Source organism: Solitalea longa, assembly GCF_002920915.1.
GTDB classification, from domain to species: Bacteria; Bacteroidota; Bacteroidia; order Sphingobacteriales; family Sphingobacteriaceae; genus Solitalea; species Solitalea longa.
On sequence record NZ_PQVF01000016.1, the window covers coordinates 1 to 57,671 of the forward strand.

At 37.3% G+C, this 57,671-nt stretch carries 62 protein-coding genes (1 of these 62 running past the window's edge); 24 read left to right on the forward strand and 38 right to left on the reverse strand.

Features of this window, described 5'->3' with window-relative positions:
* The first annotated feature begins 381 nt into the window (after positions 1-381).
* From C3K47_RS17480 to rfbB, 20 genes are all read left to right on the forward strand, one after another.
* Entirely contained in the window at positions 382-1,179 is a 798-nt protein-coding gene (locus tag C3K47_RS17480; protein WP_103790462.1) for a polysaccharide biosynthesis/export family protein, read from the forward strand.
* A 159-nt stretch (positions 1,180-1,338) separates the two neighbouring features.
* A complete protein-coding gene (locus tag C3K47_RS17485) occupies positions 1,339-3,657 on the forward strand; it encodes a GumC family protein (protein ID WP_103790463.1) in 2,319 nt (772 codons plus the stop codon).
* 154 nt (positions 3,658-3,811) lie between these two features.
* The gene (locus C3K47_RS17490; RefSeq protein ID WP_103790464.1) at positions 3,812-5,197 is read left to right on the forward strand and encodes a nucleotide sugar dehydrogenase; all 1,386 of its coding nucleotides are present in this window, start codon (positions 3,812-3,814) and stop codon (positions 5,195-5,197) included.
* A 1-nt stretch (position 5,198) separates the two neighbouring features.
* Entirely contained in the window at positions 5,199-5,870 is a 672-nt protein-coding gene (locus tag C3K47_RS17495) for an acyltransferase (protein WP_103790538.1), read from the forward strand.
* 22 nt (positions 5,871-5,892) lie between these two features.
* A complete protein-coding gene (locus tag C3K47_RS17500) occupies positions 5,893-6,306 on the forward strand; it encodes a sugar 3,4-ketoisomerase (protein ID WP_103790465.1) in 414 nt (137 codons plus the stop codon).
* 35 nt (positions 6,307-6,341) lie between these two features.
* On the forward strand, positions 6,342-6,725 hold the full coding sequence (locus tag C3K47_RS17505; protein WP_243392575.1) for a sugar 3,4-ketoisomerase: 384 nt from the start codon (positions 6,342-6,344) through the stop codon (positions 6,723-6,725).
* Positions 6,722-7,204 (forward strand): acyltransferase, encoded by a 483-nt coding sequence (locus C3K47_RS17510; protein ID WP_103790467.1) that lies wholly within the window; start codon positions 6,722-6,724, stop codon positions 7,202-7,204. The genes C3K47_RS17505 and C3K47_RS17510 overlap by 4 nt, the downstream gene beginning before the upstream one ends.
* The gene (locus C3K47_RS17515) at positions 7,179-8,315 is read left to right on the forward strand and encodes a DegT/DnrJ/EryC1/StrS family aminotransferase (protein ID WP_243392576.1); all 1,137 of its coding nucleotides are present in this window, start codon (positions 7,179-7,181) and stop codon (positions 8,313-8,315) included. Before C3K47_RS17510 ends, C3K47_RS17515 begins: the two co-directional genes overlap by 26 nt.
* Complete coding sequence (locus C3K47_RS17520; RefSeq protein WP_103790468.1) at positions 8,305-8,910, forward strand: DapH/DapD/GlmU-related protein; 606 nt, start codon at positions 8,305-8,307, stop codon at positions 8,908-8,910. Before C3K47_RS17515 ends, C3K47_RS17520 begins: the two co-directional genes overlap by 11 nt.
* Position 8,911: 1 nt before the next feature.
* Positions 8,912-10,198: an O-antigen translocase gene (locus C3K47_RS17525; RefSeq protein WP_165784730.1), complete on the forward strand. Its 1,287-nt coding sequence runs from the start codon at positions 8,912-8,914 to the stop codon at positions 10,196-10,198.
* A gap of 24 nt (positions 10,199-10,222) precedes the next feature.
* Entirely contained in the window at positions 10,223-11,731 is a 1,509-nt protein-coding gene (locus C3K47_RS17530; RefSeq protein WP_103790469.1) for a glycosyltransferase family 4 protein, read from the forward strand.
* The gene (locus C3K47_RS17535; protein ID WP_103790470.1) at positions 11,728-12,351 is read left to right on the forward strand and encodes an acyltransferase; all 624 of its coding nucleotides are present in this window, start codon (positions 11,728-11,730) and stop codon (positions 12,349-12,351) included. The genes C3K47_RS17530 and C3K47_RS17535 overlap by 4 nt, the downstream gene beginning before the upstream one ends.
* 100 nt (positions 12,352-12,451) lie before the next feature.
* Entirely contained in the window at positions 12,452-13,801 is a 1,350-nt protein-coding gene (locus C3K47_RS17545) for an O-antigen ligase family protein (RefSeq protein ID WP_133159412.1), read from the forward strand.
* 82 nt (positions 13,802-13,883) lie between these two features.
* Positions 13,884-14,855 carry a glycosyltransferase family 2 protein gene (locus C3K47_RS17550; protein ID WP_103790473.1) on the forward strand — a complete coding sequence of 324 codons (972 nt, stop codon included), beginning with the start codon at positions 13,884-13,886 and terminating at the stop codon, positions 14,853-14,855.
* A gap of 13 nt (positions 14,856-14,868) precedes the next feature.
* The gene (locus tag C3K47_RS17555; RefSeq protein WP_103790474.1) at positions 14,869-15,930 is read left to right on the forward strand and encodes a glycosyltransferase; all 1,062 of its coding nucleotides are present in this window, start codon (positions 14,869-14,871) and stop codon (positions 15,928-15,930) included.
* Positions 15,931-15,961: 31 nt separating this feature from the next.
* On the forward strand, positions 15,962-16,927 hold the full coding sequence (locus tag C3K47_RS17560; protein WP_103790475.1) for a glycosyltransferase family 2 protein: 966 nt from the start codon (positions 15,962-15,964) through the stop codon (positions 16,925-16,927).
* A gap of 20 nt (positions 16,928-16,947) precedes the next feature.
* On the forward strand, positions 16,948-17,643 hold the full coding sequence (locus C3K47_RS17565; RefSeq protein WP_103790476.1) for a WecB/TagA/CpsF family glycosyltransferase: 696 nt from the start codon (positions 16,948-16,950) through the stop codon (positions 17,641-17,643).
* Between the two features lie 823 nt (positions 17,644-18,466).
* Positions 18,467-19,363, forward strand: coding sequence for a glucose-1-phosphate thymidylyltransferase RfbA (gene rfbA, locus C3K47_RS17570; protein ID WP_103790477.1), 897 nt, complete (start codon positions 18,467-18,469; stop codon positions 19,361-19,363).
* 3 nt (positions 19,364-19,366) lie between these two features.
* The gene (gene rfbD / locus C3K47_RS17575; RefSeq protein ID WP_103790478.1) at positions 19,367-20,212 is read left to right on the forward strand and encodes a dTDP-4-dehydrorhamnose reductase; all 846 of its coding nucleotides are present in this window, start codon (positions 19,367-19,369) and stop codon (positions 20,210-20,212) included.
* Between the two features lie 3 nt (positions 20,213-20,215).
* On the forward strand, positions 20,216-21,271 hold the full coding sequence (rfbB, locus tag C3K47_RS17580) for a dTDP-glucose 4,6-dehydratase (RefSeq protein ID WP_103790479.1): 1,056 nt from the start codon (positions 20,216-20,218) through the stop codon (positions 21,269-21,271).
* Between the two features lie 527 nt (positions 21,272-21,798).
* On the opposite strand, the gene C3K47_RS17585 is transcribed toward rfbB, so the two are convergent.
* Both C3K47_RS17585 and C3K47_RS17590 read right to left on the reverse strand, forming a co-directional pair.
* On the reverse strand, positions 21,799-22,911 hold the full coding sequence (locus tag C3K47_RS17585; protein ID WP_103790480.1) for a Fic family protein: 1,113 nt from the start codon (positions 22,909-22,911) through the stop codon (positions 21,799-21,801).
* Positions 22,912-23,709: 798 nt separating this feature from the next.
* Entirely contained in the window at positions 23,710-24,528 is an 819-nt protein-coding gene (locus C3K47_RS17590; protein WP_103790481.1) for a porin family protein, read from the reverse strand.
* 633 nt (positions 24,529-25,161) lie between these two features.
* Here C3K47_RS17590 and C3K47_RS17595 point away from each other — a divergent pair.
* Complete coding sequence (locus C3K47_RS17595; RefSeq protein WP_243392577.1) at positions 25,162-25,578, forward strand: GIY-YIG nuclease family protein; 417 nt, start codon at positions 25,162-25,164, stop codon at positions 25,576-25,578.
* A gap of 576 nt (positions 25,579-26,154) precedes the next feature.
* Complete coding sequence (locus tag C3K47_RS19620; RefSeq protein WP_165784731.1) at positions 26,155-26,310, forward strand: hypothetical protein; 156 nt, start codon at positions 26,155-26,157, stop codon at positions 26,308-26,310.
* Between the two features lie 298 nt (positions 26,311-26,608).
* Here the strand turns inward: C3K47_RS19620 and C3K47_RS17600 are convergent, their stop codons facing one another.
* A complete protein-coding gene (locus tag C3K47_RS17600; protein WP_103790482.1) occupies positions 26,609-27,301 on the reverse strand; it encodes an outer membrane beta-barrel protein in 693 nt (230 codons plus the stop codon).
* Positions 27,302-27,608: 307 nt separating this feature from the next.
* Between C3K47_RS17600 and C3K47_RS17605 the strand changes: the two genes are divergently transcribed.
* Positions 27,609-29,009, forward strand: a complete 1,401-nt coding sequence (locus tag C3K47_RS17605) for an undecaprenyl-phosphate glucose phosphotransferase (RefSeq protein ID WP_165784732.1) — start codon at positions 27,609-27,611, stop codon at positions 29,007-29,009.
* A gap of 13 nt (positions 29,010-29,022) precedes the next feature.
* Complete coding sequence (locus tag C3K47_RS17610; RefSeq protein ID WP_133159413.1) at positions 29,023-30,639, forward strand: hypothetical protein; 1,617 nt, start codon at positions 29,023-29,025, stop codon at positions 30,637-30,639.
* On the opposite strand, the gene C3K47_RS17615 is transcribed toward C3K47_RS17610, so the two are convergent.
* The 35 genes from C3K47_RS17615 to fusA form a co-directional block, all read right to left on the reverse strand.
* Positions 30,636-31,382, reverse strand: coding sequence for a tyrosine-protein phosphatase (locus C3K47_RS17615; RefSeq protein ID WP_103790484.1), 747 nt, complete (start codon positions 31,380-31,382; stop codon positions 30,636-30,638). The two genes, C3K47_RS17610 and C3K47_RS17615, sit on opposite strands and share 4 nt — an antisense overlap.
* An 89-nt stretch (positions 31,383-31,471) precedes the next feature.
* Positions 31,472-31,969 carry a 50S ribosomal protein L17 gene (rplQ, locus tag C3K47_RS17620; protein WP_103790485.1) on the reverse strand — a complete coding sequence of 166 codons (498 nt, stop codon included), beginning with the start codon at positions 31,967-31,969 and terminating at the stop codon, positions 31,472-31,474.
* Positions 31,970-32,077: 108 nt separating this feature from the next.
* A complete protein-coding gene (locus C3K47_RS17625; RefSeq protein ID WP_103790486.1) occupies positions 32,078-33,073 on the reverse strand; it encodes a DNA-directed RNA polymerase subunit alpha in 996 nt (331 codons plus the stop codon).
* 106 nt (positions 33,074-33,179) lie between these two features.
* The gene (gene rpsD, locus C3K47_RS17630) at positions 33,180-33,788 is read right to left on the reverse strand and encodes a 30S ribosomal protein S4 (protein WP_103790487.1); all 609 of its coding nucleotides are present in this window, start codon (positions 33,786-33,788) and stop codon (positions 33,180-33,182) included.
* Positions 33,789-33,863: 75 nt separating this feature from the next.
* On the reverse strand, positions 33,864-34,256 hold the full coding sequence (rpsK, locus tag C3K47_RS17635) for a 30S ribosomal protein S11 (RefSeq protein ID WP_103790488.1): 393 nt from the start codon (positions 34,254-34,256) through the stop codon (positions 33,864-33,866).
* Positions 34,257-34,360: 104 nt separating this feature from the next.
* Positions 34,361-34,738 carry a 30S ribosomal protein S13 gene (gene rpsM, locus C3K47_RS17640; RefSeq protein WP_103790489.1) on the reverse strand — a complete coding sequence of 126 codons (378 nt, stop codon included), beginning with the start codon at positions 34,736-34,738 and terminating at the stop codon, positions 34,361-34,363.
* A 28-nt stretch (positions 34,739-34,766) separates the two neighbouring features.
* A complete protein-coding gene (gene rpmJ / locus C3K47_RS17645; protein WP_014681250.1) occupies positions 34,767-34,883 on the reverse strand; it encodes a 50S ribosomal protein L36 in 117 nt (38 codons plus the stop codon).
* A gap of 1 nt (position 34,884) precedes the next feature.
* On the reverse strand, positions 34,885-35,103 hold the full coding sequence (gene infA, locus C3K47_RS17650) for a translation initiation factor IF-1 (RefSeq protein ID WP_014681251.1): 219 nt from the start codon (positions 35,101-35,103) through the stop codon (positions 34,885-34,887).
* Positions 35,104-35,111: 8 nt separating this feature from the next.
* Positions 35,112-35,885, reverse strand: a complete 774-nt coding sequence (gene map, locus C3K47_RS17655) for a type I methionyl aminopeptidase (RefSeq protein WP_103790490.1) — start codon at positions 35,883-35,885, stop codon at positions 35,112-35,114.
* Between the two features lie 23 nt (positions 35,886-35,908).
* Positions 35,909-37,222: a preprotein translocase subunit SecY gene (gene secY / locus C3K47_RS17660; protein ID WP_103790491.1), complete on the reverse strand. Its 1,314-nt coding sequence runs from the start codon at positions 37,220-37,222 to the stop codon at positions 35,909-35,911.
* A 10-nt stretch (positions 37,223-37,232) separates the two neighbouring features.
* A complete protein-coding gene (rplO, locus tag C3K47_RS17665; protein WP_103790492.1) occupies positions 37,233-37,679 on the reverse strand; it encodes a 50S ribosomal protein L15 in 447 nt (148 codons plus the stop codon).
* A gap of 4 nt (positions 37,680-37,683) precedes the next feature.
* Complete coding sequence (gene rpmD / locus C3K47_RS17670; protein ID WP_014681255.1) at positions 37,684-37,863, reverse strand: 50S ribosomal protein L30; 180 nt, start codon at positions 37,861-37,863, stop codon at positions 37,684-37,686.
* Positions 37,864-37,867: 4 nt separating this feature from the next.
* Positions 37,868-38,386 (reverse strand): 30S ribosomal protein S5, encoded by a 519-nt coding sequence (gene rpsE, locus C3K47_RS17675; protein ID WP_103790493.1) that lies wholly within the window; start codon positions 38,384-38,386, stop codon positions 37,868-37,870.
* 10 nt (positions 38,387-38,396) lie between these two features.
* Positions 38,397-38,747, reverse strand: coding sequence for a 50S ribosomal protein L18 (rplR, locus tag C3K47_RS17680; RefSeq protein WP_103790494.1), 351 nt, complete (start codon positions 38,745-38,747; stop codon positions 38,397-38,399).
* Positions 38,748-38,754: 7 nt separating this feature from the next.
* Entirely contained in the window at positions 38,755-39,312 is a 558-nt protein-coding gene (gene rplF, locus C3K47_RS17685) for a 50S ribosomal protein L6 (RefSeq protein ID WP_103790495.1), read from the reverse strand.
* A gap of 18 nt (positions 39,313-39,330) precedes the next feature.
* Positions 39,331-39,729 (reverse strand): 30S ribosomal protein S8, encoded by a 399-nt coding sequence (gene rpsH, locus C3K47_RS17690; protein ID WP_103790496.1) that lies wholly within the window; start codon positions 39,727-39,729, stop codon positions 39,331-39,333.
* Positions 39,730-39,817: 88 nt separating this feature from the next.
* Positions 39,818-40,087, reverse strand: a complete 270-nt coding sequence (gene rpsN / locus C3K47_RS17695; RefSeq protein WP_103790497.1) for a 30S ribosomal protein S14 — start codon at positions 40,085-40,087, stop codon at positions 39,818-39,820.
* Positions 40,088-40,092: 5 nt separating this feature from the next.
* On the reverse strand, positions 40,093-40,641 hold the full coding sequence (gene rplE, locus C3K47_RS17700) for a 50S ribosomal protein L5 (RefSeq protein ID WP_103790498.1): 549 nt from the start codon (positions 40,639-40,641) through the stop codon (positions 40,093-40,095).
* Positions 40,641-40,976 (reverse strand): 50S ribosomal protein L24, encoded by a 336-nt coding sequence (gene rplX, locus C3K47_RS17705; RefSeq protein WP_103790499.1) that lies wholly within the window; start codon positions 40,974-40,976, stop codon positions 40,641-40,643. The genes rplE and rplX overlap by 1 nt, the downstream gene beginning before the upstream one ends.
* 1 nt (position 40,977) lies before the next feature.
* Positions 40,978-41,346, reverse strand: coding sequence for a 50S ribosomal protein L14 (gene rplN / locus C3K47_RS17710; protein WP_014681263.1), 369 nt, complete (start codon positions 41,344-41,346; stop codon positions 40,978-40,980).
* Positions 41,346-41,600: a 30S ribosomal protein S17 gene (gene rpsQ, locus C3K47_RS17715; protein WP_103790500.1), complete on the reverse strand. Its 255-nt coding sequence runs from the start codon at positions 41,598-41,600 to the stop codon at positions 41,346-41,348. Before rpsQ ends, rplN begins: the two co-directional genes overlap by 1 nt.
* A gap of 14 nt (positions 41,601-41,614) precedes the next feature.
* Positions 41,615-41,821, reverse strand: coding sequence for a 50S ribosomal protein L29 (gene rpmC / locus C3K47_RS17720; RefSeq protein WP_103790501.1), 207 nt, complete (start codon positions 41,819-41,821; stop codon positions 41,615-41,617).
* Positions 41,822-41,852: 31 nt separating this feature from the next.
* Entirely contained in the window at positions 41,853-42,275 is a 423-nt protein-coding gene (gene rplP, locus C3K47_RS17725) for a 50S ribosomal protein L16 (RefSeq protein WP_103790502.1), read from the reverse strand.
* Between the two features lie 35 nt (positions 42,276-42,310).
* Positions 42,311-43,156 (reverse strand): 30S ribosomal protein S3, encoded by an 846-nt coding sequence (rpsC, locus tag C3K47_RS17730; protein WP_103790503.1) that lies wholly within the window; start codon positions 43,154-43,156, stop codon positions 42,311-42,313.
* A gap of 19 nt (positions 43,157-43,175) precedes the next feature.
* On the reverse strand, positions 43,176-43,529 hold the full coding sequence (gene rplV / locus C3K47_RS17735) for a 50S ribosomal protein L22 (protein ID WP_103790504.1): 354 nt from the start codon (positions 43,527-43,529) through the stop codon (positions 43,176-43,178).
* Positions 43,530-43,532: 3 nt separating this feature from the next.
* Positions 43,533-43,802, reverse strand: a complete 270-nt coding sequence (gene rpsS, locus C3K47_RS17740; protein ID WP_103790505.1) for a 30S ribosomal protein S19 — start codon at positions 43,800-43,802, stop codon at positions 43,533-43,535.
* Positions 43,802-44,626: a 50S ribosomal protein L2 gene (gene rplB, locus C3K47_RS17745; protein ID WP_103790506.1), complete on the reverse strand. Its 825-nt coding sequence runs from the start codon at positions 44,624-44,626 to the stop codon at positions 43,802-43,804. Before rplB ends, rpsS begins: the two co-directional genes overlap by 1 nt.
* 12 nt (positions 44,627-44,638) lie before the next feature.
* Positions 44,639-44,929, reverse strand: coding sequence for a 50S ribosomal protein L23 (rplW, locus tag C3K47_RS17750; protein WP_103790507.1), 291 nt, complete (start codon positions 44,927-44,929; stop codon positions 44,639-44,641).
* Between the two features lie 8 nt (positions 44,930-44,937).
* A complete protein-coding gene (gene rplD / locus C3K47_RS17755; RefSeq protein ID WP_103790508.1) occupies positions 44,938-45,567 on the reverse strand; it encodes a 50S ribosomal protein L4 in 630 nt (209 codons plus the stop codon).
* A 2-nt stretch (positions 45,568-45,569) separates the two neighbouring features.
* Complete coding sequence (rplC, locus tag C3K47_RS17760) at positions 45,570-46,187, reverse strand: 50S ribosomal protein L3 (RefSeq protein ID WP_103790509.1); 618 nt, start codon at positions 46,185-46,187, stop codon at positions 45,570-45,572.
* Positions 46,188-46,500: 313 nt separating this feature from the next.
* A complete protein-coding gene (locus C3K47_RS17765) occupies positions 46,501-47,466 on the reverse strand; it encodes a PorP/SprF family type IX secretion system membrane protein (RefSeq protein ID WP_103790510.1) in 966 nt (321 codons plus the stop codon).
* Between the two features lie 56 nt (positions 47,467-47,522).
* Complete coding sequence (locus tag C3K47_RS17770) at positions 47,523-54,299, reverse strand: T9SS type B sorting domain-containing protein (RefSeq protein ID WP_103790511.1); 6,777 nt, start codon at positions 54,297-54,299, stop codon at positions 47,523-47,525.
* Positions 54,300-54,577: 278 nt separating this feature from the next.
* Positions 54,578-56,242 (reverse strand): hypothetical protein, encoded by a 1,665-nt coding sequence (locus C3K47_RS17775; protein WP_165784733.1) that lies wholly within the window; start codon positions 56,240-56,242, stop codon positions 54,578-54,580.
* Between the two features lie 334 nt (positions 56,243-56,576).
* Positions 56,577-56,882, reverse strand: coding sequence for a 30S ribosomal protein S10 (gene rpsJ / locus C3K47_RS17780; RefSeq protein WP_103790513.1), 306 nt, complete (start codon positions 56,880-56,882; stop codon positions 56,577-56,579).
* A gap of 125 nt (positions 56,883-57,007) precedes the next feature.
* A protein-coding gene (fusA, locus tag C3K47_RS17785; protein ID WP_103790514.1) for an elongation factor G crosses the window boundary here: on the reverse strand, positions 57,008-57,671 show its final stretch. Its footprint extends 1,445 nt past the window's final position; 664 of the gene's 2,109 nt are visible here — the last part of the coding sequence; its start codon lies off the right edge, out of view — the gene reads right to left on this strand; it ends in the stop codon at positions 57,008-57,010.

Genomic DNA, 57,671 nt, shown 5'->3' on the forward strand with positions numbered 1-57,671 from the left:
ATTTTTGCAATCAGCCGCTTGTCGTAACGACTCTTCTTGTGCAATCTAATTAAATACTGGTCTTGTTCTAACTTTTTTTCCATACATCTTTTTTTGATGTATAGTTATAATAGGACGAGACAGTATACTCGACGCATAGTCGACCCTGCTCTCGCGCGAGCAGACAGAGAGGGCCGAAAGCTCAAAGCACCTGTCACCTGTAACAACCAAATAACCCACAATCAACATTGTAAACTTTTAATTACAAACACACTAGATGCAGTTATTTTATCAACAAGAGCCTTAGACAATTAAATAGTTAATCTTTTTTTCATAGTTTCGTCCGCTGAATTATTTCCAGCGTTCTCTAACTATTTTAAAATCTAATTTGATCAATTTTTGATGAAAAGATCTTTACTCCCCGTATTGTTGGGTTGGGCAATTTTAGCGGTATTAACGGGCTGTGTAAACCAAAAGCAGGTTACCTATTTCCAGCCAAGTGACGCAAACTCCGACATTACAAAACTCGCAATTAACAATAAGTACATCACCACTATTCAGGCCGGTGATATTTTAGCGGTAATGGTAAGCAGTTTAAGCCCTGAGGCTAGCGCTATGTTTAACCCCTTCCCGGTACAAACAGTTACAACTTCTCAACAAACCACACAAAGCACTGCTGGTGCTCCAGCCATGGGTTACCTGGTTGACGAAGAAGGCTATATTTCGTTGCCCCTTGCTGGCAAGATCAAGGTTGACGGCTTAAGTACAAAAGCTGCCGGTGATCTGCTCACCCAGAAACTGAACAAGTTCCTTGTTGATCCAACAGTGAACGTTCGTATCCTTAATTATAAGATCTCGGTAATGGGCGAGGTGAACCGTCCATCGGTGTATACCATCCCTAATGAAAAAATTACCTTACCTGAAGCATTAAGCCTTGCCGGCGACCTGACCATCTATGGTAAACGTAACAACGTATTGGTGATCAGGGAAAACAATGGACAGCGTGAATTTGGAAGAGTTGACCTTACGCAACGTGATCTTTTCAACTCTCCTTATTACTACTTACGTTCAAACGATATTGTTTACATAGAACCAACCAGTGGAAGAATAACCTCCTCAGACAGAGCAGTTCAGCTGGCTCCTGTTATTATCAGTAGCTTGTCATTAATTACGGTGATCTTCGCAACTTTTATGAAGTAATTACGTAAAAACTTTTATTACCAACCAAGACCATTTATTTAGGGTAAAGCAGGTAGCTAAAAGTCCGCACCATTAAATCGTGTTATTTAGAAAGAATTTGAAACCTTTGACATTTAGCATTGAATAAATGCTTCATGAGATAGTAAACCAAAATAAGAAATGAATCAACCAAATATGGATCCTTTCTTCTTTCAGCAGGAAGAGCAACAAGACATCAATCTAAAAGCCATCTTATTTAAATACCTGGCTTATTGGAAATGGTTTGCCTTGTCTTTTGTGCTATCAATTATTGTCGCCTTTTTTTACCTGAGTTCTAAAAACCCCGAATATCACATTCAAGCGAGTATCCTTATTAAAGATGATAAAAAAGGACTTGGACAGGATGATATTTTAAAATCTCTGGACATGTTTTCATCGAACAAAGTGGTAGAAAATGAGATCGAAATTCTTAAATCGTATACCATAATTGAGAAGGTAGTCCATGACCTCCATCTTAACATAGAATACCGGGTACGCGAGGGCCTTCGCAAAAAAGACCTATACACAGAAAGTCCGCTAAGACTGGAATTGATCCATCCAAATGAAAACATTTACAAGCAGCCGCTTGAAGTAACGATTAAAGATGCCCGATCGGCCGTATTAAACGGCCAACAAATAACATTAAATAAAATCGTAAACACCACTTTTGGCACCTTAATACTTAAGACAACCGGTAAAAATACCGATATAAAAAGCCTCAGTATTCAGGTGGCGCCAGAAAGTAATGTTGTTGAAGGTATACAATCCAGTCTTTCAGTTGAATCCACCAACAAAATGGCATCGGTCTTAATAATTGGAATAAATACCACCGTCCCTCAAAAAGGCCGTGACCTGTTAAATGGTCTAATTAAGGAATATAATATAGCGGCCATTGAGGATAAGAATAAAGTAGCTTCCATTACCTTACAGTTCATTGAAGAACGATTAAAATTGATAGCGGGTGATCTAAGTGATGTGGAACGTAATGTGGAGAATTTTAAATCAAGGGAGAAGATCACCGATATCAGCGCCGAATCAAAGATCTTTTTAGAAAGTGTACAAGATAATGATGCCCAGTTGAATGAGGTAAAGATCCAGCAAAGTGTATTATCCAATATCGAACAATACGTACGCAGTAAATCGAACAAAGCCGGTACTGTACCGGCAACCCTCGGCATTAGTGACCCTACCCTATTGGGCTTAATTCAGCAGTTAACCGAATTGGAGCTTAGGCGCGAAAGTTCGATCAAAATGGTTCGTACAGACAACCCTATTATCATTGCCCTGGACGACCAGATCAAAGGCTTAAAACTGAATATTGCGGAAAATATCGAAAACCTGAAAGGAAATCTTCGATCGGCCCGCAGGAAACTGGAAAGTGAAAATGCCCGCATGGAAAGTATGATCCGGTCGGTTCCTCGTAAAGAACGTGAACTGGTCGATATCACCCGTCAACAAGCTATTAAGAACAATCTGTACATCTTCTTATTGCAAAAGCGCGAAGAAACAGCGCTTTCTTATGCCTCTGCCGTTCCGGATAGCCGTACCATTGATGCTGCCCGTGGAAGCAGCAAACCTGTTAAACCGGTTAAACGAAACATCCTGTTATTGTTTGGCTTAATGGGTCTTGCCATTCCTTTCGGAATTATCTATATAATTGATCTGCTGAATGACAAGGTTCAAAAACGCAGCGATATCGAAGAACGAACCAAAGCACCCATTCTTGCTGAAATTGCATACGACGAGCAAAACGAAGCTTTAGTAGTAAGTAAAAAAGGGCGTTCCGCCCTAGCAGAGCAAATAAGGGCGCTAAGAACTAACCTGCAGTTCCTGACTCCGGGGCGTAAATTAAAAACGCTGTTATTTACTTCCAGTATTAGCGGGGAGGGTAAATCCTTTATCTCCCTTAACCTGGGTGCCAGTTTAGCCATGACAGGAAAGAAAACCATCATCCTGGAGCTGGACCTTCGCAAACCTAAATTACAGAAATACCTCGAACTAACTAATATGAACGGTTTATCTAACTATTTAGTTGGACAGTTTGAGGTGAATGAGCTTGTCTCTAAAGTACCGGGGCAAGACAACTATTATATTATGACCACCGGCCCATTACCTCCGAACCCGGCTGAGTTAATTATTAGTGATCGTTTTGAGGAATTAATGAATACGCTAAAAGAGCAGTTCGACTACATCATTATCGATGCCCCTCCGGTAGGCCTGGTAACCGATGCACAAATTATGGAGCATTTTGCAGATGCCACATTATATGTAACCCGTCACCAGTACACACCAAAAGAACATTTGAAGATGATTGAAGCCTTGTATAAAGAAAAACGCTTCAAAAACCTTCATTTAATTTTCAATGGTATTAAAGATGGCGGCCAGTATGGTTATGGATACGGTTACGGCTATGGATATGGCTATGGCTATTATGAAGAAAAAAGTAATGTAGCCAACTAATGCTTCGCCCTTCGACAGGGCTCAGGGTGACACGCTCAGCATGACGTCCGAAGGTGACCCTGAGGCTTCGACTTCGCTCAGCCTGACTTTCTTAGGTCACCATGTGGGAAGTCGAAGGGAATAAATGAATTAAAAAAACTCAACCATACCTAAAATGAATCAACCAAAACTTGCTATAATTGGGCTGGGTTATGTCGGCTTACCATTAGCAATTGAATTTGCAAAAAAATATCCTGTTGTAGGTTTTGATATAAACCAGCAACGTATTGAAGAACTCAATAACGGTTACGACCGTACCCAGGAGGTGGAAACAGTCACTTTGCAAGCTGTTCTTAATTCTACTGTAAGTCTAAGCGAAGTCGAAGACCATTGTCACCCTGAGCGTAGTCGAAGGGTAAAGGTAGTCGAGGACTGCGATGACGAAGAGTTACTTCCAAAAGTAACCTTATCGAGCAATGGACTTTCTTTTTCCTCCAAGCTCGACGATATTCGAAACTGTAACATCTTCATCGTTACCGTCCCTACTCCTATTGATCAGTTTAAAAAACCTGATCTAACGCCATTGTTAAAGGCCAGTGAAACTATAGGCAAGGTGTTGAAACAAGGAGATATTGTTATTTACGAAAGCACCGTTTATCCTGGCTGTACAGAAGAAGATTGCGTACCTGTACTGGAAAAAGTTAGCGGTATGAAATTCAACAAGGATTTTTTCTGCGGTTATTCCCCGGAGCGCATTAATCCTGGAGATAAAGTAAATACCCTTACCAAAATAAAGAAAGTAACTTCCGGCTCCACTCCTGAAATTGCTGAAGAGGTTGATCAACTATATGCATCGATCATTACAGCAGGTACACATAAAGCACCTTCCTTAAAAGTAGCGGAAGCATCAAAAGCAATTGAAAATGCTCAACGGGATGTGAATATTTCATTTGTAAATGAACTGGCCTTGATCTTCGATCGAATGGGCATTGACACCAACGATGTAATTGAAGCAGCTGGCACCAAATGGAACTTTTTAAAATACAAACCGGGGCTAGTAGGCGGTCACTGTATCGGCGTTGATCCTTACTATTTGGCCCACAAAGCCGAAAGTTTGGGCTATCACCCTCAAGTGATACTTTCAGGGAGAAGAGTGAACGATATGATGGGCATGTTTGTAGCCAACAAGGTAGTAAAACTAATGATCGATCGCGGACAAGTAATTAAAGGATCTAAAGCATTAATTCTGGGTGTAACCTTTAAAGAAAATTGCCCTGATGTAAGGAATACCCGGGTGGTAGATATTTACCACGAACTAAAGCAATTTGGTTTGGAAGTGGATATTCACGATCCATTGGCCGACAAGCAAGAGGTAAAACATGAATATGGATTAGACATCCAAAACAAGTTGAATGAAACCGAAGTGTACGACACCATTATTATTGCTGTTTCACACAAAGAATTTGAAAATTTCAACTTTAAGAAGTTCAAACGTAATAACACAGTTATTTTCGATACCAAAGCCTTTATTGATAGGGAATTGGTAGATGGGAGATTGTAAAATGGAATTGGTAAAAATCTTAAAGAAACTTAATAAAGTTACGTTAAAATCAATCTATTTCAATTTTAAATATTTGTCTTTAAAGCAAGCGGTAAAGCTTCCTTTCTTAATCTCCAATAAGGTTTATTTATTAAAAGCTAAAGGAAAAGTTTTAATAGAAGGCGAAATAAAACCAGGTATGATCGAAATAGGATATGGAAATGTAGGGATATTTGACAAGAAAAAATCAAGAAGTATTTGGGATGTAGAAGGAATTGTACTTTTTAAAGGCAAAGCAAATATTGGGCATGGATCAAAGATATCAGTTGGTGAAAACGGAACTTTAATCATGGGAGAAAATTTTAAAATAAGCGCTGAAAGTACTATTATTTCATCTAAAAAAATTGAATTTGGGAATGCTTGTTTATTGTCTTGGGACGTTTTGATAATGGACACTGACTTTCATAAAATAAAAGATGACAATAATCTAATTTTAAATTCCGATGAAGAAATACGAATTGGAAACAATGTTTGGATAGGATGCCGCAGTCTAATTTTAAAAGGCTCTATTATTTCAAATAATTCTGTAATAGCCGCAAACACAATTGTTAAGAAAAAAATCAATAGGGAGAATATTGTTATAGGCGGAAACCCTATTAGAATATTAAAGGATAATATAACGTGGGAACATTGATTTAAATTATTAAAAGTATGTCATGAAAGAAAATCAACTCTCTAATGTAAAATTAATTGATTTGCCAAAAATCCTAGACGACCGAGGCAACCTTTCTTTTTTTGAAAACAATAAACAGATCCCTTTTGAGATAAAAAGAACTTATTGGATTTATGACGTACCAGGAGGGGAACTTCGGGGCGGCCATGCCTTTAAAGAACAACAGGAATTCATTGTGGCGCTTTCGGGAAGTTTTGATGTTGTGATACAAGATGGAAAAGTTGAGAAAAGAATTAGTCTCAACCGTTCTTACTATGGCATTTATCTGCCCAATATGCTATGGAGAAGCTTAGAAAATTTCTCCACGAATTCTTTAGCATTGATCGTTTCTGATCAGGCTTATGATGAAAATGATTATGTAAGAGATTTTGATACTTTTAAATCATTGGTTGTATGATATTAGAAAAAACACCTACTGTATTTGATTGTAGCATGATTACCCTTCCCAAAATAAAAAATAGGTCAGGTAATATAACACCAATTCATAATAACATTGAAATACCCTTCGATGTAAAGAGGGTATTTTACTTATACGATATTCCCGGAGGGGAGTCTCGCGGTGCCCATGCTCATAAGGAATGTCATCAATTCTTGATAGCGGCAAGCGGTAGTTTTGAGGTGCTAGCAAATGATGGGCATACCCAACGTCTTTTTCAGTTAAAACAGCCTTACATGGGCTTACATATTCCACCGGGCATTTGGGCATCAGAAATCAATTTTTCATCAGGATCTATTTGTCTTGTGTTTGCATCTCATACTTATGATCCGTCGGATTATGTTAGAGATTACAATGAGTACTTGCAGTTAGTAAAATGACAATACACCCTACATCAGAGGTACAGACCGACCAAATTGGTAACGATACAATGATTTGGCAGTTTTGCGTAATCCTTAAAGGTGCCAAAATTGGTAGCAATTGCAACATAAACTTCAATGTATTCATTGAAAACGATGTGAATATTGGCGACAATGTAACAATCAAACCTGGAGTGCAGGTATGGGATGGAGTGACGATTGAAGATGATGTATTTATTGGACCTAATGTGACCTTCACCAACGACATTTATCCAAGATCAAAGCAATATCCCGAGGTATTTGCAAAAACCACGATTAAAAAGGGAGCTTCGATAGGAGCAAATGCAACTATTCTGGCAGGAATAGAGATAGGTGAATATTCATTAATTGGCGCAGGAAGCGTAGTTACTAAAAATGTACCACCACATACAATTTGGTATGGCAACCCTGCTGAACAAAAAGGCAATATAACTAATGAAGGTAAAACGCTTAAAAAGTGAATTTAAGAAAATGATCAAATTTCTTGACTTATTAAAAGTCAATCAACAATACGAAAAGGAGATTAAGGTAGCCATGAATCAGGTTTTTGATTCAGGCTGGTATATACAAGGCGAAGCAGTAAAACGCTTTGAACAAAACTATGCTGATTTCTGCGGAACTAAACATTGCATTGGAGTAGCCAATGGATTGGATGCCTTAATCCTCATAATCAGAGCCTATAAAGAACTGGGTGTATTTAATGAAGGTGATGAAATTATCGTTCCTTCAAATACCTATATAGCAAGTATTCTTGCCATTTCTGAGAATAATTTAATTCCTGTTTTAGTAGAACCTGATGAAAAAACGTTCAATCTCAATCCAGCTAGAATTGAAGAACATATAACCCCCAAAACCAAGGCTATTTTACCAGTCCATCTATACGGACAGCTTTGTGATATGCAAGCCATTAATGCGATTGCCCAAAAACATAACTTAAAAGTTATCGAAGATGCGGCACAATCACATGGAGCAGTGTCTAAGGATGGTCGAAAATCCGGCAATCTTGGAGATGCAGCCGGACATTCTTTCTACCCGGGCAAAAACCTGGGAGCTTTAGGTGATGGTGGAGCTGTAACTACCAATGATGATGAATTGGCAACAGCCATTCGAGCTATTGCAAACTATGGTTCTCATAAAAAATATCATAATATTTATAAAGGTCCAAATAGTCGTTTGGATGAGTTACAAGCAGCTATTTTGGATGTCAAGTTGAATAATCTTGATAAAGATTCTGAAAGAAGATGTGAAATTGCAACTCAATACATTTCGGGCATAAACAATCCTAAAATTCAACTTCCTTATTATTCAAACACTAAGGATCATGTATTTCATCTTTTTGTAATTCGAACTTTAGAAAGGGAAAAATTACAAGAATATCTTTCTAATCATGGAATTCAGACTGTAATTCATTACCCAATTCCACCACATAAACAAGATGCTTATTTAGAATTGAATGCATGGAGCTTCCCTATTTCTGAGGCATTGCATAATGAAGTATTGAGTTTACCAATAAGCCCAGTAATGACTGAGAATGAAATTAAAATAGTTATAAAAGTGATCAATGGATTTTAGTCTTTTTTTAAAAAAGGCAAGGATAAGAATTATAAAGAAATTATTATACCCTTTGCTTAGGTGGATTATTATAAAAAAGTACAGGTTACTATCAACATGCATAAATTTTAAGGGTAAGCCCGTATTAAATCAAGCATTATTAGCTCAGGGTCTGGGAGAAATAGAAATTTCCGGAACTGTAACTATAGGTGTAACATCATCTCCTTCCCTTTTTAGTACTTATGCCTATTTTGAAGTACGTAAAAAGCAATCCAAAATAAAAATAGAGGATGGTGTGTTTTTAAACAATAATTCTTGCCTAATTTCTGAAGGTGAAGGAATTTCAATCGGTAAGAATACTCTGATTGGTCTAAACTTTTGCGCTTATGATAGTGACTTTCATGATTTAGCTCCGGACAAAAGAATGGGAGGCTTACCTAAAACCGCCGCAGTTGTAATTGGCTATAATGTTTTCATAGGCTCAAATGTGACTGTACTGAAAGGTGTAACTATTGGTGATAATACTGTGATAGCCAATGGGTCTTTAGTAGTAAAATCAATACCAGCAAATGTAATAGCTGGAGGTAATCCATGCAAAGTAATCAAAGAACTGTAAAATGGTGATAGCAAAAATCAAGACTGTATTAAATAAAGACATTACCAAGGTTTTTTCTCAAAATGCTATGGCTACTCTCGTGCGTATACTCACAGGTTTTGTAAGCGTGAAAACAGTAGCTATAATAATAGGCCCAGCTGGTGTTGCCTTACTAGGACAGTTGAATAATTTTTCCACTATTTTTCTGACCCTTTCTACAGGAGGGATAAATACAGGTGTTACAAAATATGTAGCTGAAAATGCAGGTTCTCAGAAGAAAATAAACGTTTTTCTGAGGACCGCATTATGGATCACTCTTGTACTCTCATTATTATGTGCTCTTATACTGGTGGGAGGCTCTGCCTATTTCACTAGAATAATCCTGAAGGACATCAAGTATCAGTCCGTAATAATTGTATTCGGTATTACCATTTTCCTTTACGCTTTAAATGCAATTTTGCTCTCTGTACTTAACGGCTATAAGCAGTATAAAAAATATGTATGGGTTAATATCAGCGGGAGCTTGGTAAGCCTATTATTTTCGACCTCCCTGGCTTATTACTATAACATATATGGGGCATTGCTAGCAGCAGTGACATACCAATCCGTTGTTTTTGTGGTAACAGTATTTTTTGCAATCAGATGTAATTGGTTCTCAAGGAAAAACTTTCTGGGTAGATTCAGCAAAACAGCTGGTAAGAAACTAGCCAGTTATTCGCTTATGGCAATAATTAGCGCGGCCATAGTCCCTGTCAGCCAATTGATTATCAGGGGATATATGGTTAACCATACTTCCTTGGAGGAAGCAGGTATATGGGAGGGGATGAACCGAATATCAAGTATGTATTTAATGGTGATCACTTCATCCTTAGCCATTTATTACTTACCCCGGATGGCTGAAATCAAAACAGATTGGGAAATGAGGCGTGAAATATTTTCTGCCTATAAGTTAATTGTCCCCCCTCTGCTCATAGCTACTGTTTGTATTTACCTGTTCCGTCATTTTATTATTCATGCTTTGTTTAATAAAGCCTTCACAGCCATGGAGCATCTTTTTGCATTTCAGCTACTGGGCGATTTTTTTAAAATTTGCTCATGGCTTTTAGGCTACCAAATTGTCGCGAAGTCTATGACTAAACTATTCATCATCACGGAAGTGTTATTCAGTTTGTCTCTGGTTGGTTTATCAGCGTTATTTATCAATATTTATAGCAATATGGGGGCTACCATTGGTTATGCATTAAACTATTTAATGCATTTTATAGTTATGCTGATCGTTTTTAGAAAATTAATCTTTAGTAAATCATAATATTTAGAATTTCTACTTAAAATTATGGCACTTACCATACAGAAAATCATAGCTCAGTACAACTTTTTTAAAAACTGCGCAACCCGATATTTTAACTTGGGTCAGATTGAAAAAGCATCCAACTATTGTGAAGTAGCTGCCCGTATTGGTTATAAATATAATTTCAGATATAGTGATGATGAGCTTGAGTCGATCGTAGAAAAAATCAGTAAGTCTGTTATTCCTGATAGTATTAATTTTAACCCAGTAGTCAACCGTATTGTATTTTATGATTCATTTGCTCAAGATAATAGAGGTTTAACTCAACAATATCTTAGGGCTATAATTGGTTGGAATAGTGAGCTATTGTTTATTACCCCTAAGACTCATATTGGTAAAGATATTTTGGATGAGCTAAAAAGTTATTCAAAAACGAGAATCCTTCAAATTGACTCTTCGATATCCTTTAGCTCACAAGTAATTAGCACAATAAAAGAAATCGAAAGATTTAGACCACAATACGTATTCCAGCATTTTTCACCTTGGGACATACTAGGTTTTACGATCTGGAATGGAATTAAATGCGCAGATCGATTCTTAATCAATTTAACTGATCATGCATACTGGTTGGGAAAATATTCAACTGATTATTTTTTAGAATTTAGAAAATATGGATGCTATTTATCCATTCATCAAAGAAAAATTGATATAAACAAACTTTTGTTTCAACCATATTACCCTATTCAAAATGAAAACAATTTTTTAGGATTTCCTATACTTAAAGAAAACAAGATTTTTGCATTTGCAGGCTCTAGCTTCTATAAAATATATGGCAGAAATGGGCTTTTTTTAAATCTGATACTAGAACTTTTAGATAACAACCCAGATGTTATTTTTTTGTTGGCGGGAAATGGTAATGATAAACCCATTCAATCTTTTATTAAAAAACACAAATTAGAAAATCGCTTTATATTATTAGGTAATCGTCCAGATATTAATGAAGTGATTAAAAATATTGATATCTACATTAATACTTTTCCAATGATTGGTGGATTAATGAGTCAATTTGCCGCAGTGAATAACAAACCGATTATTGGATATACTGATATTGAATTATATAGTTTTAATGATACAGAAGATTTTCTGCAAATAAATAATGCTAACACATTGGTAAAAACCAATGTAAACGACTTTCTACACTCTTTTAAAGAATTGGTTAATAACGAATTGGTTAGAGCACAGAACATCGAGCTAACAAAAAATTCTGTTATAACTCCCTATGAATTTAGCAAGTTGTTGCTTAATACTCTAACAAATAAAAGACCTGTTTCAGAGAATTTCACTCATGAATCCATTATTAATCTTGATTCTGTAACTGCCCTTTATTTAGACATGGAAATTCATTTCTTACATGACCACAATCAAATAATCTGGAATACAATTAATTACAAATTATTTAGAGATGATTTCAAATTAGCCACTCATGTATTTATTGATCGATTAATTAATAAAATTCATCAATCCTCAAAAAAAATAATTGAATTTTTAAAATGAAAAAAAGAATAATAAAAATAATCGATTGGATCTTTTTGCTACTAAACTTCATTTATAGCAATATAACCCACTATAAGTATATTGTATTTAGAAACAAACTCTATTCTTATTGGATAAAATTTAATTTTAAGGAATGTTCAAATCCCTCATTCAGTAAACCGGTTTATTTGCAAGGAGGAAAATATATAATAATTGGTAAAAACTTCCACTCACATCCAAGATTGAGAATAGAAGCAATAGATTCCTATAGAAATAAAGTATACCAACCCAAAATTAAAATCGGGAATAATGTAAGTTTTAATTTTAATTGTCATGTAGCCGCAATTAACAAAATTTTAATAAAAGACAATGTTCTAATTGGAAGTAATGTCTTAATAACAGATCATTCTCATGGGGATACTTCAAAGGAAAACCTTAATACTATTGTTGTTGAAAGACCATTATATTCAAAGGGTCCAGTAATCATAGAAGAAAATGTTTGGATTGGTGAAAATGTATCTGTTTTACCAGGTGTAACAATTGGAAAAAATTCAATCATTGGAGCAAACACTGTTGTATCAAAAAATGTCCCACCGGATGTTATTGTGGTTGGCAATCCCATGAGAGTATTGATGAGATAATTAGGTTATTTAAAGTCTTATTAAGAGATTAATATTTAGACACTTTTTTAAATGCTAATTGCATTACTATAATTAAATTTTTCTAACAAATTCTACATTCATGATGTCAATCAAAGAAATAGCAATGCTATTGTTAATCGTTCAAATTATCGTTTCAAGGATTAATTTTAGTTATGGTATTTCTTTATACTTAATAAACCTAATTGTATTCCCATCAGTAATATATTTAGGAATTACTTTTTTTAGTATCAACGTTTTGGCAACTTTCATTCTTTTAGCTAATTGTCTAATCACAAACAGGCTGAAGATCAGTAAGATTTTATATAATTTTCCATATAAAAAAGAAATAGTTTTCTTACTCGTATTCATTGCCCCATCATATCTATATTCTGGAGGGATTGAACAAGTTCCACTGTCTATTATTTTAGTTTTTAAATTCTTTATAATCAATTTTTTGCCTGGAATACTATTATACAATTGCATAAAGTCCCGATCAGATTTGCAATTTACAATCAAAGGCTTTATAGCAGTATTATTATTTATGACGGCTTTTGGAGTTTTAGAAATAATAATAGGATCAAATATGTTTTGGATTTCACTAGAAAGAGAATTAGACATAAGAAATTTTACTTATTTAGCAGAGGATAGATTGGGGCTAGGTATTTCAGATAGAATAAAATCAACATGTTGGCACTCAATTTCCTATTCAATGTGGTTGATCCTACTTTATTCACTAGTTATATTTTTTAAAGTAAATAGTATCTGGACAAAAAAAATACTAACTGTGTCCAATGTCTTTTTTGTCTTAGTCTCTCTGCTTGTTTTAATCAATGTATTGTATACTCAGGCAAGATCAGGTTGGATAAGCTTATTAATCCTTATTGTATTATTAATTTTTCAAAATCAAAATAAAATTTTAGGAAGAAATAAACTATTACGGTACCAACTTATAATTAATTTAATCCCCTTTGCATTACTAATAGCATATTCCTTTTGGATTTTGGTTAACTCGGTTAAAGGGGGTAGCACCACTAATATGAGAATTGATCAATTCAATTTTATATATGAAAAACTCATCTCTAAATCATTTTATTTAGGTTATGGTCCTTATGCAATTGATACTTTTATGGAATCATCTGAATATGCTGATGCTCTAGGATTCGAAAGTTTCTTTTTTCAAGTATTCGTATCCAATGGATTAATAGGATTGTTAGGGTATATCTTTTTCTTTTTGGGGATAGTTCAATACCCCAATAAATCCAAAAGTTTTTTTCAAATAAAAAATTTTATAATACCAATTACTTTCGCGTATACCCTCTTTATCCTCTTAACTGGAGAAATGCGAACGTTACATATATATTTTATTGTTATTTCATTTATAACCCAAGTTGACAATGTATTTACAACAAAAATGATAAAACAAGAAAATCCGGTCTTATTAAAATGTTAATACAAAGTCCAGCTGTAATATTAAACTTTTAAGGTTGTCAGTTCTAACTTTATTGTTCACATAGCTTATTAGTTTTCTAAATATGATATTAAAAAATAGATTCTCAATTGTACTCCCTGCATACAAAAGCAAATTTTTTAAAGAGTGTATTACAAGCATATTAAATCAAACGTACACGGAATTTGAATTAATCATTATTAACGATTGTTCTCCAGAGCCGATAGAAGACATTGTGAATGGGTTTAAAGATCAAAGAATAAGTTATTATAAAAACTCAAAAAATGTAGGTGCTGAACTTCTGGTCAACAATTGGAATTATGGTCTAACTAAAGCAACTGGTAACTTTTTTCTGATTATGGGAGATGATGACCGATTAGATGAGAATTACCTTTCTGAATTTAATTGTTTAATATCTAAATATCCCAACATGGATGTTTATCATTGTCGTTCCAAAATTATAGATGAACTTGGGAATGTAATTATGCTCACTCCTTCATGGCCTGAATTAGAGAATGTTTATGACAATATATGGCATCGTATAACGGAGAAACGCTCACAATTTATTTCTGACTTTGTGTATAATACTAATTCATTAAAAAGCCAGGGAGGCTTTTTTCATTTACCATTAGCATGGGGTTCTGATGATATTACAGCCTATATTGCATCGAAAAATAAAGGTATTGCACATACTAATACTCCTGTATTTAATTATAGAAGTAATAGTTTATCAATTACTTCTTCAGGCAGCGATCTGTTAAAAATGCAGGCAAATGTATTGTATGAAGATTGGCTAACTAATTTCTTAAAAGAAAAACCCAACGCACCAAATGAAATAATTGTTTACAATGATTTGGCTTCTTTATTTAAAAAATATTTACAAAAAAGAAAAATAGCATTGATGACTAAATCAATGCATGAAAACTTATTAGTAAAATCCTTTTTATGGTATCGTAATAGAAAAAAATTTCAAATCAGCTTCATTGAAATAGGATTTGCCTTACTTAAGGCGGTAAGCAGAAAAAAAGCAAACGAAATGTATAAAATGGAATCATAAGTAAACGAATCTAATGAAAATTGCCTTTTCACCAACTGATCATAATACTAATAAATACTCCAAAATTTTAGTTGAGTTATTAGAAGATCATAAGATATATGCATATCCATTGCATAAAGTTCTTACTCAATTTGAATTATTTCGAAGTGTTAAAGTTTTTCATTTGAACTGGTATGAAAGCCTGTATTCAAAAAATGTTTTTGAAAAAACTATCGAATTTATAAGAAAAATTATAATACTTTTTATTTTAAAAATATGTAGTAAGAAAATTATATGGACAATGCATAATAAAATTCCACATGAGGGGACGCTTTTGATTCTAAGTAAATTTCTTATTAATTTATTAACAATCTTTTCCTCTAAAATTATTATACATAGTAAAATTTCTAAAGATTTTCTATCAATTTCAAACCAAAAAATTAAGTCAAAAATAGAATATATCCCACACCCTAATTATATTAATATATACGGAGGAAGTAAGAGGGAATGTGAAACTCATTCAAGAGATAAACTGAATCTATTATTTATTGGAGCAATAAAGCCATATAAAAACATTGAACTTCTTATTGATGTTGTAAAGATATTTTATGATGATATAAATTTAACCATTGCAGGGAAGCCGTCTGATGATATATATAAGCAACATCTTTTATCCTACTCAGCTGATATTAAAAATATAGCTCTTCATTTAGAATTTATATCCGATAATGATATAAGCAGCTATATTAAAAATTTCGACTTATTAGTTTTGCCATATGACATTCAAAGTAGCTTAAATTCTGGTACAGTTATTCTAGCTTTCTCTTACAATAAATCCGTTATATGCCCCGAGATAGGTACAATATCTGATATACAGGAAAAAAATCATTTATTAACGTATAATTATACTAACAATAGGGAGCATACTTTCCAGCTTATGGAAAAAATAAAATATGCTATAAACCTAAAAAAAGATAATCATACTGTTTTTGAAGATTGGGGAAATCACATGTTTAACTATGTAAACATAAATAATGATAAAAAAGATGTGGTTGCAAAGCTTGTGAAGGTATACGACCAAGTGACTTCAATATAGATTAACCCTACAAACATTTTACGAATTACAAATGCCAGATAGTAATATAAATAATGAGATTTTTTACTCAATAATTATTCCACTCTATAATAGAGAACATTTAATTGCTTCAACAATAGAATCGGTACTCACTCAAACTATAGAGGAAAAAATTGAGGTAATTGTTGTTGATGATGGCTCAATAGATAATTCCGCAGTAGTTGTAAACGGGTTTCAAGATCCACGTTTAAAATATATATATCAAAAAAATTCCGGAGCTACTGTTGCTAGAAATACAGGTATAAAAGCAGCTCAAGGTAAATACATAGCATTTCTTGATTCAGATGACAAATTTCTACCAGACCATCTTTCAAATGCTAAGACAGCTATTCAATATAATCCTGATTGTGTTATTTACAGCCCAATAATAATTGATAGAGGAAATGGTAATCAGTTTATAAAGCCCCCAAGAGCAATTCAAGCGCACGAACCAATGTCAGAATATTTATTATGTTATAGGGGATTTATCCCTACTTGCACGCTGGTTCTTCCTACTTATATGGCAAAAAAGGTTCTATATAGAGAAGGCCTTCCTTATGGTCAGGATACAGATTTTGCAATTAGATTATTTAACGAAGGTGCAAAATTTCAAATGCTGCCAGCGCCAGGAGCAATTTGTCTTGATATTTACGATTTAAACCGTGTTTCATCTAAATACACCTCAGAATCAAGGGAAGCTTGGCTTAGAAGTGTTCGTCATATTATTACGGATCGAGCATATAAAGGTGATCTTGGTTGGGTTGTAGCAAAAGGATTTGCAAAAAAAGGAAGAATTGACAAGTCCTTATATCTGTACTTACAAGCATTATTTAAAAAATGCTATAATCCTAATTTAGCATTTGTAATATTTCTTCAAATATTTCTTCCTGATCGTCTTTTTCGAATATTTGCTGACACCTATATAAATATCAAAAAGACAAGAAAGTCAATTAATATGTTTTTGGGAATATCCCGCTAAATAAATTATTGCTTTTTTATATGAACAAAACTAAGCCTTGGAGTAAAATAATCTCGAAAACTGCCAATTTCAAATTAAAAAAAGGAGTTACTTCATTTATTAATCCTTTTTCAATGTTATTATTAATAAATGAACATTTAATTGCAGAAGAAGTAGACCAATGGTGCATTGATGGTATTTCCTTAGTTAATAAACTAAATAAAACGTTGAAGTTAAAATATACGCGATACAGTTTCGATGAAACTTCCTTGGCCCCAAAGATTTTCCAATATGCAAAAGAAAATAATTTAAGAATAGCATTAATTGGCACAAAAGAAGAATATATAGCAAAAGCTGTCAATAATATTGAACAAAAACACAATGTAAAGATATATTTCACTAGAAACGGATATTTCAATTCAGATTATGAAAAAGAAAAATGTTATCAAAAAATTCTAGATCTTAAAGTTGACCTTGTTATATGCGGTATGGGTACTCCATACCAGGAAAGGTTTTTAATTGAGTTAAAAAATAAAGGGTGGAATGGTTATGGATTAACTTGTGGGGGGTATTTACATCAAATGGCAAAAAGTCAAAACTATTATCCTGTATTTTTTGATAAATTAAACATAAGATGGATATATAGAATAATAGATGAACCTAAGCTCTTTAAACGATATTTTATTGATTACCCAAAATTCTTTTTTAGGTTTTATTTTTTTAGAAGATCTTTATAGCATTAGTTTTCCATAAGCTAGATATTTTAGCACTATATATTAGATTATAGAATTTAGATTTCGCCACTTTAATTTTAAAAGGCGAATCCCTTTTAAAATATATACTTGTTCTCAATGGTTTTAACTAACTAACAATTATGTAGAATATATCCTAAATGAGGTTAAAAACAATAATGCTTACACCAAACTATTTAAAATACTCATGATCCAGATGAAGCTTTTTTCAAACCATAATTGGTAATTCAAAATTCAATAGTTGCACAAAAATTAATATTACTTATACTGAATGCGGTACAAGTTCCTCTTCTAGTAATACAGAAAAGTACTTTAATTATTTAGAAAATAATTTTAATGTTCAAAGGTTGTCATGGTGAGTCTATGCCAGTTTTTGCCAGAAATTTGCTTGTAGCAAGCTTTGGTTCTTCGAAGCGTTCGTTTAGCTTCACTTCGAAGCTCTAATAAAACAGAAAACTTTATCTGGCCGAGAACACTGTTGTTGTTTGCGTTGGTAAAAGAAATGACGGAAGTCGATGTTCAACTATTCCTCAAAGTAAAACTATTGTAGCAGCATGGTTTTGAAGTGATGAATAAATATGAATAAAAAAGCGGGCACCCCTGCTTTTTTGATAAAAGTCTATAAAGGGACAAAAAGACGTGTTGAATGTCCAAAGCAGAGGGACACTCAAATTTATTAACTTCTTGTAGATCACTTCGATTCTATTCAAAAAAAAATATAAGCTTGCCACTCAAAGTGTTTTTGTGAAGTCTTTATCTCATCATACCTTTGAACATTAAACTTCAACCATTTAAACTACTTTAATTAATGAAAGGTATAATACTCGCCGGAGGGTCTGGCACACGTCTCCATCCGTTAACATTGTCAATGAGCAAACAGATGATGCCTGTTTATGATAAACCAATGATCTATTACCCATTATCAACTTTGATGATGGCGGGTATCCAAGAGATCTTAATTATTTCAACACCTCATGATCTACCTAATTTCGAACGTTTACTTGGTGATGGTTCGCAACTAGGTTGTAAATTTTCCTATGCAATTCAGGAACAACCAAATGGTTTAGCTCAGGCATTTGTTATTGGGGAAGAATTTATTGGTCCTGATCCGGTTGCGCTGGTCTTAGGTGATAATATTTTTTATGCAAACGGTTTAACTGAATTATTGCAAAGTTGTAAAGAACCTGACGGAGGAATTGTGTTTGCTTATCATGTATCAGATCCGGAGCGCTATGGAGTAGTTGAATTTGATAAGGAGCAAAATGCAATTTCTATCGAAGAAAAACCTCTGCAACCGAAATCAAATTTCGCAGTGCCAGGACTGTATTTCTATGATAATGATGTTGTCGAAATTGCCAAATCATTGGCACCTTCAGCTCGTGGAGAATACGAGATAACCGATATCAATAAAGAATACTTGCGACGCAAAAAATTGAAAGTTGGTATCATGAATCGTGGTACTGCTTGGTTAGATACAGGTACTTTCGCTTCACTTATGCAGGCCGGACAATTTGTTCAGGTAATTGAAGAACGCCAGGGTTTAAAAATTGGCTGTATTGAAGAGGTTGCTTATCTAATGAATTTCATTACAAAAGAACAACTTAAAAATATTGCTGAACCATTGAAAAAAAGTGGTTATGGGCAATATTTACTTAATGTTATAAAAGAACGCGAATTATTTCAGTCAGAAATTATACTAGGATAGGCAATGAACATATTAGTAACAGGAGCAAACGGCCAATTAGGTAACGAATTAAGGTTATTGGCAAAAAAAAGCCAACATACATTTTTATTTACTGATGTATCTGAATTGAATATCTGCGTGCCAGAAGCAGTAAATCTGTTTTTTAAAATTAATAATATTAATGCATGCATCAACTGCGCAGCCTATACGGCTGTTGATAAGGCTGAAACAGAGCAAGAGCTTGCTTATGCTATCAATGTAACTGGTCCAGAGAACTTAGCAAAAGCTTGTGCTGCGAATAATGCAGTGATGGTTCAAGTTTCGACAGATTTTGTTTTCAATGGAACATCTTCAATTCCTTATACTGAAGATGTTCAAATTGATCCATTAAGCATTTATGGCAAAACCAAGGCAGAAGCAGAACAATTGGTATTGACCTTAAATTCCAAAACCTTTGTTATTAGAACAGCTTGGTTGTATTCCACGTTTGGAGGCAATTTTGTAAAAACCATGCTCCGCCTTGGTAATGAACGACCTGAGTTAGGCGTTATATTTGACCAAGTTGGAACACCCACCTACGCAGCTGACTTAGCAAACGCAATTTTATTTATGTTGAATAAGGACAACCCTCAATATGGAATATATCATTACAGCAATGAAGGAGTAGCTTCTTGGTTTGATTTTGCAAAGGCCATTTTTGAATATGGGAATCTTACCCCAAAGGTTAAATCTATTCTTACATCGGATTATCCGACTCCAGCCAAGCGTCCTCATTTCAGTGTAATGGACAAGAAAAAAATAAAAAAAGAATTTGGAATAGAAATTCCTTACTGGAAAGATAGTTTAAAGACCTGTTTAGAATTGATTTAGTCAATGAAAAAGATATTAATTACGGGCGGAGCCGGATTCATAGGTTCGCATGTGGTTCGCTTATTTGTCAATAAGTACCCGAACTCAACTATTGTAAATCTTGATAAACTGACCTATGCCGGAAATCTGGAAAATTTAAAAGACATCGAACAAAAACCCAATTATCGCTTTGTAAAAGGCGATATAGTTGACGCTACGTTTATAAATGCACTCTTTCAAATAGAACAATTTGATGCAGTAATCCATCTGGCTGCCGAATCGCACGTAGATCGTTCAATTACAAATCCTCTGGATTTTGTAATGACTAATGTAATAGGAACGGTTAATTTGCTAAATGCTGCAAAGCATCTCTGGAAACCTGTTATAGGAAATGAGATGACCGATAAACGCTTTTACCATGTTTCGACAGATGAAGTGTATGGTACATTGGGGGAAACAGGAATGTTTACGGAGAAAACAGCTTATGACCCACATAGTCCGTATTCGGCCTCAAAAGCAAGCTCCGACCATTTTGTAAGAGCATATGGCGATACTTATGGTTTACCGGTAGTAATTTCAAATTGCTCCAACAATTATGGTCCATTCCATTTTCCGGAAAAACTGATTCCTCTTTGTATCAACAACATTAAGAACAATAAGCCACTTCCAATATATGGCAAAGGTGAAAATATACGTGATTGGTTATTTGTTGAAGACCATGCAAGAGCAATCGACGTTATTTTCCATGATGCTAAAAACTATAGCACCTATAATGTGGGTGGGCATAACGAATGGACAAACATTGATGTGATCCGATTACTTTGCAAGATTATGGATCATAAGCTAGGTCGTTCAGAAGGTGAGTCAGCAAAACTAATAACTTTTGTTAAGGACCGTGCCGGTCACGATCTTCGTTATGCCATTGATTCAACTAAACTTCAAAATGAATTAGGTTGGAAACCATCCCTTCAATTTGAAGAAGGTTTGGAGAAAACTGTTGATTGGTTTTTGGAAAATATAGAATGGTTGAATAATATAACAACTGGAGAATATAAAGAATATTACGAAAAACAGTATTAGCCCTGTAGTAAAGATTGATTTTAGTCTTGCTATAAAGGCTTTTCTGAAAATTACATTTTTTATTGGTGTCTCACTAATTCAACAAAACGCGTAAAGTGTTCAACTTTACGCGTTTTGTTTTAATTCCCCGCTCCTACTAATTAATCCTAAGTTATTGGTTTGCCCCTTCGATCCTCGGCTACGCTTGGATTGACAGCTTATGCCACACGCTCATGCTTCGACTACGCTCAGCATGACAGGGACGCTCAGCATGACAGCCAGGCTCAGCATGACAGCCCCGCTCCATGACAGCCAGGCTCATGCTTCGACTACGCTCATGCTTCGACTTCGCTCATGCTTCGACTACGCTCAGCATGACAGCCGGGCTCAGCATGACAGGCACGCTCATGCTTCGACTACGCTCATGCTTCGACTTCGCTCAGCATGACAGCTAGGACGCTCAGCATGACAGCCCGCTCCCTCAACAGCTAATGGCTAACTGCCCACTAATCCACCAACAGCAGGAGGCATGAGCGCAGTCAAATGGGTCAACCTTCCAAAATACTTATCAAATCATTATTAATATAATAGAGCTCTTTACCATCTTTAACAGAACTAAGGATTTTCAGCTCAACCAATTCACTGAAATATTTGGTTAACGTAGTTCTTGAACTGATGCTTAATGTATCCCCTATCAATTTGGGCTTAATATAAGGTTGGCTAAAAATTAATTCATTCACCTCTTTATTGTACCATTTAATTGAGGGTTTAGCATAGCTGAACGTTGCATCCATCTGGGCTAATATTTTATTAATCAGTTGGCTGGTCAATTGGGAGGTTTTTTCCACGGCTTCCAGCATGTACAATATCCAGGGTTTCCATGAACCTCTTTGAGTAACAATCCCTAAGTTATAGTAATAGTCCTCCTTGTTTAGAATAATGTATTTCGACAGGTATAACACCGGTTGTCCTAAAAGACCTTTATTAACCAGGTAAAGGAGATTTAAGATTCGTCCGGTTCGGCCGTTTCCATCCTGAAAGGGGTGAATGGCTTCAAACTGATAATGAGCAATGCACATTTTCAGTAAGGGATCTGCCGGGAATTTTTCGTCATCATTCAGATACTCCAATAAGTTTTCCATCAGACCTTCCAGTATACCTGCACCTCTGGGGGGAGTATAAATGATCTCACCCGCCCTAAACTCACTTTGCCCCCTATTGATCACCGTTAACGATGCGGGAGACCTTAAACCGGCCGTTGAATTTTTTATTTGCCTGAAAATGCCGGTGATGCTATCCAAATCGATCCGGCCTTTATGCTTCATTAAATTATACCCTGCCCACATTGCTTCCCGGTAACGTAACACCTCTTTCGTTCCAATATTGATTTTCGTTTCTTGCAAAGAGTTGGATACAGCTTTATAAAGTTCGTCTTCGGTGGTAAATATGTTTTCAATGGCTGTTGACGCCTTCGCTTCCTGAAGAGCAATGGTATTAACCAACATATAGGGATTAGGTAAGCGTAAAACACTGGCGTTGATCGTAGCCAGGGCCCTTGATGCGGTAACCAACTTTTTTAAAATGTCCACATCATTTTCAATACCGGCATCAGGAGGTAATAAGGGTAAATTATTGAAGGGAAGTAATCGGTCGTAAGCCATATATTGTGTTCATATTTTTTAATAAACTGAACATGTTGCAAGATAAGTGTTTTTTGGGAGTGAGAAAAGAGTACATGTTCATTTTTTACCCCAAAATGAACATGTACTCTGAAAAGTGCCAATAAATGGACACAAAAGCAAACATGTCCACTTTTTGTTATAAAATGAACATGTTTTGTTAAAGTTAGAAGTACAAAGTAAGAAGTACAAAATACAATGTGGCTTGTGCCAACTTATACTTGAAAACAATAAAGCTAGTACACTAACCAGTATTTAGCACGCGTTGCAAATACGCCAGAGCAGGAGAAAAGTAAGAAGTACAAAGTACACCACAGGCTCTTTCGGATTTGTAAATGCTATTTGTCAGACCCTTCGACTACACTCAGGGTGACACATACCAATGTCATGCTGAGCGATGTCACCCTGAGTGTAGTCGAAGCATGAGCGTAGTCAAGAGCGAAGCACGAATCACGGAAGCACCTCACTCTGAGCGCAGTCGAAGAGCTGAAACACGACAAACATGTTCATTTTTTAATAAAAAATGGACATGTTTGTTTCTTTTGTTCATTTCATAACGCTTTCTATAGTACGTGTTCATTTTTGCAATAAAAATGAACATATCCACTTTTTACTTCTGTTAAAGACGGTAAAGAACTGTATTATATTAATAATGATTTGATAAGCCCTTCGACTCCGCTCAGGGTGATAGAAAAATAAGAAGTACAAAGTTAGAAGGACAAAATACAATATGGTTTGTGCTCCGCTAATAACCAACTGCTATTAGCTAACCGCCAACAGCTACTTTTTAACCGTATCCTGTGCGGAAGACCATTCAGGTAAAAACATATGCACAACTCTAATAGTATCGCGTTTTTCTGTTGAACCGTTAGGCCATACATATTGCACCTGCTGAGGAGCAGCTTTACCCTCTTTATTTTTAGCAACGAAAGCGCGTTGCAAGAAATTATACCTGAATCCAATAGTGATCACTCCAAAGGCATCTTTGTATTTATTATCAAAGGCAGGATTGTAGCCATCCAGGTTATCATTAAAACTTAAATTATGCTGATAATTTAAATTGATCGAATAGGGAGTGTCATAATTTAAGCCAAGGAGATTAAAATCTATTCCCAGGTTAATTGGAAGCAAGACAGCCTGTTGTTTTAATAGTACCCCTCCTATTGACTGACTAGCGTCGGGTGCTACTAAATTAGCATTGTTCGTTTGCGTAACAATTGCCCCTGCTCCTATACCTAAGTAAATATGGTACCAGGGCAAGTAAGCGGAACGAAAATCAGGTTTAAAGAAAATACCGCTTTTTATATTCACGCTGGCATTGAATTGGTTAAACAGGGTGTTAAATCCGCGTCCATATTTATCAGGATTTAACTGCGACAATTTACCATGATTGAAATTTCCGGAAACGAAGATGTATGGAGAAATATACATTTCAGCGCTGCCGCCAAAGGCTAAATTAACATCGCTTTGTTGAGTATCCATAAACGCTTTTGAATAACCAATGTTTACTCCCAATGAAAGTTTGTGTTCAGTCATTTGTGCTTTGCCATTTTTAACCAACAAGGCAAGCATGAATACGATAAGAAGAGCTTTTTTCATAATTAAATTGATCAGTTAGAAATAACTAATAGGTATATGAAATAATTAATAGTACAATATCCTATAGTGCTGATATACAAATACTGGGCCTTCTAATCATATTCAGTACTTTATAGGTAAACGATGTCAGGGAGATAGAAAAGTAAGAAGTACAAAGTTAGAAGTACAAAGTACAATGTGGCGAAGTTGAAGCACTGTTCAGAGCAGGGGGCCCTTCGACTCCGCTCAGGGCGCCCTTCGACTCCGCTCAGGGTGACAACAATTGCTGTCATGCTATGCGGTCCAGCCCGTCGGTCATGCTGAGCGCAGTCGAAGCATGAAGCACGAACAGCAGATCCCTTCGACTGCGCTTAGGGTGTTAGAAAAGTAAGAAGTACAAAGTATAATGTGGCCCTTCGACTATGCTCAGGGTGACAACAACTGTTGTTGTCATGCTGAGCGCAGTCGAAGCATGAAGCACGAAGCACTAACAGCAGGTCCCTTCGACTCCGCTCAGGGTGACAAAAAGGAGTGCTGTCATGTTGAGCGGAGTCGAAGCACGAAAAAGCACGAAGCATGAGCGAAGTCGATATTGAATACTAAATTGGATTACACCCTTCGACTCCGCTCAGAGTGACAACAACTGTTGTTGTCATGCTGAGCGCAGTCGAAGCACGAAAAAGCACGAAGCATGAGCGAAGTCGCAGCCTTGGGGCTTTAAAAGCCTTTTGTTATATTGATTGGTACAAAATTCTACCGATGAAGTTAATGTATGTTTATATTCTGCTATGTGCGGATGGATCTTATTATACGGGCGTTACCAATGATGTTGAAAATCGTTTATTGGAACATAATGAAGGAAAGGACGAAAAAAGCTATACGTTTTCACGAAGGCCTGTGCAATTAGTCTTTTGGGAGGTATTTTACACTCCAATGGCTGCAATTGAGTTTGAGAAACAGGTTAAAGGTTGGTCGCGAAAGAAGAAAGAGTCGATTATTATGGATAAGTGGGACGAGTTGAAGGGTTTGTCGGAATGTAAGAATAAGAGTCATTATAAGAATAAAAGGTAGCCCTTCAAGCGCACAAAAGGTGATAGAAAAGTTAGAAGTACAAAGTTAAAAGTACAAAGTACAATGTGGCCATTCGACTATGCTTAGGGTGCCCTTCGACTCCGCTCAGGGTGATAGAAAAGTTAGAAGTACAAAGTTAAAAGTACAAAGTACAATGTGGCCTTAGGACTATGCTCAGGGTGCCCTTCGACTCCGCTCAGGGTGACAATAACAGTTGTTGTCATGCTGAGCGCAGTCGAAACATGAAGCAAAAGCACGAACAGCAGGTCCCTTCGACTCCGCTCAGGGAGATAGAAAAGTAAGAAGTACAAAGCTAAAAGTACAAAATATAATGTGGCCCTTCGACTATGCTTAGGGGGCCATTCGACTGCGCTCAGGGTGACAGAAAAGTAAGAAGTACAAAGTTAGAAGTACAAAGTACAATATGGCCATTCGACTGCGCTCAGGGTGTTAGAAAAGTAAGAAGTACAAAGTTAGAAGTACAAAGTACAATATGGCCATTCGACTGCGCTTAGGGCGCTAGAAAAGTAAGAAGTACAAAGTTAGAAGTACAAAGTACAATGTGGCCTTAGGATTATGCTCAGGGTGCCCTTCGACTCCGCTCAGGGTGACAATAACAGTTGTTGTCATCATGAGCGCAGTTATGCTGAGCGTTGTCATGCTGAGCGCAGTCGAAGCATGAAGCACGAACAGCAATACCTTTCGACTGTGCTTAGGGAGATAGAAAAGTAAGAAGTACAAAGTTAGAAGTACAAAATATAATGTGGTCCTTCGACTATGCTTAGGGAGCCCTTCGACTCCGCTCAGGGTGACGACCATTGCTGTCATGCTAAGCGGTCCAGCCCATCGGTTATGCTGAGCGTTGTCGAAGCAGGGGGCACGAAGCACAAACAGAAATACCCTTGGACTGCGCTTAGGGCGCCCTTCGACTCCGCTCGGGGTGCCCTTCGACTCCGCTCAGGATGACACAAAAAAAGGATTGCCAAAAAATGACAATCCTTGTATGATAGGGTCTTATAACCAGAAAAGATTATCTCCAGCTATAATATACTTTTTCCGGTCCAAATGTATAGCGTAAACCGATAGTAAGGATATCAAAAGCATCACTATACTTATTGTCAAAACTAGGATTATAGCCGTCGATATTATCGGTTAATCCAATGCAATGCTGCATATTCATATTGATCTCAATAGGGGTCTCTAATCCAAACTCATTAAACTTGAAGTTTATACCTGCGTTGATCGGTATAAAAGCATTGGTTCCTGAGTATTTAGCGGCACCAATAGGTGAAAAACCACCATCAACAGTAATATTATTATACTCATTCATTTTACTTGAAACCATACCTATACCGGCACCGAAATAGATATTATTCCAAAAACCATGGGTTTCTTTCCACCATGGATGAATGATCTCACCAATACTCATATTTACTGAGCCTGAAATTGTAGAATAATCACTTACAAATGCTCTGCCGTATAGATCGGGAGTCATTTTAGAGAATTTACCGTCGTTATAATTAAGACTGAAATTGGTGAATGGAGTAAAATGGTACTCTGCAGATAGCCCTAAGTTAAAATTCACATCTCCGTTGGCAGCATCCATATTGGCACGTGAAGCTCCGGCACTTATGGTAGCTGAAAAGCGGTTATATCTGAACTGTGCCGAGGCCGAAAAACAAGTTATAGTAAACAATACTAGCAAAAGAAGGTACTTCTTCATGATCTTAACTTTGGTTTAATTATTATGGGGTTGAAAATATAGCTTATTTATATGCTTTACAAGCTTTTTAATTATTCTTAATGAAATTTGCTAAAATAACTCTCTATAAACAACAAGTATTTAACTATTAATTAATAAACGCATCAACAAACACGTAACTCGTTAACAAACAATGGGTTACAATAAATTACTTGCATAAAATTAATTTTCAAAATACTCACTAATTAGTATTTATACTTAAATTCTTTTTTATAGTTTCGAAAATCTAAAAATACAGGAAAAAGCTCCCAGACCAATCGAATTTTAAATGACAAATAGGTACTCTTCTTATTTAAAAGGGCTCAATATTATTATTGATTTTATACTGCTAAACCTATCTTTTTATGTAGGTTATGTGATCACTAATGATAGCTGGTATTGGGAAATAACACCCGGCCATAACCTTACCCACATCATTTTGATGAACCTGGTATGGTACCTTTCTTCTCACAGCTGTCATTTATACACAGATGTTTTCACAAGGGAAGCTGTACCCATTTTTAAATCCGTATTGAGGTCATTATTTGTCTATGGTTTAATAATGGCATTCCTGCAAAACAACGTTTTATTTTTACCCTATAATTACAAGACCCTCGTATTAAGCTTTGCATTCTTTGACTTTTCCCTTATTGGTTGGAAATTGATATTTCTTTTACAACGCAGGCCTCACAAGAACTCATTAACTCAATTTAGACCGGTTGTAATCGTAGGAACAGGCAGAAATGGCTTAGATCTATACCATTACCTGAACAACAATACTTACTTAGGCTATAAAGTGTTGGGCTTTTTCAATCACGAAGGAGATGGTTCCAGAATAAAAAACAATATAAATGTTATAGGCAAAGTCGATGAATGTATTGAATTTGTACGGAGACAAAATATTGATGAGATCTTCTGCGCTTTACCCGATGAAGATTTTCATCATATCAATAAACTCATGCGCGATGCCGATCGTTATTTGATCCGGTTTAAACTCGTTCCTGATTTTAAAGACCATTTTAAGAAAAATGTGATGGTTCAGCTCTATGGGCATCTGCCTGTACTGAGCCCTCGTATGGAGCCCCTGGAAAGCAAAGGTCATCAGATCTTAAAAAGAGGCTTCGATATTATCTTCTCTTTATTTGTAATTGTCTTTATCCTGAGTTGGATAATTCCCATTCTTGGCCTGTTTATTAAATTGGAATCTCAAGGGCCGGTATTCTTTCGCCAGATCAGGTCGGGAAAAAATAACAAACCTTTTTATTGTCTCAAATTCAGAAGTATGACTGTAAATAAGAGAGCTAACTCATTACAGGCTACAAAGAATGACAGGCGCATCACCAAAATTGGCAAATACCTCCGAAAAACAAGCCTGGATGAACTGCCCCAGTTTATTAATGTATTGATGGGAAATATGTCGGTTGTTGGCCCGCGACCCCATATGATAAAACATACCAAAGAGTACTCAGCGATCATCGACAGATTCATGATACGCCATTTCCTTACACCAGGCATTACCGGCTGGGCCCAGGTTACAGGTTTAAGAGGGGAAACCAAAACACATAAAGACATGGAGAAACGAGTGGAAGCCGATATCTGGTACCTCGAAAACTGGTCTCTCCTGCTTGATTGTAAGATTATTTTCATGACCGTTTACAATGTCTTTAGAGGCGACAAGAAGGCCTTTTGATTTCAACCATACCATGCATAAAAAATTACTTTTACTATTTGCTTTTATACTTCTAAGCTTTACCTCGCTATACGCCCAACAACAAACGATATATCTTAACAGGGATTATAATAGAACTATTGAAAGAGAATTGCTTTTAAAGCAAAAGACCTATCATAGCAATATGCGCCCGTTTTTATATAGCAATCTTGATAGTTTAATCGCTATTGATTCGGCGGTAAATGCCTATTTCAATACCGATACGGCAAAAAAAAGGAACTGGTTCTTAAGAAAACTATCACAAGAGCATTTAGCCCAAGTAAACCAATCGAACGTAAGGATCTATGCCGATCTGCTGTTTGATTTTAACATGGGGAAAGAGTTAAACCAGGGAACTATTTTTACGAACACCCGCGGGGCCCAATTAGGTGGAGACATTGGTAATAAATTTTCATTCTACACGGCTATAACGGAGAACCTTTCTAAATTTCCGGAGTATCTAAATAAATATGTTAGAGAACGAAAAGTAGTTCCGGGCCAAAGTGTGGCCAGAATTAGTCCCGATGGCAGCGTAGACTATGCTGTTCCTTACGGTTACATTAGCTATACGCCTAATACTAATTTCAACTTCCAGTTGGGTCAGGGTAAAAACTTTATAGGTGATGGCTATCGTTCCCTTTTCCTTTCAGATGGCAGTTATACCTATCCGTATTTTAAGATCACGACTACTTTTTGGAAAATTAAATACACCAACCTTTGGACCCAATATATTGATGGCAGTGAAGGGTTAAAGGTTACCAGCAAAACAACCTTCCCTAAAAAATATGCTTCGTACCAGTTCCTATCCTACCAGGTTAACCGCCGGCTGAATCTGAACTTCTTCCAGGCCTTAGTTTGGCCACAAGATAGCACCGGTGGTAGCAGTGTTGAATGGGCCTATATCAACCCGATCATCTATTTTAATGCACTTAACTTTAATATGGGCTCGCCGGCAAACTCTTTAATGGGTTTAGGATTTAGCTATCAGTTAATGAAAAGTCATAAACTATACGGTCAATTGCTGATAGATGACTTTAACTTAGGAAATCTGTCAAAACAGGGTGGCACCTACTTTCAGGAAAAATATGCCTACCAATTGGGCTGGAAATACTTTGATGTGTTGAATGTTCCCAATTTATACTTTCAGGCGGAGTTCAATCGTTCCCGACCTTACGTATACACGCATAGAACACTAAAGATAAACTATACCCATTTCAATGAACCTTTAGCACATCCATTAGGAGCTAACTTTAATGAGTTGATACTTATTGGGGCGTATAAGTTCAGAAAACTGGAACTGAACGGCAAAATGAACTATGCTACGTATGGTGCCGATAACAATGGAACTCATTATGGAAAAAACATTTTCCTGTCTGATATCGATTCCCAGTATGGCCAAGATTCATTTGGTAACAATACAGGCCAAGGCATTAAGACAAAGCTTAGCAACTTACAAGCTGATCTGAGCTACCTCGTAAATCCTAAAACAAACATGAAATTGTGCTTAGGTTTATCGAAAAGAATCGAATCAAGTTCCATCGTTTCTACTAACTCAACTATGGTTTATTTCGGCATTAAAACGGCCTTAAATAACTTCTATTACGATTTTTAAACCAAGGTATTATTCTGTTCAATAGCTTTTAGCAACATTGGTTCAACAGCGCTATCAATAAGGCCTTTTAAGGCTTTTAAGTGCTTTTCATGGTGCATATCAGTGCCAACAAAGTCGATAAGCTCTTCGGTTAGTAATCTTAACCCGAGAGCTTTTTGTTTTAAACCATAATAGCCCGTTACAGAGTTGAGATTCAGTTGAAGTTTACAACCAAGCTCTTTAAAGCGGATCAGGCGTTCATGGCTTTGTAAGTAATAATTATACCGCTCGGGGTGAGCCAGCAAAGGAGTATAGCCTTTGGTCTTCAATTCGAAAATTACCCGCTCAATAAGCAATGATTCCTGCATAAACGACATTTCAAATAAAACATATCGTTCCTTTCCAAAGCATAACAATTCATCATTCTTGAGCAATTCGAGAAACTGCTCATCAATAAAATATTCTGCTGCGGCATCAAATGTTATATCAATATCCATGTTTTCAATGGCAGCACGAACCTCATCACGTCCTTTAAGTATGGTATCCCTGGTATTCGGATACATATCCATCATCACGTGAGGTGTTGTTATAATATGCTTATAACCTAAAGCATGTAACTCCGTTAAATAATTAACAGTGGTAGGCAAATCCGGAGAACCATCGTCAATCCCGGGGATGAGATGTGAATGAATATCAACCTTCGGGAATGTAAAAGGTAATCCAGTTGTAAGCGTTTTATTTTTCTTATTAAAAAGACCGAACATACGGGCGAAACTACGAAATGTATATAAAACAGAAAAGGGAACGCCCGAAGGTATTCCCTTTAATATTTAAAGATTGAATCTTTGAGAAATTATTCTGCTGATTCGGCAGCTGGAGCTTCTGTAGCAGGTGCTTCAGTGGCAGTTTCAGCTTTTTTAGCTTTACCGCTACCTGCACGACGACGAGTAGCTTTTGCTTTCTTAACTTCTACTTTACCTGCAGAATAAACAGTGTTATAATCTACAAGCTCGATGAAGCACATTTCAGCGTTATCACCCATACGATTACCAGTTTTGATAATACGAGTGTAACCACCGTTACGTTCAGCAATTTTAGTAGCTATTTCACGGAATAACTCAGTAACTGAGTCTTTATTCTGAAGATAGCTAAATACTGTACGACGATTGTGAGTCGTATCAGATTTTGCCTTTGTCATTAAAGGCTCTACATAGGTGCGTAAAGCTTTAGCTTTCGCCAATGTAGTAGTGATTCGTTTATTTAGAATCAAAGAAGAAGCCATATTCGACAACATCGCTTTGCGGTGCGCGTCGGTTCTTCCTAAGTGATTAACTTTTTTACCGTGTCTCATTTCTGTATGCTATTGAAGCCTGACGTCTGAAGTGTTCGAAGTCTTCCTTTAATTTGAAGTCAGCACTTCTGTGACTTCGGACCTCCTACTTCGTACATCGGATAAATTTTATAAATCCTCGTCTAATTTGTATTTAGAAAGGTTCATGCCGAAGGTTAAACCTTTCGACTTAACTAATTCCTGAATCTCAGTAAGTGATTTCTTACCGAAGTTTCTGAATTTTAACATATCAGCAACATCGTAAGTAACCAACTCGGCAAGAGTTCTGATATCAGCTGCCTTCAAGCAGTTCAATGCACGTACAGAAAGATCAAGATCCTGAAGTTCGGTTTTCAAAATCTTACGCATGTGTAAAATTTCTTCATCCACTTCTTTTGATTCTTCTTTAGCTTGAGTTTCAAGCATAATACGTTCGTCAGAGAACAACATGAAATGCTGAATCAGGATTTTAGCAGCCTCTTTAAGAGCTTCTTCAGGGTGAATTGAACCGTCGGTAACAATATCCAATACTAATTTTTCATAGTCGGTTTTTTGTTCAACACGATAGTTTTCAATCGAATACTTCACATTTTTAATAGGAGTATAAATTGAATCGATCGCGATAACACCTACGTTCGCATCAGCCGATTTATTTTCTTCAGCCGGAACATATCCTCTGCCTTTGTTTACTGTTAACTCTAATTCAAGAGTTACCTCAGTATTCATATTGCAAACGATGAAATCAGGGTTTAATACCGTAAAGTTGCTTGAGAACTTAGTGATATCACCTGCTGTAAAAGATTCTTGTCCGTTGATTACTACGAAAATCTTTTCTGAGTCGCCACTTTCGCCGGTTTTTTTGAAACGTACCTGTTTCAAATTGAGGATGATTTCGGTAACGTCTTCCACTACCCCTTTAATGGTAGAGAATTCGTGCGAAACGCCTGCAATTTTAACACTGGTAATTGCGTAACCTTCTAAAGATGATAATAAAATCCTGCGCAAAGCATTTCCGATTGTTACGCCAAAGCCAGGCTCTAACGGACGGAATTCAAAGAGACCTTGAAAATCGGTCGCTTTTTGCATGATTACTTTGTCAGGTCTTTGAAACGCTAAAATTGCCATTTGAGATTTTTAAACTTATATAATTAGTTAAGCGTTAATTTACAATATTGATGGTTATTTGCTAATATAGAATATTTCTTGACAAATAACCATCAACTATTAACTACTATTTAGAGTATAACTCGACGATCAAGTGTTCCTTAATGTTTTCAGGAATTTGATCTCTTTCAGGTAAGGCAAGAAGAGTTCCTTGCATTTCTGATTTGTTCCACTCTAACCAGTTGTATTTAGATACTCTGTTTGCTGATAATGAAGTAGTGATCGCTTCAAGAGATTTTGATTTCTCACGAACACCAATAACATCACCTGCTTTAAGAGAGTATGAAGGAATATTTACAAGTTTACCATTTACAGTAATGTGTTTATGGCCGATCAACTGACGTGCAGCAGCACGAGTTGAAGCGATACCTAAACGATAAACAGTATTATCTAAACGAGCTTCCAAAAACTTCAATAACATCTCACCGGTAACACCTTGTTTACGAGAAGCTTTGTCGAAAGTTAAAGCAAATTGTTTTTCTAAAACGCCATAAGTGTACTTAGCTTTTTGTTTTTCAGCTAATTGTACTGCGTATTCAGATTTTTTAGCACGTCTTTTTGACGAGCCATGTTGACCTGGAGGATAGTTTTTCTTTTCTAAAACTTTGTCAGGTCCAAAGATAGGCTCATTAAACTTACGAGCAATCTTTGATTTTGGTCCAATATATCTAGCCATGTTCTTGTTTTTAAAGTATTAGTACCCTTTAGGCACTAAATCTTAGCTTTAAAACCTATAATAAATAATAATTAATTAAACTCTTCTGCGTTTTGGAGGACGGCAACCGTTGTGAGGAAGCGGGGTAATATCCTTAATAGAACTGATCTCCAAACCTACAATTTGTAAAGTACGCATTGCCGACTCACGTCCAGCACCTGGGCCTTTAACAAATACTTCAATTTTACGTAAACCAAGGTCGTGCGCAACTTTACCGCAATCAGTAGCAGCTTGTGCAGCAGCGTAAGGGGTATTTTTCTTAGAACCTTTGAAACCCATTTTACCAGCTGAGGACCAAGAAATTGCTTGTCCTTGGCTGTTGGTAAGGGTGATTATAATGTTATTAAAAGTAGCGTTAATGTGTGCCTGGCCTTGAGCCTCAACCACTACAATACGCTTTTTAGTAACTTTTTTTGTTGACTTAGCCATTCTTATAGTTAAACTTAAAAGTATACCCTTAGCAATTCTCTCTAAGGGAGGTGATCAGTTATCAAAATCACTTCGACAACCCCAAATGCATTTTTACCTACTTATTATCTAGTAGCTTTTTTCTTACCAGCAACAGTCTTACGTTTACCTTTACGGGTACGTGAGTTGTTCTTAGTACGTTGACCACGAAGAGGAAGACCTTTACGGTGACGAACACCACGGTAACAACCAATATCCATCAAACGTTTAATGTTCAATTGAACTTCTGAACGAAGTGCACCTTCAACTTTAAATTTCTGATCGATGATGGTACGAATTGCACCTAGCTGATCATCATTCCACTCTTGCACTTTTGTATTCCAATCAATACCCGCTTCAGTTAAAATTTCCTGAGCTGATTTACGACCGATACCAAAAATGTAAGTTAGGCCGATTTCTCCTCGTTTGTTTCTTGGTAAATCAATACCTGCTATCCTTGCCATATTTTAATTCAATCTATTAAGTTCTAAATTACCCTTGACGCTGTTTGTACTTAGGATTCTTTTTGTTAATAACATAAAGTTTCCCGTTTCTGCGGATGATCTTGCAATCAACGCTACGCTTCTTAATTGATGCTTTAACTTTCATTTTATTTATACCTATAAGTGATACGCCCCTTGGTTAAATCGTAAGGCGACATTTCTAATTTAACTTTATCGCCAGGTAAAATTTTGATGTAATTCATTCTCATTTTACCCGAAATATGCGCAATAATTTCGTGGCCATTTTCAAGTTCTACACGAAACATTGCATTTGATAATGCTTCTCTAATGATTCCGTCCTGCTCAATTGAGGATTGTTTTGCCATTTAGTATGTTATTTTTTTAATACTTCTTCAATGTAGGAGAAAGTAGACAATACATCCGCATTCCCTTGTGAAACAGCTATTGTATGTTCAAAGTGTGCTGATGGTTTTTTATCTTGTGTAAAGATCGTCCATCCATCATTTGCTTGTTTCACACGATGAGTTCCCATATTGATCATGGGTTCAATTGCAATTACCAAACCCTCCTGAAGTTTCATTCCCGAACCACGTTTACCATAATTGGGAACCTGAGGATCCTCATGCAAATGTTTTCCAACACCGTGTCCTACCAGCTCTCTAACCACACCATAACCATGCTTCTCAGCATGTTCCTGAACGGCGTAACTAATATCACCCAAACGCATTCCAACTACAGCTTTTTCAACTGCCAGAGCTAAACATTCTTTGGTAACGTTTAACAGTTGTTGTACTTCCGGGGCAATTTCGCCAACCGCAAAAGTGTAAGCAGAATCTCCGTAAAACTTGTTTTTTAGAACACCACAATCAACAGAAATGATATCGCCTTCTTTCAATTCGTTTTTTGTAGGGAACCCATGCACCACTACTTCATTAACTGAAATACATAGTGATGCAGGGAATCCTTCATATCCTTTAAAAGCAGGTATTGCCTGATTGTCTCGGATAAACTCCTCGGCAATCTGATCAAGCTTTAGGGAAGTAACTCCCGGCTTAATATATTTAGCAACTTCTGCTAATGTTTTTGAAACTAATAAAGAACTTTCACGAATAAGTTCAATCTCTTCAGCTGATTTATAATGTACCATCCCGGCTTTCCCTCAATACGAAATTATGCAGAAACAGGTGTGCGACCTTGAATTCTACCAGTCTTCATTAAACCATCATAATGACGCATTAACAAATGACTTTCAATTTGTTGTAATGTATCAAGAACTACACCTACGGTAATCAATAAAGAGGTGCCACCAAAGAAGTGAGCAAATCCAGCTGTTACACCAGCTTTCATGGCTATTGAAGGCATGATTGCAATAATTGCTAAGAATACCGAACCAGGGAACGTAATACGTGAAATGATCTGATCGATAAAATCAGCAGTTGGTCTTCCTGGTTTAACTCCTGGTACAAAACCACCGTTACGTTTCATATCATCAGCCATTTGAACCGGATTAACCGAAATAGCAGTATATAAGAAAGTAAACAGGATGATCAAGATTGCAAACGAAGCGTTATAGGTTACCGAAGTAAAGTCACGGAATTGACCTAAAACACCGCTAGAAGCCGCTTCAGGGAAGAATTGGCCAATAGTTGAAGGAATAAACATAATTGCTTGCGCAAAAATGATAGGCATTACCCCTGCAGCATTCACTTTTAAAGGAATGTACTGGCGAACACCACCATATTGTTTATCACCAACAATGCGTTTAGCATATTGTACAGGAATTTTGCGGGTTCCCTGAACGATCAGGATCGCAAACATTACAATACCCAATAAAATTACGTTTTCAATGATGAAGGTGATAACACCACCTGCTCCATTTAAACGAGTTGATAGTTCTTGTACTAACGACAATGGCAAGCGGGCAATGATACCTACCATGATAATGATAGAGATACCGTTACCAATACCTTTGTCAGTAATTTTCTCACCTAACCACATTACAAACATGGTTCCTGCGGTAAGAATGACAACTGATGACAATGTGAACAAAGCAGGGTTCACTATTACGGCCTCACCAGGAACCATGGTTTTTAAATAACCAATTGCCTGCGCTGCAGTAATAACAACTGTCAGAATACGAGTAATTTTGTTAATTTGACGACGTCCACTTTCGCCTTCTTTCTGCATCTTCTGGAAAGATGGAACCGCTATAGTTAATAACTGGATAACGATTGAAGCCGAGATATAAGGCATTACCCCCAGTGCAAACACTGAAGCGCGGGAAAATGAACCACCTGCAAACATATTAAGCAACCCAAGAATACCTTCTTGGGCGCTTTGTTTTAAATGCGTTGGGTCAACTCCCGGTAATACTATATAAGAACCAATACGGTAAATCAACAAGAACAAGAGAGTATTTAGAATACGAGTTCTAAGATCCTCGATATGCCAGATGTTTTTAAGAGTGCTTACCAGTCGTTTCATGTATTTACAATTACAGCTTTACAACAACACCACCTTGAGCTTCAATTGCCTGAACCGCTTTATCAGAGAAAGCATGTGCTTTAACTTCCAATTTAGCTTTCAATTCACCGCGGCCCAAGATCTTCACTAAATCAGATTTTGAAACTAAACCATGAGTTCTCATCGCTTCGTTATCAATAACTGATAAGTTAAATTTCTCTGCTAACCCTTGTAAAACATCTAAGTTGATACCTACATATTCTACACGGTTAATATTTTTAAAGCCAACTTTTGGCAAACGACGCTGTAAAGGCATCTGGCCACCTTCAAAACCAATTTTGGTTGAGTTACCAGAGCGAGATCCAGCACCTTTATGACCACGTGTAGAGGTTCCACCTTTACCAGATCCAGTACCGCGACCGATACGCTTGCCATTCTTTACAGAACCTTCTGCAGGTTTTAAACTACTTAAGTTCATATCTTTAAATATTTTCTATTGCTACCAAATGTGATACTTGTTTCACCATTCCGATAATTGCCGGAGTAGCTTCAACCTCTACACTTTTATTAATCTTGGTCAACCCTAAAGCTACCATCGTTTTCTTTTGGCGCTCTGAACGGTCGATAACGCTCTTAATTTGGGTAATTTTAATCTTAGCCATTTTCTTAACCGTTAAATACTTTGTCCAAAGATACTCCACGTTGTTGAGCTACAGATACTGCATCGCGCATTTTGGTTAATGCATCAATAGTAGCTTTAACTACGTTATGAGGGTTTGATGATCCTTTTGATTTTGCTAATACGTCAGTAATACCAGCTGATTCAAGTACTGCACGCATCGCACCACCGGCAATAACACCAGTACCGTGAGCAGCAGGTTTAATGAATACATAACCACCTGAGAATTTACCGTGTGCTGCGTGTGGCACAGTTCCTTTTAATACGGGAACTTTAACCAACGATTTTTTAGCATCGTCAACACCTTTTGAAATTGCTTCGGTAACCTCTTTCGCTTTACCTAAACCATATCCTACTACGCCGTGCTCATCACCTACCACTACGATAGCTGAGAAACTGAAGGTACGACCACCTTTAGTTACTTTGGCAACACGTTGAATAGACACCAAACGGTCTTTCAACTCGATTTCGCTAGATTTAACTCTTTTAATATTTGCAGTTGACATTGTTCTTCAATTAAAAGTTTAAACCGCCTTCTCTCGCGCCTTCAGCCAATGATTTCACACGACCGTGGTACAGGTAACCATTACGGTCAAATACTACAGTTGTAATACCTGCCGCTACAGCTTTTTCAGCGATTAATTTACCTACTAATTTTGATTGCTCTGATTTGTTAACATTGGTAACCAATTTATCAGCTAATGTAGAAGCTGATACTAAGGTTTTACCTGCCACATCATCAATGATTTGAGCATAGATACCTTTGTTGCTACGGAATACAGTTAAACGTGGACGCTCAGTACTTCCGGCAATATTTTTTCTGATACCTTTTTTAATTCTGTCTCTACGACTTAATTTACTTGCCATGGCTCAATTATTTCTTACCAGCTGATTTACCAGCTTTTCTACGTAAAACTTCACCTTCAAACTTAACACCTTTACCTTTATATGGCTCAGGAGCACGCAACGAACGGATCTTCGCAGCAACCTGTCCAATTAACTGCTTATCAATCCCTTCAAGGATGATAGTAGGGTTTTTACCCTTTTCAGCAGTGGTAGAAACCTTGATTTCTGCCGGTAACTGGAATACATAGTGGTGAGAGAATCCTAACACAAGATCAAGTGTATTACCCTGGTTTGAAGCACGGTAACCCACACCTACCAATTCTTGTGTAATTTTATATCCTTCGGTAACGCCTTTAACCATGTTGTTTAACAAAGCGCGGTATAAACCGTGTAATGCTTTGTGACGTTTTTGGTCAGTTGGACGTTGAACGAGTAATTTTCCGTCTTCAACTGTAACTGTGATATCGGTATCAATGGCTTGAGTTAACTCGCCTTTAGGACCTTTAACAGTTACTACGTTCTCAGGAGATACAGATACCTGAACGTTCGAAGCTAGTGCGATTGGTAATTTACCTATACGTGACATTTCTTCTACTTCCTCCTATTAATAAACGTAACATAATACTTCACCGCCAAGTTTTTGCGTACGCGCTTCCTTGTCGGTCATAACACCTTTTGAAGTAGAAAGAATGGCAACACCTAAACCGTTTAATACACGAGGTAAAGTATCTACCCCTACGTACTGACGGTGGCCAGGTTTACTGATTCTTTCAATTTTTGTAATTGCAGAAAGATTATTGATCGGGTTGTACTTCAACGCGATTTTAATAACTCCCTGAGGTCCAGTCTCTTCAAACTTAAAGTTTGCGATGTATCCTTTATCAAAAAGTACTTTTGTAATTTCCTTTTTGATATTAGATGCAGGAATTTCGACAACCCGGTGGTTGGCCTTAATGGCATTCCTTACTCTGGTTAAATAGTCTGCTATTGGATCACCTAACATTTTTATTTATATTAATTCATAAAAAACGAGGCGCAAAGATACAAAGTATCCTTGTGCCTTGAAAATATTTTTATATTTTTTTTATTGATTACCAGCTAGATTTGGTTACACCTGGAATTTTACCGTGTGAAGCCATCTCGCGGAACAACACCCTTGAAATACCGAACTGACGCATATAACCGCGTGGACGGCCGGTGATTTTGCAACGGTTGTGTAAACGAACCGGAGAAGCATTTTTAGGTAATTTATCCAAGGCTACGTAATCACCTGCCGCTTTTAAAGCAGCACGTTTCTCGGCGTATTTATCAACCAATTTTTGGCGTTTAACCTCGCGGGCTTTTACTGATTCTTTAGCCATTATCCTTATTTTTTAAATGGAATTCCGAATGATTTTAACAATTCAAACGCTTCAGCATCAGTGTCAGCTGAAGTAACAAAGGTAATATCCATACCCATGATCTTATTGATTCTATCAATGTTGATCTCTGGGAAGATGATTTGCTCGGTAACACCTAAAGTGTAGTTACCTCTGCCATCAAAACCTTTATCGTTCACACCTTTGAAATCGCGGATACGTGGTAATGCAACTGCGATCAAACGATCTAAGAACTCGTACATGTTATTGTCACGTAAAGTAACACGAACACCTACAGGTACGTTTTTACGCAATTTAAAGTTCGAAATATCTTTTTTCGACTTTGAAGCAACTGACTTCTGACCAGAAATGATTGTCATTTCTTCAATAGCATTGTCGATAAGTTTTTTGTCAGAAACTGCAGCACCAACACCTTGGCTTAAACAGATCTTAACTAACTTAGGAACTTGCATACTGCTTTTATAAGCAAACTTTTCTTTCAAAGCAGGCACTACATCAGTAGCGTATTTTGCTTTTAATCTTGGTACGTATGACATTACTTAATTACCTCCCCTGAAATTTTAGCGAAACGCACTAATTTACCGTCAACCAATTTACGTCCAACGCGAGTAGTTTTACCTGATTTAGGATCAACTAACTTTAAGTTAGAAATGTTGATTGGAGCCTCCATCTTAACGATACCACCGTTAGGATTTTTAGCATTAGGTTTAGTATGTTTAGAAACCATGTTGGCACCTTCAACAGTTGCGCGGTTTCTTGCGATATCTACAGCTAGTACTTTACCTTGAGTACCTTTCGCATCACCTGCGATAACTTTCACTAAGTCACCAGTGCGGATCTTTAGCTTAGGCTGTTTAACAGTTTTTTTCATATTATAACACCTCCGGAGCTAATGATACAATCTTCATGAATTGTTTCTCTCTCAACTCTCTGGCAACAGGGCCAAAGATACGAGTACCACGTGGCTCGTCCTGGTTGTTTAACAACACAGCAGCGTTATCATCAAAACGGATATATGAACCGTCTTTACGACGTACTTCTTTTTTGGTACGAACTACTACGGCTTTCGATACAGTTCCTTTTTTAACGTTACCAGATGGAATAGCGTGCTTTACAGAAACAACGATCTTGTCACCTACAGAAGCGTAACGCTTGCCGGTACCGCCTAGAACTCTAATACATAATACTTCTTTGGCACCACTGTTATCAGCAACAGTAAGCCTGCTTTCTTGTTGTATCATTATTTAGCCCTCTCAATTATTTCGATTAATCTCCAGTTTTTATTTTTACTCAGCGGACGAGTTTCCATAATTGACACAGTATCACCGATACCGCACTCGTTTTTCTCGTCATGAGCCATAAATTTGGTAGTTTTCTTAATAAACTTACCATAAATCGGGTGTTTAACTTTACGTTCAACAGTAACGACAACAGACTTGTCCATTTTGTTACTAATGACTTTCCCGATTCTTACTTTTCTTAAGTTTCTTTCCATTTTACTTAAAAGTATTATTGCTGGTTGGCAGCAGCTTTATTGCGCTGAGTCAACTCAGTGTTTAAACGAGCAATGTCCTTACGAAGAGCCTTGATTTTTAGAGGATTTTCAAGCGCTGAAACTGCGTGACCAAACTTAGCTTTAGTTAAGTTTGCTTTTTCTTCCGCAATACGAGCTTTTAATTCTTCTACAGTTAACTCTTTAATTTCTGCGTATTTCATTGTTTTAAATTTTTACCGGTTCAACAATAGATTAAGCTTCTACGTAATCTCTACGTACTACGAACTTAGTTTTTACCGGAAGTTTCTGAGCTGCTAAACGCAACGCTTCTTTCGCTGTTTCCAGTGATACACCTTCTGCTTCGAACATAATACGACCAGGTTTAACAGGAGCTACCCAATATTCTGGAGCACCTTTACCTTTACCCATACGTACCTCTGCAGGTTTTTTGGTGATAGGCTTATCAGGGAAAATACGGATCCACACTTGTCCTTCACGTTTCATTGAACGGGTAACCGCGATACGGGCCGCCTCAATCTGACGTGCAGTGATCCAGCATTCTTCAAGAGATTTGATTCCGAATGAGCCGAATTCTAGTTCGAAACCACGCTTGGCATTACCTTTCATCTTGCCTTTTTGCGTTTTTCTAAACTTCGTTCTCTTTGGCTGTAACATATTATTATACTTTAATAATGTTGTCTAAAAATAAATTATCGTTTTCCGCCGCCACGGTTTTGACCGCCTTTGCCGCGATTGTCGCCACCACGGTTTTGACCGCCACGGTTATCACCGCCACGACCACCACCACGGTTATCACGACCACGACCGCCTTTGTTATCGCGACCACCTCTTTCGTTAAATGAGGCAGCACCTTCTGGACGGCCTTTACCGGCAGCTTGTTGTGCACCTACATTTGGAGAAAGATCACGTTTACCAAAAACTTCACCTTTACAGATCCAAACTTTGATACCTAATTTACCATAGGTAGTTTGAGCTTCTGACAAAGCATAGTCGATATCAGCACGGAAAGTGTGTAATGGAACACGACCATCACGGTATTGTTCAGTACGAGCCATCTCAGCACCACCTACACGGCCAGATACCATAATTTTGATACCTTCAGCACCCATGCGCATAGTTGAAGCGATAGCTGTTTTCATTGCACGACGGAATGAAATACGAGCCTCTAATTGTTTAGCTACGCTCTCTCCTACTAAGGTTGCATCTAACTCAGGACGTTTGATCTCGAAAATGTTGATTTGAACATCTTTCTTAGTGATTTTCTTCAACTCTTCTTTGATCTTGTCAACTTCCTGACCACCTTTACCGATCACGATTCCCGGACGAGCCGTATGAATAGTAATAGTGATGCGTTTTAAAGTACGCTCGATAACAACTTTAGCCACACCGCCTTTAGCGATACGTGCTTTTAAATATTTGCGGATTTTATCGTCTTCAACCAGTTTATCAGCGTAGTTATTGCCACCAAACCAATTAGAATCCCATCCACGGATGATGCCCAAACGAGCACTAATCGGATTAATTTTTTGTCCCATGTTTGTTTCTAATTAGTTTTTAGTTAGCACTATTTTTACTGTCTACAACTAACGTTACGTGGTTTGAACGCTTTCTGATACGGTAACCGCGACCCTGAGGAGCAGGACGTAAACGCTTTAACTGACGGCCACCGTCAACAAAAACAGTTTTTACGTACAACTCAGCATCTTCAATGCGAGTACCTTCATTTTTTGCCGCCCAGTTTGCAACAGCAGATAATAAGAGTTTCTCAACTCGTACTGAAGCTTCCTTGGTGTTATATTTCAAAATGTGTAAAGCATGTTCTACCTTTTGACCTCTGATCAGGTCAACTACCAAACGCATCTTACGAGGCGAGGTAGGGCAATCATTTAATTTTGCTACTGCTTCCATTTTTTATTTCTTTTTATCGCTACCATGTCCACGGAATGTACGTGTAGGAGCAAATTCACCTAATTTGTGTCCAACCATGTTTTCAGTTACATACACCGGAATAAATTTATTACCGTTGTGCACTGCGAATGTATGACCTACGAAATCCGGAGAAATCATTGATCTACGAGACCAGGTTTTGATAACTGATTTTTTACTCGCTTCATTTTGAGCAAGTACTTTGCTCTCTAAGTGATGAGCGATATAAGGACCTTTTTTAATTGAACGAGCCATTATTTTTTCCTTCTTTCAATAATGTGACGATTCGATGCTTTTTTCTTTGAGCGGGTTTTGAAACCTTTCGCTAATAAACCTTTGCGTGAGCGAGGGTGACCTCCAGAGGCTCTACCTTCACCACCACCCATTGGGTGATCAACAGGGTTCATTGCAACACCACGAACACGTGGACGGATACCGATCCAACGGTTACGACCAGCTTTACCTTTACGCTCTAATTGGTGATCTGAGTTAGATACAGCACCGATAGTTGCTAAACATGATAATAAGATCATACGGGTTTCGCCTGAAGGCATTTTAACTACCGCATATTTACCATCACGAGCCGCTAACTGTGCGTAAGCACCAGCTGAACGAGCTAAAGTACCGCCTTGGCCTGGGTTTAACTCAATATTGTGAATTACCGAACCTAAAGGGATATTTTTTAATGGTAATGCATTTCCTACTTCAGGAGCTGCATTCTCGCCTGATTGAACTTTTTGACCAACTTTTAGGCCAGCAGGAGCAATAATATAGCGTTTTTCACCGTCAGCATAATGCAATAATGCGATAAATGCTGTACGGTTAGGATCGTACTCAATTGTAGCTACAGTAGCAGGGATTTCAGGTTTATTACGTTTGAAATCAATGATACGATAAGCTTTTTTGTGTCCGCCTCCGATATAACGCATGGTCATTTTACCATCATGGTTACGACCACCGCTTTTCTTAATAGAGGTTACCAGCGATTTTTCAGGGATGTTGGTTGTGATTTCAGAGTAATCAGCGCCAATTCTGAAACGGGTACCCGGAGTGATTGGTTTATATCTTTTAACTGCCATTTCTAAAATCAATTAAACTGTTCCGTAAAAATCGATGGTTTCGCCCTTGGCTACTGTTACCACCGCTTTCTTAAATGAAGGGGTTCTACCCGCTACGAAGCCACGTTTTGTACCGCGCGATTTAACTTTACCGCTATAGCGCATTGTGTTTACTGATTCAACAGTAACACCGTACATTTTCTGAATGGCGTCTTTAATCTGTATTTTGTTGGCATTTTTGTCGACAACAAAAACGAAGCGATTTAACTTTTCAGTTAAGCCAGCAACTTTCTCTGTCAATACCGGTTTTTTTAAGATTTCCATTGTTACTGTTACTTAGCAAATGACTCTTCGATAGTTTTAACTGAACTCGTGGTAAGCAAAAGCTTCGAAGCGTTCAATAACGCGTAAGTGCTCAATTCAGAAGCTGTGATAACTTTTGCTTTCGGTAAATTACGACTTGATAAGTACACGTTTTTATTGCCTTCTGCTAAAACCAATAAAGTTTTAGTATCATTCAATTTTAAACCACTTACCAGGTTGGTGTAATTTTTAGTTTTAGCAGTATCGAAAGAAAAATCTTCTAAAACTACGATGTTACTTTCAATAGCTTTGTAAGTCAATGCTGACTGACGAGCTAATGATTTCAATTTTTTATTCAGCTTGAAGCTGTAATCACGAGGCTGTGGACCAAAAATACGACCTCCACCACGGAACAACGGGTTTTTGATGCTACCTTTACGAGAACCACCAGTACCTTTTTGCTTATGCAGCTTGCGGGTTGAACCAGAGATTTCGTTACGTTGTTTCGATTTGTGGGTACCTTGACGTTGGTTAGCTAAATATTGCTTAACGTCTAAGTAAATAGCGTGGTCATTCGGTTCAATACCAAATATAGCGTCAGCAAGAGTAACGGTCTTGCCTGTTTCTTTTCCTGTAATATCTATTACTTTTACTTCCATGGCTATTTCTCCAAAATTACATAAGAACCTTTAGCACCAGGGATTGAACCGCTAACTACTAATAAATTCTGCTCAGTGAACACTTTTAAAACTTGTAAGTTTTGAACTTTCACACGGTTACCACCCATACGGCCAGCCATGCGCATTCCTTTGAATACACGTGAAGGCCATGAAGATGCACCTAATGAACCAGGAGCTCTCAAACGGTTATGCTGACCGTGAGTTTGGCCACCTACCCCTGAGAAACCATGACGTTTCACAACGCCTTGGAAACCTTTACCTTTTGAAGTACCTACAACTTCAACATAGTCGCCTTCTACAAAAAGGTCTACGTTTACAGTCTCACCCAACGCCTTTTCTTCCTCAAAGTGCTTGAATTCCACCAACTTACGTTTTGGAGTGGTTTTCGCTTTTTGGAAGTGTCCTAACAACTGTTTAGAAGTATTTTTTTCCTTCTTCTCGTCGTAGGCCAACTGGATCGCTGAGTATCCGTCTTTTTCTAAAGTTTTTACTTGCGTAACTACGCAAGGACCAGCTTCGATAACTGTGCATGGAATATTTTTTCCATCGGCACCGAAGATGCTGGTCATTCCAACTTTCTTACCTATAATACCAGACATTCTAAAAATTGATTAATTAATTAATTTTTCTCTTCCCTTCTTGATTCCGCTTCGCAATCAGCAAACACTTTGGCGTTGAGATTGTTACACTTTACTCGCTAAGGGACCGCAAAGGTAGAAAACAATTACTTAAAATCAAAGAGTTACGTAACTAATTTTCAGCATTTTTTGAGATTGAAAAATAGGACAGCCCAAGGTTTACTTTATTGAAAATCGAAAACCCGGAAGTTTGAACTAACAAACACTCCGGGTTTTGACAGCTTAATTTAGCTTAGTCTTTTGAATTTATTGTTTAAAACGCGAGCACCGCTAATTATTTGACAAGATTAAACAGCAAGGAAATATCATGCGATCCGGTATTTACTGCCGCTTCTCTGCCAACACTAAAATTATAAGCGTACCCTACTTTAAACAGTTGGGTGCCATTGTTTGAATTAAGCCTGAACCTGATCATCGGTCTAAAAGAGGATTGGCTATTACTGATATTACCGGTAGTTGTTTTTAATTCATTCAGATAACGAAATCCAAAACCGGCGTCAACACCTTCTGTTAACGTAGCTAAAGCGTTTAAATCGTAGGTGGTCATGCCACTAAACGTTTTCATGATCAAAAAGCTTGGCTCCAGTTTATTTACTTCATTAATCGGAATCACTCCCCCTCCGGTTAAGTACATACTGATTTTTCTGAACATGGGAGGAATCTGGTTTTCCAGATCCTGTTTATTCGTATAGAACGAAAGGATATTATCGAACGAAAGTCCCAGGTAATAGTTGTTCTGATAGTAAACTGCTAATCCGTAACGAGCATTCATTTTGGAGCTGTATATATTTTTATTCGCTAACGGATCACTAGTATTTACAGTCGCTAAATTGGAAAGATCGATCTGGTATTGTTGCAGTCCAAAACTTAGTCCTGAGGAAAGATTAATATTCTCAGATACCTGCAGGTGATAAGCGTAATTAATATAAGCAGTAGTGAAATGATCACTTCCGAACACTAAACTATTTACATTTACCCCTAAACCCGATTTCGCCTTGGTTAAGTAAAAGTTTGCTGCCGCACATATATTATACGATTTCCCTGGATTCTGACTCACTTCTTTCAACTGCAAGCTGGTGCTGGCGTCGACCAATCCACTACTTCCCGAAAATGCCGGATTAATGTATGTTTTATCAAATATGAACTGACTACCCTGCATTTCCACTTGCGCCCAAGCCGCTGAGTGGAATAGAAGTATGAATAATACGATCCTTAACAGGTGATTATATAAAGTTTTCATAATGTTTCTTTTGAGGTGACCGGCTATAAAACTGCCCGTCACCTTGATTTAACCGCTTAATAAACAATTGTTATATATCCCTTAAATGATTGCTCTCTTCCATCCTTATCTTTTACATGAAGGATATAACCGTATGAGCCCATCGGTAAGCCATCACCCGTCCAATCGTTCTGATAATTATTCTGCTTATAAACCTGATTATAGGCCATATTGAAAATGGTTAAGGTATTGGATGTATAAAACTCATTCAAACCAACTATTTCAAACAGATCATTTATACCGTCGCCATTAGGAGTGAACAATGATGGGATCATTAGTTTAGCAGTATTTGAACGCTTATCAACTACGCGAATAACCTGAGCTGACAAGTCGTTATTTTTCAGGCTGATATCATTATTTACAACAGCTTTTCCTTTTCCTAATGGAATATTTCCAACCTGACTGGCTTTTAACACCAACGTAAACTCTTGCTCTTCTCCTGCTTTCAATTGCGGAATTTGAATTTCTACAACATTATGTTCAGAGTTGAAGCTTGCATTGCCTGATGTAGAAGAAACATAGGTGATCGATGCATCCAGCGTATCTTTTAATACTGTGTTTACTGCCAGGTCTGCCCCGACGTTTTTAAGTTTAATGGTATAGGTAAACTCCTCGTCTTTGTTAACCTCTGCTTTTTCAATAGCATTAGTTACCGCCACATCAGCCCTTCCTTCCAATACTAATACAACCGGTTTTTCTACCGTACCCGTTATCTCGTCACCTTGCTGAACAATTGGGGTTTCTACCTTAGCTGTATACTCTTTCTTTTCCTCTTTATCATAAACCTTAATCTCTACGGTTTTACCCTCATCCGTTTTGTCTCCATTTACCGGAATAAACCCTACTGATTTACCATCTGATAAAACGGTTTGATTAACAATGTTCACCAATTTGTTTTCGACATAAACATATGTTTCGTAGCGATTAGTGGTATTGTTAACTATGGTTCCTCCCTGATTAATTACCGAGGTAACCGACATATTATTCTCATGATTAACCGTATTCACCGAGGTGTTTTGGTACACAGTACTATTAATGGTAGTTTGATTATTGTTGATAACAGTTGCTGCTGTTGGACTATTAACCGGTGCCTGTTGTTCAACCAATGTAGTAGTTGAAGGATCAGGAGTGTAGGCGACAGCCGGAATTGTAAAGGCATCGGTACCGCTGTAGATCTTATAACCTTTACCTGGTCGTAAATACTTTAAACTTCCCGACCATGTTTTAGTGGTGGCATTGTACTGTGCAAACTCTTCCTGACTAATGATCTGAAGACCATCAGTAGGTGCAAAGTTCTTAAGATAGGTAGCCAACTCCATATTAACCGGCATTGGGTAACCAATCCAGTTCCAGCCCTTGTTCAATTCTACATTTGCCGATTGGGTGATGAAGTTACCCAACACTCTTAACGTATCAGGTTTGGCAACATAGATCATATAACTATTATATAGGTTGACCTTATCGAGCGAACCTACCCAACCAAGTTTTTTAGAATACTGACTAAACGTATTGTTATTACTTAAGGTCTTTATTACATCGCCTTCTGTAGGCTTCAATAAGCTTAACACTTTCTTCAAACTCATATCCGCATTTTCAACATTTAGCGAGATCCATGTCCAGCCTTTCTTTAATGGTATAGTTTGAAATACGCCTTCCGGATGAACAATCATCGGATTCTTCAAATTACCCGTAGCACCGTTTGGAACAAATGAAAGACGCTCCTTGCCTTGGTATTCAATTCCAGGATAGGCATCCCAGAATCGAACAGAAAGTTCTTCGGCCGCTGTATTAGCGTAAGCTGTTACATAGGCTATGTATTTATTCTCATTACGATCAAACTCTACCTGTGCCACACCCCGACATTCGTTACCAGCAAACACAGCCATCTTATCATTGATATCTTTGGAAGTAAGCAGATCAGTTTGATCAAGACTGAACTGAGCTGTAAAGCTCATGTTGTACTTAAAGTTGGCTGAATTAACCGTCCAATTTGGTGGCGTTTTAGAAACATTGGCCGTTACGTACAAGAACTGCCTTTTGCCATCAATTAACGCGATAACTGTATCGGCATAGGTTCCGGTATTCAGGTTTTTATTTAAATCGAAATCAATATTCTCCTGTCCCTGGGCTACTATTTTGCCCGACTTAATAGTTGGTGTTAGCCAGCCAGGATATTTAACCAATGAAAAACTTTGAGCCAAGGCCGATTTATTGATCAATTTAGCCCCAAAACTGGTTTGTTGATTTTCAATTGCGCTAACGGTAATGTTTGCCGGCGACCAATACACCGGACTAAGGTTTACCACAAAGCTCCAATTGATTTTATCGGCCACTTTGTTACCATTAACGTCAACAAGGTTTTCGACCGAGGCTTCCAACTCCACATTCTCGTAATCATTGATAGCACTTGCCGGTACTGTTCGTATTTCAAAGTTCTTTCCATCGCTTAAGAATGTTGCCGGAATAGTGGTTCCATTATCTTTGCGACGTAAGGTAACTTTAACAGGATTAGAAATATCGGCATAAACTATATCCTTATTAAAGGTTACGCCAACAATATCTGCAACGGTTAATATTCCGTTTTTCGGACTTGGTACCCCAAAAGCCACTGCCGAACTACGATCTATGGTTCCCCGATAAACAGGAGAATAGTTAACATCAACACCCTGGCAAATAGCAATAGCCCGAATTTCGTAGTTTCCATCCGGCAATCCGCTTACGTCAAAAGTATAATCGTAATATTTGTCTTTTAAACTCGCCTTCGGAACTGTTATAACTGTTTGCCATAAGCTGTTCTCGTAGTCGGTATTGATTTTACGGTACTGCAAACCAACTGATGTTAGCGGCGACGATTCCGAAGCATCAAACTTACTGAAGGCCACATACAGTTTATTCGCATTTGATTGGTTCACGATCCAATTATTTCCGGGGATAAACAGATCAACATCACTACATCTATTTTGGAAATAAGCGTTAAGGAGTACCCTTGGTTTTGCATCTACCGTTTCATCAATATCATCTAAGGTATTATCACAGGTTGAAAACATAACCAGGGTCAGGTTTTCATAGGTACTCGATAAAGGACCTCGGTAAACTTCTACCGGAAGCTTAAAGCTTTTACCGGTTGGGATATAAAAAGTTGCCGATTTATTCGTCACATCCTGACCGCCAACTAAAACCTTTGCTCCATCGAGATTGGTTAAAGGATCCAGCTTTATTGCATATTCTACGGTTTCATCACTTTCGCTTTGGTTCGAGATCAGCACCTCAAATTTAGCTGGCTGATCCGAAGGCACATTCCGCTGTTCACTAACACCCGAAATTTGTATTGAAGGTAAGTGACGATATTGCGTGTTAACTTCATGCGGGCAACTCGACGAACCCGAAACAATTTTAAATACAGGCGTTCCGGATTTTCTATCCTCTGCTAATGCAACAGACAGAAAATCTCCGATATCGTTATCTTCTAAATGATAACTTACCGTTCTCGAGTGTTGAAGGGTTGAATCTGAACTCGTAGTATTATTGTACCTGATACCAACCAAGGCTCCAATATCTGTTTCCCTGAATTCGCCATTCGCATTATAAATACCCGCTCTAACTTCTGCGTTAAAGTAAACATCTACTTCATTAGAGAAACTTTCAAGCGTATCAATGGTAAATGAGTTATCATAAATAGCTCCGGCACTGAACGAAATATTTCCTCCAACTACCCCTTTCATTCCACTTGGCAGCTTACGTTCAGGAGCTTTAGCACAAGTTATACTGTCATTTTTCAATACATTCTTCCATGAATCAATATTAGCTTTGTTCTCTGATTGTTCACGATTCATCTGATCTAAAGCTTCAATACTGATGCTTTTATCTCCATTCTTAACTTTCTGGTAGGCGTCATCAAATTTGCTTTTTGATAAACTGTAAAGCGTTCTTAACTGTGGTAACAGTGTATTTTTAATATGCTTTTTAGTGTATAAGAAGGTGGTATTAAATCCGGTATAATCAGCAGCCAATGAGGTATCACGCTTCATATCCTGCTTAACCTCGTCATATAATAATACATCCGTTAAGGCATAGGTCATGTTCATTGATGCACCAACAAATACATCACCATCAGTACCTACTAAGGTTTCTTCGCTTGAGGTTGAAAAATCTTCAGTAAAAGTGGTGGTGAAATTCGTTGTCTTTCCATGGGTCTTATCAGAACCTGCTTCCACTTGAGCCTGAATATGAAATGCAGCACCTGTTTGACCAATAAACGGTAAGTCTACCCCGGCACCCAGCTTAGAGTCTAAATAGAGACCTGCTCCTCCACCAATTCGGTACTGCGTTGTTTGCGAAGTGGAAATGGTTGTTCCTTTACTGATGGTTGCAAATGATTTATCACCTGGAGGATCGTGCAAAACAAACAAAGGGATTTCCGGAGTCTTTGTCACAAATGTGGCGTTTCTAGTGCGCTCCCCTTCTACCACTGCAGTAACGATAGTACTGGCCTGTCTTCCTCCTACTTTTCCTACAATTTGTATTGACTTTTCATAAGGCGCTTCAAGAACCGGCTTTCCTACTTTAACAATATATTTAACTCCTCCCGGCTGCAGGCTTAGCTCTTTACGGTCAACACTGTCTGAAATAACATCGTAAACGTACACTCTTCCTGTATCGAGCGCACAATTGTATTGAACACCGTCATATTCATAAGCTTCCCTGATCTTAATATTTATAGGATACTTATCATTTTGAGAAACTAAGAATTTCTCTTGTAAGGTCGGTTTAAACTTTTTCTTTTCAGAGAAAATATCGTTTCCGTTGTTTAATACCACCTCCAGGTCTTTATGGTAAATAAAGTCAAGTTGACGGACAATTGCCTTATTGTTTACCGTATCGCGATAAGCCAGATTAGCTCCCTGAACATTATATTCCCTGGTAAAGTATTCGAGTTTATTACTGTTGATACCTGAGAGTTCTTTAATTTCTACAACTTGTACATTAAACTGTGTGGCAGGAAGAACCACTGAAACAATGCCCGGTTCTTTTTGATTAAGGGTTACACCTCTTGAATGAGCTTTAGCACTGATCCTCATAGGCATTCCATAAGTCAGTTTACCGCCTAAAGTTGTGACACCAGGAACTGCGGAAGTTAATTTAACCAGGGCAAATTCGCCAATTGGAGCATCGCAACTGGCTGCTACATGGATATTAAGGGTATCAGTTGTGGTATCTTCAAAATCAACATTGGTAACCAAACTATAAACACCCACATTTTTGCTGCTTGTGTTTTGCCCGAACGCTTTAATAACGTGATTTTTATATTTTGCTTCGACAGCGTAATTACCACCATTGATGATGGTGGTACTATAACTACCATCTTCTTTAGTTTTCACCTGCGTATTTTTACCATCCACCCAAATCTCGGCATCTTTTAAAGGCAGCTGAATACTTACGTTATTGGAATCAGTGATACTCGAAAAGTAAACACGTCCGCTTATTGCAAATGAAGCAGTATCAGTAAAATTCACCTGGCTTTGAGTCGGATTATCCAGATCAAGTTTACGAACCAAACTATCCGGATTAAAACGCGGCTTATTATATCCTGGCATTTTTGGTTTAACAACGTACTCGGCCGAATTTGAGAAGAACACATTTGATATTTCATAATAACCGTCGGCACCGGTTGTGGTTGAATAAACATAAGGTTGTGTAGACTCATTATCCGACAGTGCTCCTTTCGAGCTGATAGTTACAACTACGCCAGGAACTCCTCCATTGGTATTTCCTTTAATATACCCACTTACTTTACCTTTTGGTAAGCTTTTACCCTTTACATCTAAGTGCCAAGAGGCATTATTGAGGTCGGCAGGATCTTGAATCAACTTTAGGGTATAAGAATAAGCCTTACCAGGAACAATATCATTATCAGTATACGAGGTAGCATATTTACCCACCAGAGCAATTTCTTCACCTTCTCTACTAATTTGAAGCTGTTGAAGATTTTTAATAGTTGAAAGCGAAGGCCAGGTTAATTTTATTCTTCCAGTTTCAGCCTGAGTGGCGTTAAAAGGAATGGATTGTGTAGTAACTTTAACCTCTATCGGGCTAGATTCATCTCTAACCCAGCCACCAGGAGCCCCAGGTCCAACAATGGTTTGAACAGTATAGGTATATTCTACTGCGGGTAAAAGACCACTATCAGTAAACTCAAATGTATTACCAGCAATTCTTCCAATTTCCGTTCCGTTACGCTTAATGAGGTATTGAACATAATTATCAGGTAAAGCAGTACCTTTTTGCCAAGTTATTTTTGTTTGGTAAGGTGATGGAGAGTTACCCGATACAGTTATCGGCACCTTTATTTTGGGAGTAGTTCCATAAAAGCTAGCGTAACCCCAGCGGTCTTCACAACCTACAGCACTATTTCCTGATTCATATCTAAAAGTTAAATTGTAAAAACGATTTGGCCCTATATCAAACACATCTCCTCCTGAGCCACTTTGGGTACTCCAAGTGTCCCAACCAATATTTGAACTGTTCACTTTTAATGTGAAATCGTTCTCACCTTCTGTATCACACCATGCCCTACCTCCATAGTCTCTTGGTAATCCCGACCAACTAAAACGAAAATATTGCTCATCAATAGAAGAAGACATTTTTCCCTGAATATATCCGTCGGGATAAAGCTGTGCCTTTACTGAATAGTGACTGGCAGCCATTAATACAAATAAAAAGCTTAGCCTTAACAGATATTTCCTTGTTTGAAATTGGTTTGGATAATCGATTAATTTAAGTAGATATCGAATCATATATTATAGGTTGAAATTTCTCTAATAGAAAAATGAGCGATCCATTTAAACTTCTCAGACTTTATAAAAAGTTGTTAACGTTTAAATGGAACAATTAGAGCGAATAGATTAGATAGAAGTGGGGGCGATTTTCGACGGCCGAAAATAACTACAAGTCCAATAATTAGACTAAAAAATAGGGCGGACAAAAGCGGACAACAAAGAAAAGCCGTCAATAAAAGCTTAAAACCGATTTTTAGTTTATTGCAAAGTCTTCTTCCACACCTGTTATCCGCTTCTTAATCCATGATTATTGACTGAGTTTGAGTTTGCAGAGCTATTGAAGTCTCGTTTATACCCGATTGTATTGAATTAAGATAGTCTTCAAGAGATGCATCCTGGTTTAAGTTAAGACGCTGCCGCAATCGTCTCTTACTTCGAGCCACACTGTCTTTGCTAATGCCTAGGGTATTTGCAATTTGAAAATTGTCGAGTTGAAGGAATATCAACGCTGCTAAACGCATCTCTGCAGGAGTTATCTGTTCAGCTTTTGATTTTAATTTCAAAAAGAAATCAGGAAACGCTTTAGAAAACTCACCTCTGAATTTCTCCCATTCCGAGTCTGTTACCAGGGTGTAACTGGAAAGGTTTTCTATTGCATGTTTGGTATCGATCGATTTGTTAACGGCATCGCTCGCTAACTCTTCACGAAGCGTGTTGATCAGCTGATTCTTTTCTATTATCTGTTTAGTAAAAATGAATACCTCTTCTTTCGCTTTTCTTGCTTCTTGCTCTGCGGTTTTTCGTTTATATTCAATTTCGGCCTTTAAATATTGCTCACTAAGTCGCTTTCGCTTATAAATCAAGAATAAAATCACTGCCCCTAATAACAATACTACCAATATGAGATTACGAGTGCTTCGTTCATTATTGATAGTAATGTTGGCCATTTCCAGCTTCTTTTGCATATTATCAAAAGCCAGTTTGGCGTTCATTGCCGATAAACGACTTTGATTTATAGTTGCTGTCAGGCTGTCGCTGTAACTATTACATAAATTATAATAGTGAAAAGCGCTGTCGGTTTGCCCCACTTGCCTATACACATCGCTTATCCCTTTTAACGATTCAATGGTATTTTCGACAGAACCAGCCATTAATGAGGCATGATATGCCGCCCGCCATGAACCAAGTGCTTGATGATAGTTTTTTTGTAAGTAAAACACATACGCTAATGCATTCTGAGAAAGGGAAATATTTAATTGATCATTATAGGCAATACTGCTTTTAAGATATTCTTGAATCAATGTCTTGCCTTCCTTAACCTTCTTTTGTTTTACCAGCACCTGACCGATGTTCCCTTTGGCAATTCCAAACCATAAATTAACCCACAATTTATTATCATGTTTATTCCTTTCCAGGGTATCAATGATCTTTTGATAATAATAGGTGACACTATCATCCATACCTAGCTTTTTATAAGAAGCTCCTAATAGGTCCATCTGAAAAATATACAAAGCGGGGTCCCAGTGCTTTGCATCACCAGTTTTAAGCTGTAAACAAGCCTTACCATAGGCTATTGATTGGCGGTAATCTTCCGTTCGATAAAGTGCATTACTTACCGAAAAGTATCGATTTCGGACATATGGAAAATAGGCATGCCCTACCCGACCTTGTATTTCTAATGCTTTTAAATTATACAGTAAATAATCAGAACTGCTGCTGTACTCGGCGTACAAACTATAAAGCTCGGCCTTTAATTGATCATCATGCAGGTCCTGGGCAATTTTCAGTGCTTTAGCCATTTTTAACTGATATGGCTTTTTCGGCAATTTGAACTCCATCACTCCAAGAACCTCGTACATGATCAACCGCAATTCGAACCGAGGATCAGAGTTTTCTTTCAAATGATTATAAAGGGCCTGAACGGTACGTTTATAAGTCAACGTATCTTTTCCTTCCCTCATCTGGTCATATAATTCTTGCGCACGAAAGCATTGGCTAAGGTCAGTTACTTTCCATGCATCAATAAACCGAGCAATGTTTATAGTTTGGGCATTGCAGTACCCATTAAGAAAGAATAAAAAAGGAATTAGGAAGATAAAGCGGACAACCTTCATTAACTTGCAAAAACATAAATAGCTTAGACCTACAATTTTAACAAAAACAATCAAGCAATTAAAAAAAGTATGAAGTAATTTTAAAAACTATCTGCTTAAAATATTAATCAATAGTAAAATACTAACAAAAAAGGAGATGATCTTTCGACCATCTCCTTTTTAATTTTCTATTGTGAATCTATCACACTTTGATTTCTACTTCAACACCTGAAGGTAATTCAAGTTTCATCAACGCGTCAACAGTTTTAGCGTTTGAGCTATAGATATCCAATAAACGTTTGTAAGAACATAATTGGAACTGCTCACGTGCTTTTTTGTTAACGTGTGGAGAACGAAGTACAGTGAATACTTTTTTCTCGGTTGGTAACGGAAGTGGTCCGCTAACTACTGCGCCAGTAGGCTTAACAGTTTTTACGATTTTATCAGCTGACTTGTCAACTAAGTTGTAATCGTAAGATTTTAATTTAATACGAATTCTTTGGCTCATTTTGTTTTTGTTTGTTTCGCACCGTAAGAGCTATTTGCTACGGATTGAAGATTATCTTTTGATTTGAGAAGAGATTTGTAATTGAGAAGATCTCGAATCACAAATCTCAATACTCATATCTGAATTTATGCGTTTGCTTTTTTGCCTTTTACTTTAGCAATTACTTCTTCAGCAATATTTTTAGGAGCCTCAGCATAGTGAGAGAACTCCATTGTTGAAGTTGCACGACCAGAAGTAATAGTACGTAAGATAGTTACGTAACCAAACATTTCGCTCAATGGAACTTTAGCTTTGATTACTTGTGCACCGGCACGAGTATCCATACCTTCCAATTGACCACGACGTTTGTTCAAGTCACCCATAACATCACCCATGTTCTCTTCTGGAGTAAGAACTTCTACCTTCATGATAGGTTCCATTAACACCGGACGAGCTTTAGGTAACGCTTCACGGAACGCTGAACGAGCACAGATCTCAAATGAAAGAGCATCCGAGTCAACCGCGTGGAATGAACCGTCAAATAAACGAACTTTCATGTCGGTAACTTCGTAACCAGCTAACACACCGTTAACCATCGCTGATTTGAAACCTTTCTCAACTGAAGGAATGAACTCACGAGGAATTGAACCACCCACAATTTCGTTAACGAATTGTAGACCTGATTTACCTTCTTCAGTGATAGGAGAAATTTCAATTTGGATATCAGCGAATTTACCACGACCACCTGATTGTTTTTTGTAAACCTCACGGTGAGTAACTGAACCAGTGATAGCCTCTTTGTATGATACT

Bases quoted from the DNA above. Each gene is read 5' to 3' on its own strand.
- C3K47_RS17480 (WP_103790462.1), top strand. From the start codon at position 382: ATGAAAAGATCTTTACTCCCCGTATTGTTGGGTTGGGCAATTTTAGCG.
- C3K47_RS17485 (WP_103790463.1), top strand. From the start codon at position 1,339: ATGAATCAACCAAATATGGATCCTTTCTTCTTTCAGCAGGAAGAGCAA.
- C3K47_RS17490 (WP_103790464.1), top strand. From the start codon at position 3,812: ATGAATCAACCAAAACTTGCTATAATTGGGCTGGGTTATGTCGGCTTA.
- C3K47_RS17495 (WP_103790538.1), top strand. From the start codon at position 5,199: ATGGAATTGGTAAAAATCTTAAAGAAACTTAATAAAGTTACGTTAAAA.
- C3K47_RS17500 (WP_103790465.1), top strand. From the start codon at position 5,893: ATGAAAGAAAATCAACTCTCTAATGTAAAATTAATTGATTTGCCAAAA.
- C3K47_RS17505 (WP_243392575.1), top strand. From the start codon at position 6,342: ATGATTACCCTTCCCAAAATAAAAAATAGGTCAGGTAATATAACACCA.
- C3K47_RS17510 (WP_103790467.1), top strand. From the start codon at position 6,722: ATGACAATACACCCTACATCAGAGGTACAGACCGACCAAATTGGTAAC.
- C3K47_RS17515 (WP_243392576.1), top strand. From the start codon at position 7,179: ATGAAGGTAAAACGCTTAAAAAGTGAATTTAAGAAAATGATCAAATTT.
- C3K47_RS17520 (WP_103790468.1), top strand. From the start codon at position 8,305: ATGGATTTTAGTCTTTTTTTAAAAAAGGCAAGGATAAGAATTATAAAG.
- C3K47_RS17525 (WP_165784730.1), top strand. From the start codon at position 8,912: ATGGTGATAGCAAAAATCAAGACTGTATTAAATAAAGACATTACCAAG.
- C3K47_RS17530 (WP_103790469.1), top strand. From the start codon at position 10,223: ATGGCACTTACCATACAGAAAATCATAGCTCAGTACAACTTTTTTAAA.
- C3K47_RS17535 (WP_103790470.1), top strand. From the start codon at position 11,728: ATGAAAAAAAGAATAATAAAAATAATCGATTGGATCTTTTTGCTACTA.
- C3K47_RS17545 (WP_133159412.1), top strand. From the start codon at position 12,452: ATGATGTCAATCAAAGAAATAGCAATGCTATTGTTAATCGTTCAAATT.
- C3K47_RS17550 (WP_103790473.1), top strand. From the start codon at position 13,884: ATGATATTAAAAAATAGATTCTCAATTGTACTCCCTGCATACAAAAGC.
- C3K47_RS17555 (WP_103790474.1), top strand. From the start codon at position 14,869: ATGAAAATTGCCTTTTCACCAACTGATCATAATACTAATAAATACTCC.
- C3K47_RS17560 (WP_103790475.1), top strand. From the start codon at position 15,962: ATGCCAGATAGTAATATAAATAATGAGATTTTTTACTCAATAATTATT.
- C3K47_RS17565 (WP_103790476.1), top strand. From the start codon at position 16,948: ATGAACAAAACTAAGCCTTGGAGTAAAATAATCTCGAAAACTGCCAAT.
- rfbA (WP_103790477.1), top strand. From the start codon at position 18,467: ATGAAAGGTATAATACTCGCCGGAGGGTCTGGCACACGTCTCCATCCG.
- rfbD (WP_103790478.1), top strand. From the start codon at position 19,367: ATGAACATATTAGTAACAGGAGCAAACGGCCAATTAGGTAACGAATTA.
- rfbB (WP_103790479.1), top strand. From the start codon at position 20,216: ATGAAAAAGATATTAATTACGGGCGGAGCCGGATTCATAGGTTCGCAT.
- C3K47_RS17585 (WP_103790480.1), bottom strand. From the start codon at position 22,911: ATGGCTTACGACCGATTACTTCCCTTCAATAATTTACCCTTATTACCT.
- C3K47_RS17590 (WP_103790481.1), bottom strand. From the start codon at position 24,528: ATGAAAAAAGCTCTTCTTATCGTATTCATGCTTGCCTTGTTGGTTAAA.
- C3K47_RS17595 (WP_243392577.1), top strand. From the start codon at position 25,162: ATGCTGAGCGCAGTCGAAGCACGAAAAAGCACGAAGCATGAGCGAAGT.
- C3K47_RS19620 (WP_165784731.1), top strand. From the start codon at position 26,155: ATGCTCAGGGTGCCCTTCGACTCCGCTCAGGGTGACAATAACAGTTGT.
- C3K47_RS17600 (WP_103790482.1), bottom strand. From the start codon at position 27,301: ATGAAGAAGTACCTTCTTTTGCTAGTATTGTTTACTATAACTTGTTTT.
- C3K47_RS17605 (WP_165784732.1), top strand. From the start codon at position 27,609: ATGACAAATAGGTACTCTTCTTATTTAAAAGGGCTCAATATTATTATT.
- C3K47_RS17610 (WP_133159413.1), top strand. From the start codon at position 29,023: ATGCATAAAAAATTACTTTTACTATTTGCTTTTATACTTCTAAGCTTT.
- C3K47_RS17615 (WP_103790484.1), bottom strand. From the start codon at position 31,382: ATGTTCGGTCTTTTTAATAAGAAAAATAAAACGCTTACAACTGGATTA.
- rplQ (WP_103790485.1), bottom strand. From the start codon at position 31,969: ATGAGACACGGTAAAAAAGTTAATCACTTAGGAAGAACCGACGCGCAC.
- C3K47_RS17625 (WP_103790486.1), bottom strand. From the start codon at position 33,073: ATGGCAATTTTAGCGTTTCAAAGACCTGACAAAGTAATCATGCAAAAA.
- rpsD (WP_103790487.1), bottom strand. From the start codon at position 33,788: ATGGCTAGATATATTGGACCAAAATCAAAGATTGCTCGTAAGTTTAAT.
- rpsK (WP_103790488.1), bottom strand. From the start codon at position 34,256: ATGGCTAAGTCAACAAAAAAAGTTACTAAAAAGCGTATTGTAGTGGTT.
- rpsM (WP_103790489.1), bottom strand. From the start codon at position 34,738: ATGGCAAGGATAGCAGGTATTGATTTACCAAGAAACAAACGAGGAGAA.
- rpmJ (WP_014681250.1), bottom strand. From the start codon at position 34,883: ATGAAAGTTAAAGCATCAATTAAGAAGCGTAGCGTTGATTGCAAGATC.
- infA (WP_014681251.1), bottom strand. From the start codon at position 35,103: ATGGCAAAACAATCCTCAATTGAGCAGGACGGAATCATTAGAGAAGCA.
- map (WP_103790490.1), bottom strand. From the start codon at position 35,885: ATGGTACATTATAAATCAGCTGAAGAGATTGAACTTATTCGTGAAAGT.
- secY (WP_103790491.1), bottom strand. From the start codon at position 37,222: ATGAAACGACTGGTAAGCACTCTTAAAAACATCTGGCATATCGAGGAT.
- rplO (WP_103790492.1), bottom strand. From the start codon at position 37,679: ATGAACTTAAGTAGTTTAAAACCTGCAGAAGGTTCTGTAAAGAATGGC.
- rpmD (WP_014681255.1), bottom strand. From the start codon at position 37,863: ATGGCTAAGATTAAAATTACCCAAATTAAGAGCGTTATCGACCGTTCA.
- rpsE (WP_103790493.1), bottom strand. From the start codon at position 38,386: ATGTCAACTGCAAATATTAAAAGAGTTAAATCTAGCGAAATCGAGTTG.
- rplR (WP_103790494.1), bottom strand. From the start codon at position 38,747: ATGGCAAGTAAATTAAGTCGTAGAGACAGAATTAAAAAAGGTATCAGA.
- rplF (WP_103790495.1), bottom strand. From the start codon at position 39,312: ATGTCACGTATAGGTAAATTACCAATCGCACTAGCTTCGAACGTTCAG.
- rpsH (WP_103790496.1), bottom strand. From the start codon at position 39,729: ATGTTAGGTGATCCAATAGCAGACTATTTAACCAGAGTAAGGAATGCC.
- rpsN (WP_103790497.1), bottom strand. From the start codon at position 40,087: ATGGCTAAAGAATCAGTAAAAGCCCGCGAGGTTAAACGCCAAAAATTG.
- rplE (WP_103790498.1), bottom strand. From the start codon at position 40,641: ATGTCATACGTACCAAGATTAAAAGCAAAATACGCTACTGATGTAGTG.
- rplX (WP_103790499.1), bottom strand. From the start codon at position 40,976: ATGAAAAAAACTGTTAAACAGCCTAAGCTAAAGATCCGCACTGGTGAC.
- rplN (WP_014681263.1), bottom strand. From the start codon at position 41,346: ATGATACAACAAGAAAGCAGGCTTACTGTTGCTGATAACAGTGGTGCC.
- rpsQ (WP_103790500.1), bottom strand. From the start codon at position 41,600: ATGGAAAGAAACTTAAGAAAAGTAAGAATCGGGAAAGTCATTAGTAAC.
- rpmC (WP_103790501.1), bottom strand. From the start codon at position 41,821: ATGAAATACGCAGAAATTAAAGAGTTAACTGTAGAAGAATTAAAAGCT.
- rplP (WP_103790502.1), bottom strand. From the start codon at position 42,275: ATGTTACAGCCAAAGAGAACGAAGTTTAGAAAAACGCAAAAAGGCAAG.
- rpsC (WP_103790503.1), bottom strand. From the start codon at position 43,156: ATGGGACAAAAAATTAATCCGATTAGTGCTCGTTTGGGCATCATCCGT.
- rplV (WP_103790504.1), bottom strand. From the start codon at position 43,529: ATGGAAGCAGTAGCAAAATTAAATGATTGCCCTACCTCGCCTCGTAAG.
- rpsS (WP_103790505.1), bottom strand. From the start codon at position 43,802: ATGGCTCGTTCAATTAAAAAAGGTCCTTATATCGCTCATCACTTAGAG.
- rplB (WP_103790506.1), bottom strand. From the start codon at position 44,626: ATGGCAGTTAAAAGATATAAACCAATCACTCCGGGTACCCGTTTCAGA.
- rplW (WP_103790507.1), bottom strand. From the start codon at position 44,929: ATGGAAATCTTAAAAAAACCGGTATTGACAGAGAAAGTTGCTGGCTTA.
- rplD (WP_103790508.1), bottom strand. From the start codon at position 45,567: ATGGAAGTAAAAGTAATAGATATTACAGGAAAAGAAACAGGCAAGACC.
- rplC (WP_103790509.1), bottom strand. From the start codon at position 46,187: ATGTCTGGTATTATAGGTAAGAAAGTTGGAATGACCAGCATCTTCGGT.
- C3K47_RS17765 (WP_103790510.1), bottom strand. From the start codon at position 47,466: ATGAAAACTTTATATAATCACCTGTTAAGGATCGTATTATTCATACTT.
- C3K47_RS17770 (WP_103790511.1), bottom strand. From the start codon at position 54,299: ATGATTCGATATCTACTTAAATTAATCGATTATCCAAACCAATTTCAA.
- C3K47_RS17775 (WP_165784733.1), bottom strand. From the start codon at position 56,242: ATGAGGGAAGGAAAAGATACGTTGACTTATAAACGTACCGTTCAGGCC.
- rpsJ (WP_103790513.1), bottom strand. From the start codon at position 56,882: ATGAGCCAAAGAATTCGTATTAAATTAAAATCTTACGATTACAACTTA.